General features: G+C 59.6%; 55 protein-coding genes (2 of these 55 running past the window's edge). 24 read left to right on the top strand and 31 right to left on the bottom strand.

Annotated elements, in window-relative coordinates:
• A protein-coding gene (locus tag ACZ89R_RS22830) for a 2-aminoadipate transaminase (RefSeq protein ID WP_429544507.1) crosses the window boundary here: on the top strand, positions 1-1,179 show its 3' portion. The gene continues 72 nt to the left of window position 1, outside the view; the window shows 1,179 of its 1,251 coding nt (coding positions 73-1,251); its start codon lies off the left edge, out of view; it ends in the stop codon at positions 1,177-1,179.
• A gap of 188 nt (positions 1,180-1,367) precedes the next feature.
• Here the strand turns inward: ACZ89R_RS22830 and trxB are convergent, their stop codons facing one another.
• On the bottom strand, positions 1,368-2,324 hold the full coding sequence (gene trxB / locus ACZ89R_RS22825) for a thioredoxin-disulfide reductase (protein ID WP_429544508.1): 957 nt from the start codon (positions 2,322-2,324) through the stop codon (positions 1,368-1,370).
• 315 nt (positions 2,325-2,639) lie between these two features.
• On the opposite strand from trxB, the gene cysZ reads away from it, so the two are divergent.
• Positions 2,640-3,395 carry a sulfate transporter CysZ gene (gene cysZ / locus ACZ89R_RS22820; RefSeq protein WP_008070554.1) on the top strand — a complete coding sequence of 252 codons (756 nt, stop codon included), beginning with the start codon at positions 2,640-2,642 and terminating at the stop codon, positions 3,393-3,395.
• Positions 3,396-3,435: 40 nt separating this feature from the next.
• Positions 3,436-4,647: a glycosyltransferase family 4 protein gene (locus ACZ89R_RS22815; RefSeq protein ID WP_429544509.1), complete on the top strand. Its 1,212-nt coding sequence runs from the start codon at positions 3,436-3,438 to the stop codon at positions 4,645-4,647.
• A gap of 88 nt (positions 4,648-4,735) precedes the next feature.
• Here the strand turns inward: ACZ89R_RS22815 and ACZ89R_RS22810 are convergent, their stop codons facing one another.
• The 3 genes from ACZ89R_RS22810 to ACZ89R_RS22800 all read right to left on the bottom strand — a co-directional run bounded on the left by ACZ89R_RS22810 (position 4,736) and on the right by ACZ89R_RS22800 (position 7,117).
• Complete coding sequence (locus ACZ89R_RS22810) at positions 4,736-5,839, bottom strand: NADH:flavin oxidoreductase (protein ID WP_429544510.1); 1,104 nt, start codon at positions 5,837-5,839, stop codon at positions 4,736-4,738.
• Between the two features lie 187 nt (positions 5,840-6,026).
• The gene (locus tag ACZ89R_RS22805; protein WP_052965554.1) at positions 6,027-6,509 is read right to left on the bottom strand and encodes a glutathione peroxidase; all 483 of its coding nucleotides are present in this window, start codon (positions 6,507-6,509) and stop codon (positions 6,027-6,029) included.
• A gap of 122 nt (positions 6,510-6,631) precedes the next feature.
• Positions 6,632-7,117: an FKBP-type peptidyl-prolyl cis-trans isomerase gene (locus ACZ89R_RS22800; RefSeq protein ID WP_007901600.1), complete on the bottom strand. Its 486-nt coding sequence runs from the start codon at positions 7,115-7,117 to the stop codon at positions 6,632-6,634.
• Between ACZ89R_RS22800 and ACZ89R_RS22795 the strand changes: the two genes are divergently transcribed.
• From ACZ89R_RS22795 to ACZ89R_RS22785, 3 genes are read left to right on the top strand one after another with little or no spacing between them, the layout of a single operon-like run.
• A complete protein-coding gene (locus ACZ89R_RS22795) occupies positions 7,086-7,424 on the top strand; it encodes a DUF3565 domain-containing protein (RefSeq protein WP_217857655.1) in 339 nt (112 codons plus the stop codon). The genes ACZ89R_RS22800 and ACZ89R_RS22795 overlap by 32 nt on opposite strands.
• Before the next feature lie 60 nt (positions 7,425-7,484).
• Positions 7,485-9,584, top strand: a complete 2,100-nt coding sequence (gene pta / locus ACZ89R_RS22790) for a phosphate acetyltransferase (RefSeq protein ID WP_429544511.1) — start codon at positions 7,485-7,487, stop codon at positions 9,582-9,584.
• Positions 9,585-10,490, top strand: a complete 906-nt coding sequence (locus ACZ89R_RS22785) for an acyltransferase (RefSeq protein ID WP_429544512.1) — start codon at positions 9,585-9,587, stop codon at positions 10,488-10,490.
• Between the two features lie 185 nt (positions 10,491-10,675).
• Here the strand turns inward: ACZ89R_RS22785 and cysN are convergent, their stop codons facing one another.
• The 3 genes from cysN to ACZ89R_RS22770 all read right to left on the bottom strand — a co-directional run bounded on the left by cysN (position 10,676) and on the right by ACZ89R_RS22770 (position 14,521).
• Positions 10,676-12,574 (bottom strand): sulfate adenylyltransferase subunit CysN, encoded by a 1,899-nt coding sequence (gene cysN, locus ACZ89R_RS22780; protein WP_429544513.1) that lies wholly within the window; start codon positions 12,572-12,574, stop codon positions 10,676-10,678.
• A 9-nt stretch (positions 12,575-12,583) separates the two neighbouring features.
• Positions 12,584-13,501: a sulfate adenylyltransferase subunit CysD gene (cysD, locus tag ACZ89R_RS22775; protein WP_429544514.1), complete on the bottom strand. Its 918-nt coding sequence runs from the start codon at positions 13,499-13,501 to the stop codon at positions 12,584-12,586.
• 261 nt (positions 13,502-13,762) lie between these two features.
• The gene (locus ACZ89R_RS22770) at positions 13,763-14,521 is read right to left on the bottom strand and encodes a Nif3-like dinuclear metal center hexameric protein (protein ID WP_429544515.1); all 759 of its coding nucleotides are present in this window, start codon (positions 14,519-14,521) and stop codon (positions 13,763-13,765) included.
• A gap of 103 nt (positions 14,522-14,624) precedes the next feature.
• Here ACZ89R_RS22770 and algW point away from each other — a divergent pair, with 103 nt between their 5' ends.
• The 3 genes from algW (at position 14,625) to ACZ89R_RS22755 (ending at position 18,744) form a co-directional block, all read left to right on the top strand.
• Positions 14,625-15,782: a Do family serine endopeptidase AlgW gene (gene algW, locus ACZ89R_RS22765; protein WP_429424196.1), complete on the top strand. Its 1,158-nt coding sequence runs from the start codon at positions 14,625-14,627 to the stop codon at positions 15,780-15,782.
• A 123-nt stretch (positions 15,783-15,905) separates the two neighbouring features.
• A complete protein-coding gene (locus ACZ89R_RS22760; RefSeq protein ID WP_429544516.1) occupies positions 15,906-18,011 on the top strand; it encodes a TonB-dependent siderophore receptor in 2,106 nt (701 codons plus the stop codon).
• Positions 18,012-18,024: 13 nt separating this feature from the next.
• Positions 18,025-18,744: a DUF4198 domain-containing protein gene (locus ACZ89R_RS22755; RefSeq protein WP_429544517.1), complete on the top strand. Its 720-nt coding sequence runs from the start codon at positions 18,025-18,027 to the stop codon at positions 18,742-18,744.
• A gap of 118 nt (positions 18,745-18,862) precedes the next feature.
• Here the strand turns inward: ACZ89R_RS22755 and hisC are convergent, their stop codons facing one another.
• The 10 genes from hisC to ACZ89R_RS22705 form a co-directional block, all read right to left on the bottom strand.
• Complete coding sequence (gene hisC, locus ACZ89R_RS22750) at positions 18,863-19,915, bottom strand: histidinol-phosphate transaminase (RefSeq protein WP_429544518.1); 1,053 nt, start codon at positions 19,913-19,915, stop codon at positions 18,863-18,865.
• 2 nt (positions 19,916-19,917) lie between these two features.
• Positions 19,918-21,243, bottom strand: a complete 1,326-nt coding sequence (hisD, locus tag ACZ89R_RS22745; protein WP_123499007.1) for a histidinol dehydrogenase — start codon at positions 21,241-21,243, stop codon at positions 19,918-19,920.
• 126 nt (positions 21,244-21,369) lie between these two features.
• The gene (gene hisG, locus ACZ89R_RS22740; protein WP_007901570.1) at positions 21,370-22,005 is read right to left on the bottom strand and encodes an ATP phosphoribosyltransferase; all 636 of its coding nucleotides are present in this window, start codon (positions 22,003-22,005) and stop codon (positions 21,370-21,372) included.
• 127 nt (positions 22,006-22,132) lie between these two features.
• A complete protein-coding gene (gene murA, locus ACZ89R_RS22735) occupies positions 22,133-23,398 on the bottom strand; it encodes a UDP-N-acetylglucosamine 1-carboxyvinyltransferase (protein WP_123499005.1) in 1,266 nt (421 codons plus the stop codon).
• Positions 23,399-23,420: 22 nt separating this feature from the next.
• Positions 23,421-23,660 (bottom strand): BolA family protein, encoded by a 240-nt coding sequence (locus ACZ89R_RS22730; protein ID WP_007912386.1) that lies wholly within the window; start codon positions 23,658-23,660, stop codon positions 23,421-23,423.
• A 115-nt stretch (positions 23,661-23,775) separates the two neighbouring features.
• Positions 23,776-24,081 carry an STAS domain-containing protein gene (locus ACZ89R_RS22725; RefSeq protein WP_253553224.1) on the bottom strand — a complete coding sequence of 102 codons (306 nt, stop codon included), beginning with the start codon at positions 24,079-24,081 and terminating at the stop codon, positions 23,776-23,778.
• Positions 24,078-24,731 (bottom strand): MlaC/ttg2D family ABC transporter substrate-binding protein, encoded by a 654-nt coding sequence (locus tag ACZ89R_RS22720; protein WP_218398690.1) that lies wholly within the window; start codon positions 24,729-24,731, stop codon positions 24,078-24,080. The genes ACZ89R_RS22725 and ACZ89R_RS22720 overlap by 4 nt, the downstream gene beginning before the upstream one ends.
• Before the next feature lie 11 nt (positions 24,732-24,742).
• The gene (mlaD, locus tag ACZ89R_RS22715; protein ID WP_008070583.1) at positions 24,743-25,210 is read right to left on the bottom strand and encodes an outer membrane lipid asymmetry maintenance protein MlaD; all 468 of its coding nucleotides are present in this window, start codon (positions 25,208-25,210) and stop codon (positions 24,743-24,745) included.
• Positions 25,210-26,007 (bottom strand): lipid asymmetry maintenance ABC transporter permease subunit MlaE, encoded by a 798-nt coding sequence (gene mlaE / locus ACZ89R_RS22710; protein ID WP_123499001.1) that lies wholly within the window; start codon positions 26,005-26,007, stop codon positions 25,210-25,212. Before mlaE ends, mlaD begins: the two co-directional genes overlap by 1 nt.
• On the bottom strand, positions 26,007-26,816 hold the full coding sequence (locus tag ACZ89R_RS22705) for an ATP-binding cassette domain-containing protein (protein ID WP_218398689.1): 810 nt from the start codon (positions 26,814-26,816) through the stop codon (positions 26,007-26,009). Before ACZ89R_RS22705 ends, mlaE begins: the two co-directional genes overlap by 1 nt.
• A 284-nt stretch (positions 26,817-27,100) precedes the next feature.
• Here ACZ89R_RS22705 and ACZ89R_RS22700 point away from each other — a divergent pair, with 284 nt between their 5' ends.
• The 10 genes from ACZ89R_RS22700 to ACZ89R_RS22655 all read left to right on the top strand — a co-directional run bounded on the left by ACZ89R_RS22700 (position 27,101) and on the right by ACZ89R_RS22655 (position 34,134).
• Positions 27,101-28,075 (top strand): KpsF/GutQ family sugar-phosphate isomerase, encoded by a 975-nt coding sequence (locus ACZ89R_RS22700; RefSeq protein ID WP_429544519.1) that lies wholly within the window; start codon positions 27,101-27,103, stop codon positions 28,073-28,075.
• Complete coding sequence (locus ACZ89R_RS22695; RefSeq protein WP_192346224.1) at positions 28,075-28,599, top strand: KdsC family phosphatase; 525 nt, start codon at positions 28,075-28,077, stop codon at positions 28,597-28,599. Before ACZ89R_RS22700 ends, ACZ89R_RS22695 begins: the two co-directional genes overlap by 1 nt.
• Positions 28,600-28,606: 7 nt before the next feature.
• On the top strand, positions 28,607-29,179 hold the full coding sequence (gene lptC, locus ACZ89R_RS22690; protein ID WP_429544520.1) for an LPS export ABC transporter periplasmic protein LptC: 573 nt from the start codon (positions 28,607-28,609) through the stop codon (positions 29,177-29,179).
• Positions 29,166-29,714 (top strand): lipopolysaccharide transport periplasmic protein LptA, encoded by a 549-nt coding sequence (gene lptA, locus ACZ89R_RS22685; protein ID WP_007901540.1) that lies wholly within the window; start codon positions 29,166-29,168, stop codon positions 29,712-29,714. The genes lptC and lptA overlap by 14 nt, the downstream gene beginning before the upstream one ends.
• Positions 29,714-30,439 (top strand): LPS export ABC transporter ATP-binding protein, encoded by a 726-nt coding sequence (gene lptB / locus ACZ89R_RS22680; RefSeq protein WP_030128011.1) that lies wholly within the window; start codon positions 29,714-29,716, stop codon positions 30,437-30,439. Before lptA ends, lptB begins: the two co-directional genes overlap by 1 nt.
• 185 nt (positions 30,440-30,624) lie before the next feature.
• Positions 30,625-32,118: an RNA polymerase factor sigma-54 gene (locus tag ACZ89R_RS22675; RefSeq protein WP_429544521.1), complete on the top strand. Its 1,494-nt coding sequence runs from the start codon at positions 30,625-30,627 to the stop codon at positions 32,116-32,118.
• Between the two features lie 79 nt (positions 32,119-32,197).
• Complete coding sequence (gene hpf, locus ACZ89R_RS22670; RefSeq protein WP_003178005.1) at positions 32,198-32,506, top strand: ribosome hibernation-promoting factor, HPF/YfiA family; 309 nt, start codon at positions 32,198-32,200, stop codon at positions 32,504-32,506.
• A gap of 12 nt (positions 32,507-32,518) precedes the next feature.
• The gene (gene ptsN / locus ACZ89R_RS22665; protein WP_007901530.1) at positions 32,519-32,983 is read left to right on the top strand and encodes a PTS IIA-like nitrogen regulatory protein PtsN; all 465 of its coding nucleotides are present in this window, start codon (positions 32,519-32,521) and stop codon (positions 32,981-32,983) included.
• A gap of 2 nt (positions 32,984-32,985) precedes the next feature.
• Positions 32,986-33,843 carry an RNase adapter RapZ gene (rapZ, locus tag ACZ89R_RS22660; RefSeq protein ID WP_123498993.1) on the top strand — a complete coding sequence of 286 codons (858 nt, stop codon included), beginning with the start codon at positions 32,986-32,988 and terminating at the stop codon, positions 33,841-33,843.
• Between the two features lie 15 nt (positions 33,844-33,858).
• On the top strand, positions 33,859-34,134 hold the full coding sequence (locus tag ACZ89R_RS22655) for an HPr family phosphocarrier protein (protein ID WP_123498991.1): 276 nt from the start codon (positions 33,859-33,861) through the stop codon (positions 34,132-34,134).
• A gap of 105 nt (positions 34,135-34,239) precedes the next feature.
• Here the strand turns inward: ACZ89R_RS22655 and ACZ89R_RS22650 are convergent, their stop codons facing one another.
• The 6 genes from ACZ89R_RS22650 to pmbA all read right to left on the bottom strand — a co-directional run bounded on the left by ACZ89R_RS22650 (position 34,240) and on the right by pmbA (position 39,866).
• The gene (locus tag ACZ89R_RS22650; protein WP_429544522.1) at positions 34,240-35,133 is read right to left on the bottom strand and encodes a ZIP family metal transporter; all 894 of its coding nucleotides are present in this window, start codon (positions 35,131-35,133) and stop codon (positions 34,240-34,242) included.
• A gap of 296 nt (positions 35,134-35,429) precedes the next feature.
• On the bottom strand, positions 35,430-36,041 hold the full coding sequence (locus ACZ89R_RS22645) for a superoxide dismutase (protein ID WP_429544523.1): 612 nt from the start codon (positions 36,039-36,041) through the stop codon (positions 35,430-35,432).
• Between the two features lies 1 nt (position 36,042).
• A complete protein-coding gene (locus tag ACZ89R_RS22640; protein ID WP_429544524.1) occupies positions 36,043-36,480 on the bottom strand; it encodes a hypothetical protein in 438 nt (145 codons plus the stop codon).
• Positions 36,481-36,507: 27 nt separating this feature from the next.
• Complete coding sequence (locus ACZ89R_RS22635) at positions 36,508-37,884, bottom strand: class II fumarate hydratase (protein WP_429544525.1); 1,377 nt, start codon at positions 37,882-37,884, stop codon at positions 36,508-36,510.
• Positions 37,877-38,272 (bottom strand): FagA protein, encoded by a 396-nt coding sequence (locus ACZ89R_RS22630; RefSeq protein WP_429544526.1) that lies wholly within the window; start codon positions 38,270-38,272, stop codon positions 37,877-37,879. The genes ACZ89R_RS22635 and ACZ89R_RS22630 overlap by 8 nt, the downstream gene beginning before the upstream one ends.
• Before the next feature lie 247 nt (positions 38,273-38,519).
• Positions 38,520-39,866, bottom strand: a complete 1,347-nt coding sequence (gene pmbA / locus ACZ89R_RS22625) for a metalloprotease PmbA (protein ID WP_192346239.1) — start codon at positions 39,864-39,866, stop codon at positions 38,520-38,522.
• 108 nt (positions 39,867-39,974) lie between these two features.
• On the opposite strand from pmbA, the gene yjgA reads away from it, so the two are divergent.
• Positions 39,975-40,499 carry a ribosome biogenesis factor YjgA gene (gene yjgA / locus ACZ89R_RS22620; RefSeq protein WP_007901505.1) on the top strand — a complete coding sequence of 175 codons (525 nt, stop codon included), beginning with the start codon at positions 39,975-39,977 and terminating at the stop codon, positions 40,497-40,499.
• 117 nt (positions 40,500-40,616) lie between these two features.
• Here the strand turns inward: yjgA and tldD are convergent, their stop codons facing one another.
• The 8 genes from tldD to mreB all read right to left on the bottom strand — a co-directional run bounded on the left by tldD (position 40,617) and on the right by mreB (position 51,947).
• Positions 40,617-42,059 carry a metalloprotease TldD gene (gene tldD, locus ACZ89R_RS22615; RefSeq protein WP_123355886.1) on the bottom strand — a complete coding sequence of 481 codons (1,443 nt, stop codon included), beginning with the start codon at positions 42,057-42,059 and terminating at the stop codon, positions 40,617-40,619.
• Between the two features lie 12 nt (positions 42,060-42,071).
• The gene (locus ACZ89R_RS22610) at positions 42,072-42,926 is read right to left on the bottom strand and encodes a carbon-nitrogen hydrolase family protein (protein WP_429544527.1); all 855 of its coding nucleotides are present in this window, start codon (positions 42,924-42,926) and stop codon (positions 42,072-42,074) included.
• 184 nt (positions 42,927-43,110) lie between these two features.
• Positions 43,111-46,914, bottom strand: coding sequence for a YhdP family protein (locus ACZ89R_RS22605; RefSeq protein ID WP_429544528.1), 3,804 nt, complete (start codon positions 46,912-46,914; stop codon positions 43,111-43,113).
• 75 nt (positions 46,915-46,989) lie between these two features.
• Complete coding sequence (gene rng, locus ACZ89R_RS22600) at positions 46,990-48,447, bottom strand: ribonuclease G (protein WP_008067330.1); 1,458 nt, start codon at positions 48,445-48,447, stop codon at positions 46,990-46,992.
• A 57-nt stretch (positions 48,448-48,504) separates the two neighbouring features.
• On the bottom strand, positions 48,505-49,101 hold the full coding sequence (locus ACZ89R_RS22595; RefSeq protein WP_429544529.1) for a Maf family protein: 597 nt from the start codon (positions 49,099-49,101) through the stop codon (positions 48,505-48,507).
• A 44-nt stretch (positions 49,102-49,145) separates the two neighbouring features.
• Complete coding sequence (gene mreD, locus ACZ89R_RS22590) at positions 49,146-49,637, bottom strand: rod shape-determining protein MreD (protein ID WP_429544530.1); 492 nt, start codon at positions 49,635-49,637, stop codon at positions 49,146-49,148.
• Positions 49,637-50,767 (bottom strand): rod shape-determining protein MreC, encoded by a 1,131-nt coding sequence (gene mreC / locus ACZ89R_RS22585; protein WP_429547820.1) that lies wholly within the window; start codon positions 50,765-50,767, stop codon positions 49,637-49,639. The genes mreD and mreC overlap by 1 nt, the downstream gene beginning before the upstream one ends.
• A gap of 142 nt (positions 50,768-50,909) precedes the next feature.
• Positions 50,910-51,947 (bottom strand): rod shape-determining protein MreB, encoded by a 1,038-nt coding sequence (gene mreB, locus ACZ89R_RS22580; protein WP_002555108.1) that lies wholly within the window; start codon positions 51,945-51,947, stop codon positions 50,910-50,912.
• A 210-nt stretch (positions 51,948-52,157) separates the two neighbouring features.
• Between mreB and gatC the strand changes: the two genes are divergently transcribed.
• The 4 genes in view from gatC to ACZ89R_RS22560 are tightly spaced (at most 54 nt apart) and all read left to right on the top strand, a layout consistent with a single transcriptional unit that may run on beyond the window.
• Positions 52,158-52,445 carry an Asp-tRNA(Asn)/Glu-tRNA(Gln) amidotransferase subunit GatC gene (gene gatC / locus ACZ89R_RS22575; protein ID WP_007901429.1) on the top strand — a complete coding sequence of 96 codons (288 nt, stop codon included), beginning with the start codon at positions 52,158-52,160 and terminating at the stop codon, positions 52,443-52,445.
• A gap of 16 nt (positions 52,446-52,461) precedes the next feature.
• Positions 52,462-53,913, top strand: coding sequence for an Asp-tRNA(Asn)/Glu-tRNA(Gln) amidotransferase subunit GatA (gene gatA, locus ACZ89R_RS22570; protein WP_429544531.1), 1,452 nt, complete (start codon positions 52,462-52,464; stop codon positions 53,911-53,913).
• Positions 53,914-53,923: 10 nt separating this feature from the next.
• A complete protein-coding gene (gene gatB / locus ACZ89R_RS22565; RefSeq protein ID WP_123498962.1) occupies positions 53,924-55,369 on the top strand; it encodes an Asp-tRNA(Asn)/Glu-tRNA(Gln) amidotransferase subunit GatB in 1,446 nt (481 codons plus the stop codon).
• Between the two features lie 54 nt (positions 55,370-55,423).
• Positions 55,424-55,773, top strand: the 5' portion of a protein-coding gene (locus tag ACZ89R_RS22560) for a septal ring lytic transglycosylase RlpA family protein (protein ID WP_048396578.1). 25 nt of this gene lie beyond the right edge of the window; 350 of the gene's 375 nt are visible here — the first part of the coding sequence; it begins with the start codon at positions 55,424-55,426; its stop codon lies beyond the right edge, outside the window.

The following is a 55,773-nucleotide window of genomic DNA, read 5'->3' as shown; positions in this document are numbered from 1 at the left end:
GAGGTCTGGGGCACCGATGGCAAACGCTACATCGATTTCGTCGGTGGTATCGGCGTGCTGAACCTCGGCCATTGCCATCCACGCATCGTCGAGGCCATTCGCGAGCAAGCCACCCGGCTGACCCACTACGCGTTCAACGCCGCCCCGCATGCGCCTTACCTCGAACTGATGGATCGCCTGACGGCGTTTATCCCGGTGGATTACCCGGTCAGCGGCATGCTCACCAACAGCGGTGCGGAAGCGGCGGAAAACGCCCTGAAGATCGTCCGTGGCGCCACCGGCCGCACGGCAGTCATCGCCTTCGACGGCGCCTTCCACGGTCGCACACTCGCCACCCTCAACCTCAACGGCAAAGTCGCGCCCTACAAGCAGAAAGTCGGTGTGCTACCGGGGCCGGTGTTTCACCTGCCCTTCCCCAGCAAAGACAATGACGTGACCTGCGCCGAGGCCCTGAAGGCGATGGAGCGGCTGTTCAGCGTCGAAATCGACGTTGATGACGTGGCCTGTTTTATCGTCGAACCGGTGCAGGGTGAAGCGGGCTTCCTGGCGATGGACGTGGAATTCGCCCAGGCGCTGCGACGTTTCTGTGATGACAAAGGCATCCTGTTGATCGCCGATGAAATCCAGTCCGGCTTCGGCCGTACCGGCCAGCGGTTTGCGTTCTCGCGACTGGGCATTGAGCCGGACCTGATCCTGCTGGGCAAAAGCATTGCCGGCGGCGTGCCGCTGGGTGCGGTTGTCGGGCGCAAGTCGCTACTCGATAACTTGCCCAAGGGCGGATTGGGCGGCACCTATTCGGGTAATCCCATCGCCTGTGCCGCCGCGTTGGCGACCCTGGAAGAAATGAGCGATGCGCATCTGCACGCCTGGGGCATGCAACAGGAAGAGGCGATTGTCAGCCGCTACGAATCCTGGCGAGCCCGCGAACTGTCACCGTATCTGGGCCGTTTGACCGGCGTCGGTGCCATGCGCGGCATCGAGCTGATCAATGCCGATGGCACACCGGCCTCGGCGCAGTTGACGCAGCTGCTGGCCCTTGCCCGAGACGCGGGCTTGCTGCTGATGCCCAGCGGCAAATCGCGGCACATCATTCGGCTGCTCGCGCCTTTAACTACAGAGGCGGCAGTGCTGGAGGAAGGGATGGATATTCTTGAGGCGTGCCTCGCGAAATTGTCCTGATCCCAAAGTCCACACAGTCCCATGTGGGAGCGAGCTTGCTCGCGATAGCGATTTACCATTCAATCTTGATGTCGACTGATACACCGCTATCGCGAGCAGGCTCGCTCCCACAGGTACTTTGATCGGCAATAAATCGCACGCACAAAAAACCGGCCGAAGCCGGTTTTTTGCTTTCTACAGAATCAGAATCAAGCGTTCTGCAGATCGTCGAGGTAGCGCTCGGCATCCAGTGCCGCCATGCAACCGGCGCCGGCCGAAGTGATGGCCTGACGGTAAACGTGGTCAGCCACGTCACCGGCAGCGAAGATGCCTTCGAGGTTGGTCGCAGTGGCGTTGCCGTCACGGCCGCCCTGCACAACCAGGTAGCCGTCTTTCAACGTCAGCTGACCTTCGAACAATGAAGTGTTCGGGGTGTGCCCGATGGCGATGAACACGCCGTCGACTTTCAGCTCGTCGAAGCTGCCATCGTTGTTCTGCAGGCGAGCACCGGTCACGCCCATGTTGTCGCCCAGCACTTCGTCCAGGGTCGAGTTCAGCTTCAGGATGATCTTGCCTTCGGCAACCCGGGCATTGAGCTTGTCGATCAGGATCTTCTCGGCGCGGAACGTTTCGCGACGGTGGATCAAGGTTACGGTGCTGGCGATGTTGGCCAGGTACAGGGCTTCTTCCACAGCCGTATTACCGCCACCGACCACAGCCACGGGCTTGTTGCGATAGAAGAAACCGTCGCATGTCGCACAGGCCGAAACGCCTTTGCCCATGAACGTTTCTTCCGACGGCAGGCCCAGGTAGCGGGCGCTGGCGCCGGTGGCGATGATGAGTGCGTCGCAGGTGTAAGTCGCGCTGTCGCCAATCAGGGTGTACGGCTTGGCGGCGAAGTCCACGGCATTGATGTGATCGAACACAATCTCGGTTTCAAAGCGCTCGGCGTGCTCTTTCATCCGTTCCATCAGCGCCGGGCCGGTCAGGCCGTGGACGTCGCCCGGCCAGTTGTCGACTTCGGTGGTGGTGGTCAATTGACCGCCAGCCTGCATGCCAGTGATCAGCAGTGGCTTGAGGTTGGCACGGGCTGCGTAGACCGCAGCGCTGTAACCGGCAGGGCCGGAACCGAGAATAATCACTCGCGAATGACGAACTTCAGACATGACCTGCTCCTGTTGACCGGGCCCGAAACACTGGGCGCGGAACGCCGGATTGCCGGCGGGAATAAAAAAGGACCGTTGAAAGCACTTGGGGAAGGCTTGGGCTCGACAGTCCTGTAAAAGAATGGGTGCAGCGTATCGAGGGGGCGAAGATTAAGGAAATACGGTTTAACAATCCAGCTCATAGGCGGTCTCTATCCCATCGAGGTGAATATATAGACGCCTTTGTTACAGTTAATGTCGATGCCGCTACCGCGCTTTCGCCTGTCAGGCAAAGCCGGTAAGGTCGGCGCGTTTACCCTTTGCTTGGAGCACGTTATGCCCGCCCCCGTTCTGTCTGGCCCGCAATACCTGCGCGAGGGCCTCAAGCTGGTCCTGAGCCCAAGCCTGCGCTTGTTCGTGTTGTTGCCGCTGGCAATCAACCTGGTGCTGTTCGTCGGATTGATCTATCTGGCTGGCCATCAGTTCAGTATGTGGGTCGATACGCTGATGCCGTCCCTGCCCGATTGGCTGAGTTTTCTGAGCTACATCCTCTGGCCGATTTTTGTCGTGTTGGTGGTGTTGATGGTGTTTTTCACCTTCACCATGCTCGCCAACATCATCGCCGCGCCGTTCAATGGCTTCCTCGCGGAGAAAGTCGAAGTGGTGGTGCGCGGCACCGACGACTTCCCGGCCTTCAGCTGGGGCGAACTGATCGCCATGATCCCGCGCACCCTGTCCCGGGAAATGCGCAAACTCGGCTACTTCCTGCCCAGGGCCATCGGGCTGTTCATCCTGTCGTTGATCCCGGTGGTCAACATCATCGCCGCGCCGCTGTGGCTGCTGTTCGGGGTGTGGATGATGGCGATCCAGTACATCGATTACCCGGCGGATAACCACAAACTGGGCTGGAACGAAATGCTCGCCTGGCTGCGGCAGAAACGCTGGCAGAGCCTCGGTTTCGGCGGGAGCGTGTATCTGGTGTTGCTGATTCCGGTGGTCAACATTCTGATGATGCCGGCGGCCGTGGCCGGTGCGACGCTGTTCTGGGTACGTGAGCGTGGCGCGGAAAATCTGGTGGCAGAACGCCGCTGATCGCGTCACAAATCCATCACTCAACCGTCACAATGACGACATGGCCTCAGCCGACACTGAGGTCATGACGACAACTCTGCATATCACCCTGATCACCGAAACCTACCCTCCGGAAATCAACGGCGTGGCCAATACCCTTGGCCGCTTGTTCGACGGTTTGCGCGCGCGCGGGCATCAGGTCGAGTTGGTGCGGCCACGGCAGGGTGGCGACCCACTTATCGGAAGCAACGATGAGTTGCTGTTGTGTCGAGGCTGGCCGCTGCCGGGGTATCCCGGCCTGCAGTGGGGTCAGTCGTCGATGCACAAGCTGCTGCGGCGCTGGAAACGCCATCGTCCGGACGTGTTGTACATCGCCACTGAAGGACCGCTGGGGTTATCCGCATTGCGCGCGGCACGGCGTTTGGGGATTTCGGTGGTCAGTGGCTTTCATACCAATTTTCAACAGTACTCCAGCCAATACGGCTTCGGGCTGCTGACCCGCTTGCTGACTCACTACCTGCGCTGGTTTCACAATCGCTCGACCCTGACCCTGGTGCCCAGCGCCAGCCAGCGACTGGAGCTGGAACGCCGCCGTTTCGAGCGCCTGGCGCTGCTCTCTCGAGGCGTCGACAGCCAGTTGTTTCATCCGGCCAAACGGCTGAAATCGCTGCGCGAGCAATGGGGACTGGCCGAGGAAGATATTGCCTTGATCCACGTAGGACGCCTGGCGCCAGAGAAAAATCTTGGCTTGCTCAAGCGGTGTTTCGACACGCTGAAAATGACTTATCCACAGCGAAAAATGAAATTGATTGTGGTTGGTGATGGGCCGCAACGATCGATGCTGGAGAAGGAACTACCCGAGGCGATCTTCTGCGGTTCACAACGTGGTGAAGCTTTGGCCAGTCATTATGCGTCGGGGGATGTGTTTCTGTTTCCAAGCCTGACCGAAACCTTCGGCAATGTGGTGCTTGAGGCATTAGCTTCGGGGCTGGGGGTGGTGGCGTACGATCAGGCTGCGGCGGCCCAACATATTCGCCATGGCTACAACGGCGTACTGGCCATGCCCGGGGATGAAGAGGCGTTTTGCGATGCAGCACGCTGGCTGTTGGAGGAGCGCGAAACCTTGCGCTGCGTGCGCCTTAATGCGCGCCAGCATGCGAGTCGTCAGGGTTGGGCGGCGATTATCGAGCAGTTTGAAGGACAGTTGCGGGGGGCTTGTCACGATCCTCGTGGCGAGGGGATTTGCCCCCGTTCGGCTGCGAAGCAGTCGTAAACCCAGCGCACGCCATATGCCTGATGAAACATATTTTCAGGTTTCAGGGCCGCTTCGCGGCCCAACGGGGGCAAGCCCCCTCGCCACATTAAACCAGCGTCATCAAAGCCTCACGGCTAAACGGCAGGATGTCTTCCTCACGACCGTCCCGCACTTTCTGCGCCCAGTCAGGGTCCACCAGCAATGCACGGCCCACTGCCACCAGATCGAACTCATCGTTGTTCAAGCGCTCCAGCAGTTTTTCCAGGCTGGCCGGTTGCGCGATCTTGTCGGTGTTGACCATGAATTGCAGGAACTCACCGTCCAGGCCGACGCTGCCGACGGTGATGGTTGGCTTACCGGTGAGCTTGCGAGTCCAGCCGGCCAGGTTCAGCTCGGAACCGTCGAACTCAGCCTCCCAGAAACGCCGCGTCGAACAGTGGAAAATGTCCACGCCGGCATCGGACAATGGCTTGAGGAATTCGCCCAAGGCTTCCGGGGTTTGCACCAACCGCGCGGTGTAGTCCTGCTGCTTCCACTGGGAGAAACGGAAGATGATCGGGAAACCCTCACCGACCGCGGCACGCACCGCCTGAATCAGTTCGATGGCGAAGCGCGAACGATTGGCCAGGCTGCCACCATATTCGTCAGTACGCTGATTGCTGCCTTCCCAGAAGAACTGGTCCACCAGATAACCGTGGGCACCGTGGATTTCCACGCCGTCCATGCCGATGCTCTGCGCGTCTTTGGCTGCTTGGGCGAACGCGGCAATCACGTCCTGGATATCTTCCTTGGTCATGCCGTGAACCACGACCTGACCGTCCTTCAATTTTTCTGACGGACCGTAACCCGGCACGCTGGCGTCCGGCTCGGTGCCGATGCGGCGCACGCTGCCCACATGCCACAGTTGCGGAACGATCTTGCCGCCCTCGGCATGCACCGCGTCGACGACTTTCTTCCAGCCGGCCAATGCCGCTTCACCATAGAAGTGCGGCACGTTCGGGTAGCCATTGGAGGCCTTGTGACCGACGGTGGTGCCTTCGGTGATGATCAGCCCAACCCCGGCGGCGGCGCGACGACGGTAGTACTCGATCACTTTGGAGTTGGGCACGCCGCCCGGCGAAAACGAGCGGGTCATCGGCGCCATGACGACGCGGGTCGGCAACTCGAGAGCGCCAAGGTGAAAAGGCTTGAACAGGGCTTTGACGGGCATGGGACGCTCCACGGGACATAGACTTTATGACGGCGATAATATGGAGAGTGCCAAGCCTTGAACAGCACTATTGATTTAAGTGATTAAGGATTAGAAACGAAAAGATCGCAGCCTTCGGCAGCTCCTGCAGGGGAATGCGTACACCCGTAGGAGCTGCCGAAGGCTGCGATCTTTTGATCTTTCTTTTTTAGCTCAGCGCTTTTTCGATCGCCTGGATGACAGCATGATCATCCGGCGCCGTTCGAGGCGAGAACCGCGCCAATACGCGACCGTCCTTGCCCAGCAGGAATTTCTCGAAGTTCCAGGTGATGTCGCCCGGGAATTCCGCGCCTTCGCCCGCCAGCAGGCGATACAACTGATGACGCTCATGACCGTTGACTTCCAGCTTGCTGGACAACGGAAAGGTCACGCCATAGTTGAGGCTGCAGAATGCCTGGATCTCCTGCTCGGTGCCCGGTTCCTGCCCTGCAAACTGGTTGCACGGCAAGCCCAGCACACTGAAACCCTTGTCCTTGTATTGCTGGTAGAGGTTTTCCAGCGCCGCGTACTGTGGGGTCAAACCACATTTGGAGGCGACGTTGACCACCAGCACGACACGCCCCTTGAAGGGCGCCAGAGGTAGCTCCTGACCATCCAGGGCTGTCAGTTTAAGGTCGTGAAAAGCACTCATGACGAACTCCAAATTCCCGTGTTCTTCTCGAAACAGCCACTTGGCGGTGCCATCAAGGACAGCCGCGGACTAAAAAGGCGCCCTCAGGCGCCTCTCCAGCTCTCTGAGCTTAGCGCAGAAAATCAGTGGTGATGGCCACCTTCGCCATGGACGTGACCATGAGCGATTTCTTCTTGGCTGGCGTCACGGATGTCGATGATCTTGACCTGGAAATTCAGGCGCTGACCAGCCAACGGGTGGTTGCCGTCGACAGTGACATCGTCGCCGTCCAGATCGCGAATGGTGACGATCTGCATCTGGCCGTCCGGAGCGGAAGCGTGGAACTGCATGCCCACTTCCAGCTCGTCAACGCCTTCGAACATGCTGCGGCTCAAAGTGCTGACCAGTTCGGCAGCGTATTCGCCGTAGGCATCTTCAGGTTCTACGGCGACAGTCAGTTCATCACCGACTGCTTTGCCTTCCAGTGCCTTTTCCAGGCCCGGGATGATATTACCTGCGCCTTGCAGGTAGACCAGCGGCGCGCCGCCGGCGGAGCTGTCGATGACCTCACCAGCGTCGTTGGTCAGGGTATAGTCGATGGAGACAGCCTTATTGGCGGCGATCAGCATGGGGCGAGACCTTTTGCATAAGAATATAGAAAGACCAAGTTTAGCGAAGCAATCGCCCGAAAGCGAACACAACCCGGACAGACGGGGCGCGACGCAAGCTTCGACCATCACAGGCTTTCATCAGGATGAGGATGGCCACTGGGTAGCCGAGCTTTCCTGCGGCCATACCCAACACCTGCGGCACCAGCCCCCGTGGCAATCCCGGGCCTGGGTGCTGGACCCTTCGCTGCGTAATGAAAAAATAGGCCAGCCCTTTGATTGCGGATGGTGCGCACAAGGCTCGGTTAGCGATAACCTTGACGACTGAATTTCGGTAGAACGCCAGCCATAGGCGCTCACCATTGCCATGCACCCTTAGAGAATCCGCATGCAAACTTTTTTTATCGCACCCACCGATTTTGGTGTGGGTCTGACCTCCATCAGCCTCGGGCTGGTGCGTACGCTTGAGCGGGCCGGTCTCAAAGTCGGCTTTTTCAAACCGATTGCCCAGCCGCACCCGGGCGACACGGGCCCTGAACGCTCCACCGAACTGGTGGCCCGCACCCACGGTTTGAAACCGCCTCAGCCACTGGGCCTGGCCCACGTTGAGCGAATGCTCGGCGACGGTCAGCTGGACGAACTGCTCGAAGAAATCATCACCCTTTATCAGCAAGCCGCTGTCGGCAAGGACGTGCTGATCGTCGAAGGCATGGTCCCGACCCGCAGCGCCAGTTACGCCGCGCGGGTCAACCTGCATTTGGCCAAGAGCCTGGACGCCGATGTGATTCTGGTCTCGGCACCGGAAAACGAAGTGCTGACTGAATTGTCCGGCCGGGTGGAGTTGCAGGCACAATTGTTCGGCGGGCCGAAAGACCCGAAAGTCCTGGGCGTGATCCTCAACAAGGTCAAGACCGACGAAAGCATGGAGGCCTTCGCCTCGCGCCTGAAGGAACACTCGCCGTTGCTGCGCAGTGGCGACTTCCGCCTGCTCGGCTGCATCCCGTATCAACCGGAACTGAATGCACCGCGCACCCGTGACGTGGCCGACCTGATGGGCGCTCAGGTGCTCAACGCCGGCGACTATGAAACCCGGCGCATGACCAACATCATCATCTGCGCCCGCACCGTGCGCAACACTGTGGAGCTGCTCAAACCCGGTGTGCTGGTGGTAACCCCCGGCGATCGCGACGACATCATCCTCGCCGTCAGCCTCGCGGCGATGAACGGCGTGCCTCTGGCCGGCCTGTTGCTGACCAGCGACACCCTGCCCGACCCGCGCATCATGGATTTGTGCCGTGGCGCCTTGCAGGCTGGCCTGCCGGTGTTGTCGGTCAGCACCGGCTCCTACGACACCGCCAACCAGTTAAACAGTTTGAACAAGGAAATCCCAATCGACGACCGCGAACGTGCGGAGATCATCACCGATTTCGTCGCCAGCCACCTCGACGCCAACTGGCTGCACCAGCGCTGCGGCACGCCACGGGAAATGCGCCTGTCGCCGGCGGTGTTCCGCTACCAGCTGATCCAGCGCGCCCAGGCCGCCAACAAGCGCATCGTGTTGCCCGAAGGCAGCGAGCCGTTGACCGTGCAGGCCGCCGCGATCTGCCAGGCCCGCGGCATTGCCCGTTGCGTGTTGCTGGCCAAACCGGCGGACGTCGAAGCCGTGGCCCGCGCCCAAGGCATCGAGTTGCCGCCGGGGCTGGAAATCCTCGATCCGGACCTGATTCGCGAACGCTACGTCGAGCCGATGGTCGCCCTGCGCAAAACCAAAAGCCTCAACGCGCCGATGGCCGAGCAACAACTGGAAGACACCGTGGTGATCGGTACCATGATGCTGGCGCTGGATGAAGTCGACGGGCTGGTGTCCGGGGTCATTCACTCCACCGCCAACACCATCCGCCCGGCCCTGCAACTGATCAAGACCGCGCCGGGTTGCACGCTGGTGTCTTCGGTGTTCTTCATGCTGTTTCCGGAAGAAGTGCTGGTCTACGGCGACTGCGTGATGAACCCGCACCCGAGCGCCAGCGAACTGGCCGAGATCGCGCTGCAAAGCGCCGACTCGGCAGCCGCCTTCGGCATCACCCCGCGCGTGGCGATGATCAGCTATTCCAGCGGTGAGTCGGCCAGCGGCGAAGAAGTCGAGAAGGTGCGCGAAGCGACGTTGCTCGCCCACGAACAGCAAAACTCACTGTTGATCGACGGCCCGTTGCAATACGACGCCGCCGCCAACGAAACCGTTGCCCGGCAACTGGCGCCGAACAGCCAGGTCGCCGGTCGCGCCACAGTGTTCGTGTTCCCCGACTTGAACACCGGCAACACCACCCACAAAGCCGTGCAGCGCAGCGCCGACTGCGTCAGCCTCGGGCCGATGCTGCAAGGCCTGCGCAAACCAGTGAATGACCTGCCGCGCGGCGCGCAGGTCGACGACATCGTCTACACCATCGCGTTGACCGCGATCCAAGCTGCCAACCGACCTATGGATGTTTAAATGCTGGATTTTCTACCTGCACCCGTGCGCGGCGTAATCGCCTCGCTGTTGTTGGCGCTGAACACGATTGTCTGCTGCACGCCGCTGTTCATGGTGGCGATCTTCAAACTGTTGCTGCCCTTCCCCGCCGCCCAACGTTTTACCGATTGGCTGATGAGCCATATCCACGAAGCCTGGATCAGCAACAACAAGGCCTGGATGGATCTACTCGGGCACACGCGCTGGCAGCTCAGCGGGCTGGAAGGTCTGGACTATCAGCACTCGTACCTGATCACCAGCAACCACCAGAGCTGGGTCGACATCATGGTGTTGCAGTACGTGCTCAACCGGCATATCCGCCCGCTGAAGTTCTTTCTCAAACAACAACTGATCTGGGTACCGGTGATTGGTCTGGCGTGGTGGGCGCTCGGTTTTCCGTTCATGAAGCGTTATTCCAAGGCCTATCTGGAGAAGCACCCGGAGAAGAAAGGCAAAGACCTGGAAACCACCCGCAAGACCTGCGACAAGTTCCGCGATAACCCAGTGGGGATTTTCAACTTCGTCGAAGGCACGCGCTTCACCGAGGGCAAGCACGTACAGCAGAGTTCACCGTTCCGCTACCTGCTCAAACCGAAAGCGGGTGGCATTGCCTTCGTACTGGATGCCATGGGCGACCAACTGGAAGCCATCGTCAACGTGACCATTCACTATCCGGCCGGGCGGCCGGGTTATTGGGATTTGCTCTGTGGGAACGTGAAGGATGTGGTGGTGCATTTTCAGGAGCTTAAAATTCCACCGCAGTTCGTCGGCAAGAACTACGACCAGGACGGTGTATATCGCCTGGAGTTTCAGGGTTGGATCAATCAGCTGTGGAATGACAAGGATGCGTTGCTGGGGCAGATGCACCGGGAGTATCCCGCCAAGTAACAAGGAGTCTGTACCGGCCCCATCGCGAGCAGGCTCGCTCCCACAGTTGATCTTCAGTGGACACAAAATTTGTATTTCATTGAGAACCAATGTGGGAGCGAGCCTGCTCGCGATGGCGTCCTCCCAGACACAAAAAAACCCGCAGACGATCACTCATCTGCGGGTTTTTTATTGGCAGCTAACGCTTAGATCGCGCCACGTTTACGCAGCAGATCCAGCACTTGCTTGACGCTTTCTTCCAGCGACAGCGACTGGGTGTCGATCACCAGATCGGCATTCAGCGGCACGTCGTACGGGAAGGATTCGCCCGGGATGTTATCGCCACCCGCCGCGTACAGACCTTGCGGATCACGCTCGGCACAGACCGTCGGAGAGGCCTGGACGTAGACCGTCAGCAGACGCTCCTTGCCGATCAGTTCCCTGGCCTGCTCACGACCTTCAGCACTCGGCGCAACGAAGGCTGCCAGGGTCAACAGACCGGCTTCGTTGAACTGACGCGCAACGTGCGCTGCACGACGCCAGTTTTCGGTACGCCCGGCACGATCATGTGGCAGGCCTTTATTCAGGTCATGACGCAGGTTCTGGCCATCGAGCACAAACACTGCGCGGCCCATGTCGAACAGCTTGCGTTCAACCGCGTAAGCCAGAGTGCTTTTGCCAGCGCCCGACAGGCCGCTGAACAATACGGTGGCCGGTTGCTGGCCGAAGCGCTGGGCACGTTCTTCGGTAGCCACATGCGCCAGTTTGCCGTGGTGGGTGCTGCTGCCATGGCTCAACGGCTGGGCGATGATCATGCCGGCCGCGACCGTACCGTTGGTCAGTCGATCGATGACGATAAACGAACCGGTGGTGCGGTTGCTATCGTAACCGTCCAGCGCGATGGCCGCGTCGAGGCTGATCTTGACCCGACCGATCTCGTTCAACTGCAGCGAGCTGGCGGGACCTTCGGCCAGGGTGTTCACGTCCACGCGATTGACGATGCTGGTGATCGAACCCGGCACGTAAGTCGTGGCGCGCTTGATGTCGTATTTCTTGCCCGGCAGCATCGGCTCTTCGGCCATCCACACCAGCATGGCGTCGAAGGCGTCAGTCACTTGCGGCTGGTTGTCGGCATGCACCAGCAAGTCGCCGCGGGAGATGTCGATTTCGTCTTCCATGGTCAGCGTCACGGCTTGACCCGGACCTGCATGCTCCAGTTCACCTTCGAAGGTGACAATGGATTTCACGCGGCTGCTCTTGCCCGACGGCAACACAACGACTTCGTCGCCCTTGTGCACGATGCCGCTGGCCAGGGTGCCGGCGAAACCACGGAAGTTCAGGTTCGGGCGGTTGACGTACTGCACCGGGAAACGCAGGTCGGTGTAGTTGCGGTCGCTGGCGATTTCGACGGTTTCGAGGATTTCCATCAGCGACTGGCCGGTGTACCACGGCGAGCGCTCGGACTTGTTCACCACGTTGTCGCCCTTGAGCGCGGACATCGGCACGAACGCCATGGTGGTCGGCTTGAACGCGATGCCTTCGGCGAACTTCAGGTAATCGGCCTTGATCGACTCGAATACGCTTTCGTCGAAGCCGTTGAGGTCCATCTTGTTGATGGCGACAACGATGTGCTTGATGCCCAGCAACGAGGCGATAAAGCTGTGGCGACGGGTCTGGGTCTGCACGCCGTAACGGGCGTCGACCAGGATGATCGCCAGGTCACAGGTGGAGGCACCGGTGGCCATGTTGCGGGTGTACTGCTCATGGCCGGGGGTATCGGCGATGATGAATTTGCGCTTGGCGGTGGAGAAATAGCGGTAGGCGACATCAATGGTGATGCCCTGCTCACGCTCGGCCTGCAGGCCGTCGACCAGCAATGCCAGGTCGATGTCATCGCCAGTGGTGCCGACTTTTTTCGAGTCGCGGGTAATGGCTTCCAGATGATCTTCGTAGATCATCTTGGAGTCGTGCAGCAGGCGCCCGATCAGGGTGCTCTTGCCGTCGTCGACGTTGCCACAGGTAAGAAAGCGCAGCATTTCCTTGCGTTCGTGCTGGCCCAGATAGGCGAGGATGTCCTCGCTGATCAAATCAGATGCGTGCGACATGACAACCCCTTAGAAATAACCCTGACGTTTCTTTTCTTCCATCGAACCGGCGCCATCGTGATCGATGACTCGGCCCTGGCGTTCGGAAGTTCGCGTCAGGAGCATTTCCTGAATGATGTCGGTCAGGCTGGTGGCCTCGGACTCGACCGCACCGGTCAACGGGTAGTCGCCCAGCGTACGGAAACGGACCTTCTTCTTGACGATACGCGCCTTGTCTTCGTCGCTCAGGTGATTGAGCAGGCGCTCGTCGTCGATCATGATCCAGGTGCCATTCATCTCGATAACGTCGCGCTCGGCGGCGAAATACAGCGGCACGATCGGGATATCTTCGAGGTAGATGTACTGCCAGATGTCCAGTTCGGTCCAGTTCGACAACGGGAATACGCGGATCGATTCGCCCTTGTTGACCTTGCCGTTGTAGACGTTCCACAACTCGGGACGCTGGTTTTTCGGGTCCCAGCGGTGCTTGGTGTCACGGAAGGAATACACGCGCTCTTTGGCACGGGATTTCTCTTCGTCGCGACGGGCGCCACCGAATGCGGCATCAAAGCCGTACTTGTCGAGGGCCTGCTTGAGGCCTTCGGTCTTCATGATGTCGGTGTGCTTGGCACTGCCGTGGGTGAGCGGATTGATACCCTGTGCAACACCCTCGGGATTCACATGCACCAGCAGGTCCAGACCGAGTTCTTCGACCATGCGGTCGCGGAACGCGTACATTTCCTTGAACTTCCACTGGGTGTCGACGTGCATCACCGGAAACGGAAGTTTGCCCGGGAAGAATGCCTTGCGTGCCAGGTGCAGCATCACGGCGGAGTCTTTACCGACGGAGTACAGCATCACCGGGTTATCGAACTCGGCGGCGACCTCGCGGATGATGTGGATGCTTTCGGCCTCCAGCTGTTTCAGATGCGTCAGTTTGTCGACCATGGCTACTCACGAAAACGATCTTATGGACGGCCTGCGGGCCGTGTTCGAGCGGGGAATCCTAGCACAGCGCCCCCTTCTAATCAGGACGCTGGCTAGATCGAAAGGGTATATGAATATACCCCCTCGTTTGGGCACTCCAGATTGGAAACCCACCCTGTGTAGGAGCTGCCGAAGGCTGCGATCTTTTGACCTTGATCCTTAAAATCAAAAGATCGCAGCCTTCGGCAGCTCCTACAGAGGTGACCGCATTGCAGCCCAAAATCAAATAGGGTTCGGGCAATCGATAAAGATGTGCTCGAGGGCGAAACGTCGCGCCAGGTAATCGCCCAAAGCCTGCACACCGTAACGCTCGGTGGCGTGGTGGCCGGCGGCGATGAAGCTGATGTCGTTTTCCCGGGCGCTGTGGAACGTCTGCTCCGAGGCCTCGCCGCTGAGGTACAGATCAACGCCAGCCAACACCGCCTGATCAATGTACCCTTGGCCGCCACCGGTGCACCAGCCGACCCGACGAATCATCTCGCTGCCTTCGATCAGCAATGGCTCGCGCCCCATGACTTCCTGCACGCGACGGGCGAAATCGCGAGGGGTCATCGGTTCGTTCAACGAGCCGACCAGGCCAACGATTTTCAGATTGTCCGGATTCAGCGGGCCTTCGACGGTGATGTCCAGTTGCCGGGCAAGCTGCACGTTGTTACCGACTTCCGGGTGCAGATCCAGCGGCAAGTGATAGGACAGCAAGCTGATATCGTGCTTGAGCAAGGTTTTCAACCGGCGCTGCTTCATGCCGGTGATGCACGGGTTTTCACCTTTCCAGAAATAGCCGTGATGCACCAGCACCAGATCGGCCTGGGCCTCTACCGCGGCGTCCAGCAACGCCTGGCTGGCGGTAACACCGCTGACCATGCGCATCACTTGCGGCCGGCCTTCGACCTGCAAACCATTGGGGCAGTAATCGGCGATCTTCGCACTTGCCAGGTAGCGGTCGGCTTCTTCGACCAGGGTGCTCAGGGCAACGGCCATAAAAGACTCCTAAATATCCCGTTCAGAGGCGCGCTCGGCCTCGTATAATGCGCGACATTATGGGCGGTCTCACACCGCCTGCAACCTCTGTAGGACTTGCTTAATGCTCAAGGCGCTGCGTTTTTCCGGCTGGCCGCTGTTGGCCGGCGTGCTTATCGCTCTATTGATTATGCAGCGTTATCCGCAATGGGTCGGGCTACCGAGCCTGGACGTCAATCTGCAGCAAGCCCCGCAAACCCTCGGTCTGCAGCAGGGCCCGGTGTCCTATGCCGACGCGGTGACCACGGCCGCGCCGTCGGTGGTCAATCTGTACACCACCAAAGTGGTCAACAAGCCCAGCCATCCTCTGTTCGAAGATCCGCAGTTCCGCCGCTTTTTCGGCGACAACTCGCCCAAGCAGAAGCGCATGGAGTCGAGCCTCGGCTCGGGCGTGATCATGAGCCCGGAAGGTTATCTGCTGACCAACAATCACGTGACCAGCGGTGCCGACCAGATCGTGGTGGCGCTCAAGGATGGCCGTGAAACCCTGGCCCGGGTCATCGGCAGCGACCCGGAAACCGACCTCGCGGTATTGAAGATTGACCTGAAAAACCTTCCGTCGATCACCGTCGGCCGTTCCGACAATATCCGCATCGGCGACGTGGCCCTGGCCATCGGCAACCCGTTCGGCGTCGGCCAGACCGTGACCATGGGCATCATCAGCGCCACCGGGCGCAATCAGCTGGGGCTGAACAACTACGAAGACTTCATCCAGACCGATGCCGCGATCAACCCCGGCAACTCCGGCGGTGCACTGGTGGACGCCAATGGCAACCTGACCGGCATCAACACGGCGATCTTCTCCAAGTCTGGCGGTTCTCAGGGCATCGGCTTCGCGATCCCGGTCAAACTGGCGATGGAAGTGATGAAGTCGATCATCGAACACGGCCAGGTGATTCGCGGCTGGCTCGGCATCGAAGTGCAACCCTTGAGTCAGGAACTGGCGGAATCGTTTGGTCTGTCGGGACGTCCGGGGATTGTGGTCGCGGGGATTTTCCGTGACGGCCCGGCGCAAAAGGCCGGCCTGCAACTGGGCGACGTGATCCTCAGCATCGACGGTGAACCGGCCGGCGACGGTCGCCGTTCGATGAACCAGGTGGCACGGATCAAGCCAACCGACAAGGTCACCATTCAGGTAATGCGCAACGGTAAAGAGCTCAAGCTCACGGCAGAAATCGGTTTGCGTCCGCCACCCGCGCCGATCAAGGAAAAAGAAGAATAGGAGCTGCCGGAAGGCTGCGATCTTTTCGAGGTCTTTGAAAGTACAGAGACAGCCAGCCTTAAACGAATACATTCTCATTAGGCATGTTATATTGTTTCAATATCACTATTGGAACAACATAACATGTCGTCTCGAACAATGGCTTCCCTCGCAGGCTTGGCCCTCGGCTTGCTGGGGGATCCGGTCTTCGCCGAAGAGTCGCAAACCGTTGAACTGGACGCCATCAGCGTCACCTCCGACTACGAATCCCCCACCGGCCCGGTCAAGGGTTACCGCGCCACGCGCTCTACCAGCGCAACCAAAACCGACACGGCCATTCGCGATATCCCGCAATCGATCAGTGTGGTTCCCGTCAGTGTGCTCAAGGACCTGGGCAGCACCAGCGTCGAACGCGCGCTGGAATTTGCCGGCGGCGTGTCGAAACAGAACAACTTCGGCGGCCTGACGCTATACGAATACAGCGTTCGCGGCTTCACCACGTCGGAGTTCTACAAGGACGGTTTCAGCGCCAACCGCGGCTATCCAAGCACGCCGGACGTGGCCAACATCGAACGCATCGAAGTGCTCAAAGGCCCGGCCGCCAGCCTCTATGGTCGCGGCGATCCGGGCGGTACGGTGAACATCGTCACCAAGAAACCCCAGCCCGAAGCCTTCACCACATTGCAAACCAGCGCCGGCAGTTGGGATCGCTATCGCACCGCCGTGGACGTCAACACACCGCTGGATGATGATGGCAACGTTCTGTCCCGGGTGAACCTGGCCGTCGAGGACAACCACAGCTTCCGCGATCACGTCGACAGTCAGCGTGTGTTCGTTGCGCCTTCGTTCAGCTGGCAACTGAACCCGGACACCAGCCTGTTGGTGGAGAGCGAGTTCGTCCGTCACAGCTCGACCTTCGATCGCGGTGTCGTCGCGCCGAACAATAAATGGAGCGGTGTCTCCCGTTCGACCTTCCTTGGTGAACCCAACGACGGCAACATCGACAACCACAACAATCTGCTGCAAGCAGCCCTTGAACATCAGCTCAACGACCGCTGGAAACTGCGCCTCGCCAGTCATTACAAGGAAGGCAAACTCTGGGGCTTCGCCTCCGAAAACCGTCCCTTGAACGCCGACGGCCACACCATCAACCGTCGCTATCGCGAGCGCGATACCAACTGGCATGACAGCATCACCCAACTCGAACTGCGCGGTTTGTTCGACATCGGCAGCTGGCAACACGAATTACTAATTGGCAGCGAATACGAGAATTTCCGCAAGAACGAACGGATCACGACCATTGCCGGCGGCCCTTACGCTATCGATATCTATCGGCCGATTTACGGCCAGCCGAAACCTGATGGCGCGCGCTCCGGGACTGACTTCTTCGAGCACGTCGAAAGCCAGGCGCTGAACCTTCAGGACCAGATCGTCTTCACCGACAAACTGCGCGGCATGCTCGGTGCGCGCTTCGAGCATTTCGAACAAAGCATCGACGATCATAGCCGCAACGCGACCAGCCGCCAGCGCCACGACGCACTGACCCAGCGAGCCGGCCTGCTCTACCAACTGACGCCCGAAGTGGGGGTATTCGCCAACGTCTCCACCTCGTTCAAACCGAACAATGGCCTGGACGCCACCGGCAAATCCTTCGACCCGGAAGAAGGCGTCGGTTATGAAGTCGGGATCAAGAGCGAGCTGTTCGACGACCGCTTGAGCACCACCCTCGCCGCCTTCCATATCGAAAAGGAAAACGTCCTGGCGCTCGATCCGAGCACCGACTCCAGCCGAGCCATGGGCAAGGCCCGCAGCCAGGGTGTCGACCTGCAAGTCACCGGGCAAGTGACCGATGCCGTGCGAGTGATCGGCGCCTTCGCTTACATCGACGCCGAAGTCACCCAGGGCGACAAGGTCATTCCCACCGGCAGCCGAATTCTCGGCGTGGCCAAACGCAGTGGCAGTCTGTTGGGTGTTTATGAATTTCAGGATGGCCATTTGCGCGGTTCGGATCTTGGTGCAGCGTTCACTTATGTCGGCGATCGCTCGGGTGAAGCCGGCAGCGATTTCGAACTGCCGGCCTACCACACCGTCGACCTGCTGGCCCATTACAAGGCCAGCGAAAACGTCACTGTGGGCCTGAACCTGAACAATCTTTTCGATGAGAAATACTTCGAGCGCTCCTACAGCAACTACTGGGTCAACCCCGGAGAGCCGCGCAATTTCACCGTCAGCCTGACACTCAACCTGTAAAAGGACGTCCACCATGCAACACCTAAAATCCCTGGCGCTACTCAGTCTTTTGTGTGCCGGCCAAGTCTCGGCCCACGGTCTCTGGACCGAAGAACGTCGCGGCAACATCGAAGTCATCTACGGCCACGGTGCCGAAGACAACGCCTTCAAGGCACAGAAAATCAGCGGCGCGTGGGCCTATGACATAGCCGGAAAAATGATCCCGGTGAACGTGCAACGGCTGGCCGACCACGCCCGCCTGCAGCCGTTGAAACCACCAGCAGTGATGGCCGTGGCGCTGAACAATGGCATGTGGTCGCAAACGGCGGATAAGAAATGGATCAACGAAGGACGCAGCAAAGTACCGGGGGCCATTGAGTCGACCCAGACCTTCAAGTACAGCTTGGCGATCTACCAGGTGGGGGCGAAGCTGCCGCAGCTCAATCAGATGAAACTGCTGATTCTGCCGGAGGTCGATCCGCTAACTGTGGGGCCGGGCAAGTCATTGCCGGTTCGAGTGCTGCTGGACGGTAAGCCGGTGGCGGGCGTGAAGCTGGTGGGCGACTATCGCAGCGCGCCGAATACCTTAAGCACCGAGACCGATGCAGAGGGTCGGGCGCAAGTATTGGTGCGTAATGAAGGGTTGAATGTGATTGCGGCGCAGATGGAGATTCCGCTGAAGGACAACCCGGATGTGGCGACACGCGGGCTGTTCACGTCGCTGACCTTCCTGGGCGAACCACATCACGAGTAACCCACAACCCCCTTGTGGGAGCGAGCCCTGCTCGCGATAGCGGTCTTGCATTCAACATCAATGCTGAATGTTATGGCCTCATCGCGAGCAGGCTCGCTCCCACAGGATCGGGGAAGCCTTACAGGTCGCCCAGTCCGTCGATCAGCGCCTGATTCTGCTCCGGCGCGCCGATGGAAATCCGCAGGAACTGGGCAATCCGCTCTTGCTTGAAGTGCCGAACGATCACGCCCTGTTCGCGCAACTTCGCCGCCAGCCCTGCCGCATCGTGCTTCGGGTGACGGGCGAAAATGAAGTTTGCCGCCGAAGGCAACACCTCAAACCCCTTCGCCTCCAGCTGCGCGACCACCTTCTCGCGACTCTCGATGACCAACCGGCAGGTCTTGTCGAAATACTCACGATCCTCGAACGCTGCCGCAGCCCCGACAATTGCCAGACGATCCAGCGGATAGGAGTTGAAGCTGTTCTTGATCCGCTCCAGCGCCTCGATCAGGTCCGGATGCCCCACTGCCAGGCCAACCCGCAGGCCCGCCAGTGAACGGGACTTGGACAGGGTCTGAGTCACCAACAGGTTCGGATAACGGTCCACCAGCGTGATCGCCGTTTCACCACCGAAATCAATGTAAGCCTCATCCACCACGACCACCGAATCCGGGCTGGCCTTGAGGATTTGCTCGACAGCGTCCAGCGCCAGCAGGCAACCGGTCGGCGCGTTCGGGTTGGGGAAAATGATCCCGCCGTTCGGCTTGGCGTAGTCCGCCGGGTTGATCTGGAATTGCTCATCCAGCGGCACCGCGTCGAATGCAATGCCGTACAGCCCGCAGTAAACCGGGTAGAAGCTGTAGCTGATGTCCGGGAACAGCACTGGATTATCGTGTTGCAGCAAGCCGTGAAAAATGTGCGCCAGGACTTCGTCGGAACCGTTGCCGAGGAACACCTGATTGCTTTGTACGCCGTAGTACCTGGCGACAGCCTGCTTGAGCAGGTCGCTGTTCGGGTCCGGGTACAGACGCAGGTTGTCGTTCAGTTCGGTTTGCATCGCGGCCAACGCTTTGGGCGATGGACCGTACGGGTTTTCGTTGGTGTTGAGCTTCACCAGTTTTGCCAGCTTCGGCTGCTCGCCCGGCACGTAAGGCACCAGGCTCTTGACGAAGGGACTCCAGAATTTACTCATGCTTAGCTGCCCTTCTTATCGTCAACGATACGGTATTCGGCGCTGCGGGCGTGGGCGGTCAGCGACTCGCCACGGGCCAGCACGGAAGCGGTTTTGCCCAGTTCGGAGGCTCCCTGCTCGGAGCAGAAGATGATCGACGAACGTTTCTGGAAGTCATAAACACCCAGCGGCGAAGAGAAGCGCGCGGTGCCGGACGTTGGCAGCACGTGGTTCGGGCCAGCGCAGTAGTCGCCCAGCGCTTCTGAGGTGTGACGGCCCATGAAGATCGCGCCGGCGTGACGAATCTGCGGCAACCAGGCCTGCGGATCGGCAACCGACAACTCCAGGTGTTCTGGCGCGATACGGTTGGCGACTTCGATGGCTTGTTCCATATCGCGAACCTTGATCAGCGCACCGCGACCATTGATCGAGGTTTCGATGATCTCGGCGCGTTCCATGGTCGGCAGCAGTTTGGCGATACTCGCTGCGACCTTGTCGAGGAACTCGGCGTCCGGGCTGACCAGAATCGCCTGGGCGTCTTCGTCGTGCTCGGCCTGGGAGAACAGGTCCATGGCAATCCAGTCCGGATCAGTCTGGCCGTCACACACCACTAGAATCTCCGACGGCCCGGCGATCATGTCGATCCCGACCTGACCGAACACGTGGCGCTTGGCGGTGGCGACATAGATGTTGCCAGGGCCAACAACCTTATCGACCTTTGGCACGCTTTCGGTGCCGTAAGCCAGCGCCGCAACTGCCTGGGCGCCGCCGATGGTAAACACTCGGTCAACGCCGGCAATGCAGGCCGCGGCCAGCACCAGCTCGTTGATCTCGCCGCGCGGCGTCGGCACGACCATGACCACTTCGCTCACGCCTGCAACCTTGGCCGGAATCGCGTTCATCAGCACCGAAGACGGGTACGACGCCTTGCCGCCCGGCACATACAGACCGGCGCGATCCAGCGGCGTAACTTTCTGGCCCAGCACCGTGCCATCGGCTTCGGTGTAGCTCCAGGAATCCTGCTTCTGTTTTTCGTGATAGCTGCGCACGCGAGTCGCGGCTTTTTCCAAGGCTTCACGCTGAGGCGCGGTGATGCGGGTCAGGGCCAGCTCCAGGCGTTCGCGCGGCAGAATCAGGTCTGCCATGGAGGCGACTTGCAGGCCGTCGAACTTCTGGGTGAATTCCACCAGCGCCGCGTCGCCGCGTTCGCGCACAGCCTTGATGATGTCCAGCACCCGCTGATTGACCGAGTCGTCAGACACACTTTCCCAGCTCAGCAGATGATCCAGATGATGTGCGAAATCCGGGTCAGCAGCGTTGAGTCGGCGAATTGCAGTCGGTGCGGTCATAGCGAGAGCCTCATAGGATTGGCAAAAACTCAGGCGCCCTAACTTAGCAGTCGTTTCCGCTTGGGCACCTGAGAATTCTGGCTATGAGGCGGATAGACGGGCGCGACTCAAGGTCGCGCGGGTGAATCAGCCGCGGTGTCGAGACTCCACTGCTTTGCGCAGGGTGTCGATCAACGCCTGGATTCGGGCATGCTGCATTTTCATCGAAGCTTTGTTGACGATCAGCCGGGAGCTGATGTCGGCAATGAAATCCTGGGGCTCCAGGCCATTGGCACGCAGGGTGTTACCGGTGTCGACTACGTCGATGATCTTGTCCGCCAGACCGATCAGCGGCGCCAGCTCCATCGAGCCGTAGAGCTTGATGATGTCGACCTGACGGCCTTGCTCGGCATAGTAACGCTTGGCGACGTTGACGAATTTGGTCGCCACCCGCAGACGGCCCTTGGGCTCGACATCGCCGACACGGCCGGCGGTCATCAGCTTGCAGAGGGCAATTCGCAGGTCCAGAGGCTCGTACAGACCCTGGCCGCCGTATTCCATCAGCACATCTTTACCGGCGACGCCGAGGTCCGCGGCACCATGCTCGACATAAGTCGGCACATCGGTGGCGCGCACGATCAGCAAGCGCACATCGGCCTGGGTTGTGGGGATGATCAGCTTGCGGCTCTTGTCCGGATTCTCGGTCGGCACGATACCCGCTTCAGCCAGAAGCGGCAGGGTGTCGTCAAGGATGCGGCCCTTGGACAGTGCGATGGTCAACATGGGAAACGTCAGTCCTTATCAGGCTACTGATGCCCGGTCGCAAACGGCGCCGGACACACATCGAGGCCATTACAGCCCCGACTTGAACGAAATCAACGGACGCGTCCTTGCGCCCATGCAGCAGAAACTAGCCCGGTACGCGGCGGATCTTCGCGCCAAGCATCTGCAGTTTCTCTTCGATGCACTCGTAACCACGGTCGATGTGGTAGATGCGGTCGATCAGGGTATCGCCTTCGGCGATCAGCGCCGAGATCACCAGACTGGCCGAAGCACGCAGGTCGGTGGCCATTACTGGCGCGCCCTTGAGCTTCTCGATGCCGGTGACGATGGCGGTGTTGCCTTCGACCTGGATGTGAGCGCCCATGCGGTGCAGTTCGTAAACGTGCATGAAGCGGTTTTCGAAGATCGTCTCGATCACCGCACCAGTGCCTTCGGCAATGGCGTTGAGGGAGATGAACTGCGCCTGCATGTCGGTCGGGAACGCCGGGTATGGAGCGGTCCGCACGTTAACGGCTTTTGGCCGCTTGCCATGCATGTTCAGCTCGATCCAGTCTTCGCCGCAGGTGATTTCGGCACCCGATTCGCGGAGCTTTTCCAGAACGGCTTCGAGGATGGTCGGATCAGTGTCCTTGACCTTCACACGACCGCCGGTCACCGCCGCCGCCACCAGGTAGGTGCCGGTCTCGATGCGGTCAGGCATCACCTTGTAGGTGGTCGGGTGCAGACGCTCGACGCCATCGATGGTGATGGTGTCGGTGCCGGCGCCAGTGATCTTGGCGCCCATGGCGTTCAGGAAGTTCGCCAGGTCGATGACCTCAGGCTCGCGAGCGGCGTTCGCCAGCACGCTACGTCCCTTGGCCAGAGCGGCCGCCATCATGATGTTCTCGGTACCGGTCACGCTGACGGTGTCGAAGAAGAAGTGCGCACCGCGCAGGCCGCCTTCAGGGGCCTTGGCCTTGATGTAGCCGCCTTCGACGTCGATGACCGCGCCCATCGCTTCGAGGCCACGGATGTGCAGGTCGACCGGACGCGAACCGATGGCGCAACCGCCAGGCAGTGCGACTTCGGCTTCACCGAAACGGGCAACCATCGGGCCCAATACCAGGATCGAGGCACGCATGGTTTTCACCAGTTCGTACGGCGCGATCAGGGTCTTGATGGTGCGCGGGTCGATTTCGACGCTGAGCTTCTCGTCGATCACCGGCTCGATGCCCATGCGACCGAACAGCTCGATCATCGTGGTGATGTCGTGCAGGTGCGGCAGGTTGGCAACGGTCACCGGGCCATCGCACAGCAGGGTTGCAGCCAGGATCGGCAGGGCAGAGTTCTTTGCCCCGGAGATGCGGATTTCGCCGTCAAGACGAGCACCGCCAGTAATAATCAATTTATCCATAAGAATCTCGACGCCCTTGGGCTCAGGTGCGCTCGGCCCAGGCCGCGCTGCTGAAAAATTTCATAGTGACCGCATGGATGCTGCCATCGGTGATCCATGGGTTCAAATGGGCATAGATCTGCTGCTGACGCTTCACCGGGCTCAACGCCGCCAGTTCATCGCTAATCACGTTCAGCTGAAAGTTGCAGCCTTCGCCCTCGACTTCTACTAGGGTTCCTGGCAGCTTTCCTTCAAGGAAGCTCTTCACTTCTACGGCCTGCATGCTCAACCTCAATCGGCGCCCTGTGCGCGCGGGTCGGACATCATACAAAAAAGCCCCGCGCCTGCGAACCCCGCATTCACAGGACTCTGACGGGGGGCTTCTTTATAGATGCGGTTCAGGGGTGCGCCAACAGCTCGGTCAATTCGCTGACCTGAGCGATTTCGCGCATATCGTCGGGCATCGCGCGAATGCTCAGGGCCTTGCCGGCCGCCTGGGCATCGCGCATGAAGCACAGCAACAGCGACAAGCCGACGCTGCTGGACTTCTCCACCGCTGAGCAATCAACCACCAGCGCAGCCGCGTTGCTGGACTTGATCAGCGCCTGCCCCTGTTTGCGCAGGTTCGGGCCTGTGCGGTAATCCAGCACGCCACTGAGCAGTAGCTCGCCGGTTTCGCTCATGCGAATGACCGACTCACTCATTGGGTTTGGTTCTCGGTAGATTTTTCGGTGGCTTCCTTGGCTTTGGCGACTTCCCCGGCCCAACCGTTGATGGTCTTGTCCAGATCGTTGCCATTGCGCTGCATCGCATCAGCGAACTGATCGCGGAACAGCTTGCCAATGTTGATGCCGTTGATGATCACGTTGCGCAGTTTCCACTCGCCATTGATCTTTTCCAGTGTGTAAGACACAGGATAAATCGCGCCACTGCTGCCTTTGACCGTCATGCCAACGCTGGTACGGTCTCCCGACTCATCCTTGGCAGGATCGACGACGATACCCTGGTTGTCATACTCCAGCAGGGCATTGCCATAGAACTGGAACAGACCCTTTTTGAAGTTTTCCTGAAACGTCTTCATCTGCTCAGGCGTGGCTTTGCGCGAGTATTTGACTGTCATGATGCTCTTGGAAATACCCTCGGCATCCACGACAGGCCCGACAATGCTGTTCAGCGCCGCATAGAAGTCCTGCGGATCCTGCTTGTATTTCTCTTTGTTGGCAGAAAGATCCGCCAACAACCGGTTGGTGGTGTCCTGCACCAGTTCGTGCGCCGACGGCGCCGCCACGGCGTTAGCCATCAACGGCAAGGCCGCGAGTATCACCAACAGGCCACGTCGCAAGATAGAGATCATTCAAAAGCTCCTCATTTGGCGTCTTTGCTAACGGTATTGAGCAGGAATTTACCGATCAGGTCCTCGAGCACCAGCGACGACTGCGTGTCGTGGATGGTTCCCCCCTCCTTGAGCAGGGTTTCTTCCCCTCCCACGCTGATACCGATGTATTTCTCACCCAACAGGCCAGCGGTCAGGATAGATGCAGTGGAGTCGGTCGGCAGATTATCTACGCGCTTTTCCAGTTGCATGGTCACCCGACCGGTGAAGCTGTCGCGATCCAGATCGATTGCGGTGACTTTGCCGATGGTGACACCGGCCATGGTCACTTTAGCTCTGACCGTCAAACCGGCGATATTGTCGAAATACGCATAAAGTTTATAAGTATCGGTGCTCGCCGTCGGAGCCAGGCCACTGACCCGCAGCGCAAGCAACAGCAAAGCCAGGATGCCAGCCAGCAAGAAAAGGCCGACACCGATTTCCAGGGTGCGGTTTTGCATCAGAAATCTCCAAACATCAAGGCGGTCAAGATAAAGTCCAGGCCGAGCACAGCCAAAGAGGCATACACCACGGTCTTGGTAGTGGCACGACTGATCCCCTCGGAAGTGGGCTCGCAGTCATAGCCTTGGAATACGGCGATCCAGGTCACGACGAAGGCAAAAACCATGCTTTTGATAATGCCGTTGAGCACATCGTCGACAAACGTCACGCTGTTTTGCATGTTCGACCAGTAGGAGCCTTCATAGACACCCAGCCAGTCGACGGCCACCCACGAACCACCCCAGATACCCACCACGCTGAAAATCGTCGTCAGCACCGGCAAGGAAATGAAGCCGGCCCACAGGCGCGGAGCAATGATGTACTTGAGCGGGTCGACCCCGATCATTTCCAGGCTGGACAATTGCTCGGTGGACTTCATGTTGCCGATCTCGGCGGTCAGCGCCGACCCTGCGCGCCCGGCGAACAGTAAGGCCGTGACCACCGGCCCCAGCTCACGCAGCAGCGTCAACGCAACCATCTGCCCGACGGCCTGTTCCGAACCGTAGCTGGACAGAATATTGAACCCCTGCAGGGCCAGCACCATGCCGATGAACACCCCGGAGACCACGATGATCACCAAGGACATCACGCCCACCGAATGCAGTTGCTTGACCAGCAAGCCAAAACCGCCGCCGATGCCGCCACGACCGAGCAAGGCATGGAACAGGAACAACGCCGAACGCCCGAACACCGCCATCACATCGATGCCGGCATGACCGAAACGGCGCACCCTTTCTATTAGTGTGATCTTGCGCATCAACGCTTCCCCAGAAGATCTGCGCGGTAATCCGGCGCTGGAAAGTGGTATGCGACCGGGCCGTCGGGTTCGCCAGTCAAAAATTGACGAATACGTGGCTCATCCGATTTCATCAGATCCTTGGGCGTGCCTTGCCCCAACACTTGCCCATCGCCCACCACGATAAGGTGGTCGGCGATGCTCGCGGTCTCGGCCAGGTCGTGGGAAACCACAATGCTGGTGATGCCCAGCGCATCGTTGAGCAGGCGGATCAGGCGCACCAGCACGCCCATGGCGATCGGGTCCTGGCCGACGAAAGGCTCGTCGTACATCAGGATTCGCGGATCGAGAGCAATTGCCCGGGCCAGCGCGACGCGACGTTTCATGCCCCCGGACAATTCGTCAGGCATCAGGTCGATGGCGCCACGCAAGCCAACAGCCTGCAATTTGAGCAGGACAATGTCGCGGATCATTTCTTCCGGCAGCGCTGTATGAACACGCAGCGGAAAGGCGACGTTCTCGAACACATCAAGGTCGGTAAACAATGCACCGCTCTGAAACAGCACACCCATGTGCTTGCGCGCATCGAACAGATCGTTGCGCGACAGTGTTGGCAGGTTCTGGCCATTGACCCAGACTTCGCCGCTGGTGGGACGCAATTGTGCGCCGATCAGCCGCAACAGCGTGGTCTTGCCACACCCGGAAGGTCCCATGATGCCGGTAACCTTGCCGCGCGGGATGCGGATATCGATGTTATTGAAAATGCTGCGCGTACCGCGCTTGAAGGTCAGTCCCTTCAGCTCGACCGCGTAGGCGTTATCGGCACTCATCTAAACTCCTTGCGATGCAGCCTCTCACTCGGACGCCTGGCTTTCTGGCGAAAGCACATACCTCCCCGGGCAGGCCGAACTGGCGGCGAACTATATCACTGCAAAGCTCAAGCGCCCAAGGCCCAAGGCCCAAGCCGGGCATGTTCAGCAACATGACCGCCCGAAATCATCTATTTAGAGAGGATTCGGTAACAAGGAATGACAAACCGCGACGAACTAGCGTGAGGGTTTTGATCATTACCGCTATAATCGCCGCCTTTTCATCAGGCTATTCGATTTCAGACATGAACCAATCCAGCGACCTGATTCAATCCGCACAACGCACCATCCGTTTGGAACTGGAAGCCGTACAAGGCTTGCTACCCCATATCAATGCGGATTTCATACGTGCGTGCGAGATGATTCTGGCCAGCAAAGGCCGCGTGGTCGTGGTCGGCATGGGCAAATCGGGGCACATCGGCAACAAGATTGCCGCCACCCTGGCCAGCACCGGCACCACAGCCTTCTTCGTCCATCCGGCCGAAGCCAGCCATGGCGACATGGGCATGATCACCCGCGACGACATCATTCTGGCGCTGTCGAACTCCGGCTCCACCAACGAGATCGTCACCTTGCTGCCGCTGATCAAACGCCAGGGCATTCAAATGATCAGCCTGACCGGTAACCCCGAGTCACCGCTGGCCAAGGCAGCGGAAGTCAACCTCAATGTAAGCGTCGAACACGAAGCCTGCCCGCTGAATCTGGCACCTACCTCGTCGACCACCGCGGCACTGGTCATGGGTGATGCTCTCGCCGTTGCCTTGCTTGAAGCTCGCGGCTTTACCGCCGAAGATTTCGCCTTTTCCCACCCGGGCGGCGCCCTTGGCCGCCGCTTGTTGCTGAAAGTGGAAAACGTCATGCATGCCGGCACCGAATTGCCGCAAGTGATGTGCGGTACGCTGCTCAAGGATGCCTTGATGGAAATGACCCGTAAGGGATTGGGCATGACCGTTGTACTGAGCACGGATGGAAAACTCGCCGGGATCTTCACCGACGGCGACCTGCGTCGCACGCTGGACCGCACCATCGATATCCACAGCACGACCATTGATGAAGTGATGACCGCCCACGGCAAGACCGCCCGCGCCGAGATGCTTGCCGCCGAGGCCCTGAAAATCATGGAAGACCACAAGATCAACGCACTGGTAGTGGTCGACAGCGAAGACCGTCCGGTCGGCGCCTTGAACATGCACGATTTGCTGCGTGCGGGAGTAATGTAATGAGCACGGACCTGCTGCAACGCGGCAAACAGATCAAACTGGCGGTGTTCGACGTCGATGGCGTGCTGACCGACGGGCGCCTGTACTTCCTCGAAGACGGTAGCGAATTCAAGACGTTCAACACCCTCGACGGCCAGGGCATCAAGATGTTGATGGCCGCGGGCGTGCAGACCGCTATCATCAGTGGCCGCAAGACCCCGGTGGTTGAACGGCGCGCGAAGAACCTCGGGATTCCGCACCTTTATCAGGGTCGCGAAGACAAACTGGTGGTGCTCGACGAACTTCTTGGCCAGCTCAACCTGAGCTATGAACAAGTGGCCTACCTGGGCGACGACCTGCCGGACCTGCCGGTGATTCGCCGCGTAGGCCTTGGCATGGCGGTGGCCAGCGCTGCCAGTTTCGTGCGCGAACACGCCCACGGCATCACCCAGGCCCGCGGTGGCGAGGGGGCCGCTCGCGAATTCTGCGAATTGATCCTGCGCGCCCAGGGCCGCCTCGATGCGGCCAACGCCGCGTACCTGTGAGCCCATCATGCTGAGCAAAAGAATTCGTAACATCCTGGTGTTCGGTTGCATCGCCGCGATTTTTGCAGCGGTTGGTTACTGGAACATCAGCCCGGAACGTTTCCTCGACAAACCGGTGGTGAAGGTCGATGAAACCGCGATCGACTATTACGCCATCAACGCCCACAGCGTGCAGTACCTGCCCGACGGCAAACTGCAATATGAGATGACGTCGGACAAGGTCGAACACGTGAAAGCGAGCGAGGTGACGTTGCTGACCAATCCGGACCTGAACATGTTCCGTGGCACCGAATTCCCCTGGCACGTCCAGAGCGAGCGCGGCGAAGTCAACCCGGACGGCACTCAGGTCGAGCTGATTGACTCGGTACGTATCACGCGTTTCGACGAAAAAAACCGTAAAACCCTGATTACCACCACCCGTATGACCGTGTTCCCGCAGCAGCAATATGCGCAGACCGATCAACCCGTTAGAATCGACGGCGCTGGCGGTGTATCGACAGGCAACGGAATGAAAGCGTACTTGAAAGAAAGCAGGATACACCTGCTATCGAACGTAAGAGGACAGTATGAGGCTCGTTAAAACTCTCCCTATTTTGCTCAGTCTGGGCGCAGCACTGGGAAGCGTGAGCGCCTGGGCTCTGCCGAACGATCAAGAGCAGCCTATCCGCATTCAGGCCGACGATGCCCAACTGGACGACAAGAACGGCGTTGCCACCTATAAGGGCGATGTGATCATCACCCAGGGCTCGATGAAGGTCACCGGCAATACCGTGACCATCACCCGCACCCCGACCGGCGACATCGACGTGGTGACTTCGGTGGGCAACCTTGCCTACTTCGAGCAACTGCAAACGGCGGGCGATACCAAGCCGGTCCAGGGCTACGGCGTAACTATCCAGTACCACGCCTCGCAAAACCGCGTCGTGCTGATCGATCGCGCCAAAGTCATCGATAAGGACAACAACGTCACCCAAGGCGAGAAAATCGTCTACGACACGGTCAAAAAGCTTGCGAGCGCCGGTCGCGCCACGGGTAACAAGGTCACCGAGGCACGCCCTCGCATCGACATGGTGATCCAGCCGAAGAAGAAAACCGACGAGCAAAAGGCCCAGTAATGGCAACTCTGAAAGCTCAGCATCTGGCCAAGAGCTACAAGAGCCGTCAGGTCGTGCGCGACGTCAGCCTGTCCATCGACAGCGGTCAGATCGTCGGCCTGCTTGGCCCTAACGGCGCCGGTAAAACCACCTGTTTCTATATGATTGTCGGCCTGGTACAGGCCGATCAAGGCCGCGTACTGATCGACGACCTGGACGTCAGCCACCAGCCGATGCACGGTCGTGCGAAGGCCGGCATCGGCTATCTTCCGCAAGAAGCGTCGATCTTCCGCAAACTGTCGGTGGCCGACAACATCATGGCCATCCTCGAGACCCGCAAGGAGCTCGATAAGGCCGGTCGTCGCCAAGAGCTGGAAAGCCTGCTGCAGGAATTTCACATCCATCACATCCGCGACAATCTCGGCATGAGCCTGTCCGGTGGTGAACGCCGCCGTGTGGAAATCGCCCGGGCACTGGCTACCAACCCGAAATTCATCCTCCTCGACGAACCCTTCGCCGGCGTGGACCCGATTTCGGTGGGCGACATCAAGCAGATCATCCATCACCTCAAGGCTAAAGGCATTGGCGTGCTGATCACGGACCACAACGTTCGTGAGACCCTGGATATCTGCGAAACCGCCTACATCGTCAACGACGGCCAACTGATTGCTGAAGGTGACTCCGCCACCATCCTCGCCAATGAACTGGTCAAGGAAGTGTATCTGGGCCACGAGTTCCGCCTGTAAGCACCTGAGGTGCCCAGGTCGCCGAGGGAGCGCTCGCTTCAATAAAAAATCAATAACTTTTTATTGTTACAGCGCTCTAGGCAAACACTTCAGTTTCGGGCATATAATTTGCTTATGTTTGGCGCTTCGGCGCCCTGTAGTGGATGGCGCATGTGCGCCGGCGAATAAGGTGTTAAGCCCCTGCCATGAAACCATCGCTAGTCTTGAGAATGGGCCAGCAGCTGACGATGACACCGCAGCTGCAACAGGCCATCCGCCTGCTCCAATTGTCGACCCTGGACCTGCAACAGGAAATCCAGGAGGCTCTGGAGTCCAATCCGATGCTCGAACGCCAGGAAGAAGGCGACGACTTCGATAACGCCGACCCCTTGGCCGATAGCGCCGAACAGAAACCCAACGCCGACATTCAGGAACCCTCCTACCAGGAAACCGCCCCGACGGTGGACAACCTTGAGGAAGGCGACTGGAACGAGCGCATCCCCAACGAATTGCCCGTCGACACAGCCTGGGAGGATGTCTACCAGACCAGCGCCAGCAGCCTGCCGAGCAACGATGACGACGAGTGGGACTTCACCACCCGCACATCGGCCGGTGAAAGCCTGCAAAGCCATTTGCTCTGGCAACTGAACCTGGCACCTATGTCCGACACCGATCGCCTGATCGCCGTGACCCTGATCGACTGCATCAACAATCAGGGCTACCTGGACGAAACCCTCGAGGAAATCCTCGAAGCGTTCGACCCGGAACTGGACATCGAACTGGACGAAATCGAAGCCGTCCTGCACCGCATCCAGCAATTCGAACCCGCTGGCATCGGCGCCCGCAACCTCGGTGAATGCCTGCTACTGCAACTGCGCCAGTTGTCCGCCAAGACCCCTTGGCTGGCCGAAGCCAAGCGTCTGGTCACCGATTACATCGACCTGCTCGGCAGCCGCGACTACAGCCAGCTGATGCGCCGCATGAAGCTCAAGGAAGATGAGCTGCGCCAGGTCATCGAATTGGTCCAGAGCCTCAACCCACGCCCGGGTTCACAAATCGAGTCCACCGAAGCCGAATACGTCGTTCCCGACGTGATCGTGCGCAAGGACAACGAGCGCTGGCTGGTGGAGCTGAACCAGGAATCGGTGCCACGCCTACGGGTCAACGCCCAATATGCCGGTTTCGTGCGCCGTGCCGATACCAGCGCTGACAACACCTTCATGCGTAATCAGCTGCAGGAGGCTCGCTGGTTCATCAAGAGCCTGCAAAGCCGCAATGAAACCCTGATGAAAGTCGCCACCCAGATCGTCGAGCATCAACGCGGCTTTCTCGAATACGGTGACGAAGCCATGAAGCCGTTGGTGCTGCATGACATTGCCGAAGCAGTCGGCATGCATGAATCGACAATTTCACGGGTGACCACGCAAAAATTCATGCATACCCCACGGGGCATCTATGAACTGAAATACTTTTTTTCCAGCCACGTCAGTACCTCTGAAGGCGGTGAATGCTCGTCCACGGCGATCCGCGCGATCATCAAAAAACTGGTTGCTGCGGAAAATCAGAAAAAGCCGTTGAGTGACAGCAAGATCGCTGGTTTACTGGAGGCACAAGGCATTCAGGTAGCCCGTCGCACCGTCGCCAAGTACCGCGAATCCCTGGGGATTGCGCCTTCCAGCGAACGCAAGCGGTTGATGTAGCCGCCGGGCTCGCCACAGCGTTCCAGTGGCAGGCATTTCTGCCTGCCGCTTTATGCACTGGCAACGAAGGAGAAGCTGTATGCAAGTCAACATCAGTGGACACCAACTGGAAGTGACCGAACCCCTGCGCACCTACATCGGCGAAAAACTCGACCGGTTAGAGAGGCATTTCGACAAGATCACCAATGTGCAAGTCACGATGAACGTCGAAAAACTGCTGCAGAAGATCGAAGCCACGCTGCATATTCCCGGCGGAGAAGTGGTCGCCAATGCCGAGCATACGGACATGTATGCCGCCATCGACCTGCTGACCGACAAGCTGGATCGCCAACTTAAAAAGCATAAGGAAAAGACCCAGAGCCTCCTTCAGGGCGCGACCGGTCGTTAACACCCCCAATCCATGATCCGACTAGAAACCATCCTGACCCCCGGCCGTTCCCAAGTGAACGCGCCGGGTGGCAGTAAAAAGAAAGCCCTCGAGCAAATTGCCAACCTTATCCACCGCGAAGTACCGGATCTGGAAATGCAGGACGTCTTCGAGGCCCTGATTGCCCGTGAGAAACTCGGTTCTACCGGTTTCGGCAACGGCATCGCCATCCCCCACTGCCGGCTCAAAGGCTGCACCTCGCCAATCAGTGCGCTGCTGCACCTGGAAGCCCCTATCGATTTCGATGCCATCGACGGTGCCCCCGTTGACCTGCTGTTTGTGCTGCTGGTCCCGGAAGCCGCCACCGACGCACACCTGGAACTGCTACGCCAGATTGCCAGCATGCTGGATCGCAAGGAAGTGCGTGAAAAATTGCGTAGCGCCCCGAGCAACGAAGCCTTGTATCAGGTTGTCCTGGACGAGCAGAACGGTCACTAATCATGCGCCTGATCATCGTCAGTGGCCGCTCCGGCTCAGGTAAAAGTACCGCCCTCGATGTGCTCGAGGACAACGGCTACTACTGCATCGACAACCTGCCTGCCGGCTTGCTGCCGGAACTGGCCGAACGCGCGCTGATTCACACCGAACTGGCACAACCGCTGGTGGCCGTGTCCATCGATGCGCGCAACCTGCCGAGCCACCTGTCACGGTTTCCCGAATTGCTGGAAGAGGTCCGCAGCCGGCATATCCAGTGCGATGTGCTGTATCTGGACGCTGACGAAGAAACCTTGCTCAAACGCTTTTCGGAAACTCGCCGTCGTCACCCGCTGAGCAGCGCCAATCGTTCGCTGGCGGAGGCGATCCAGGATGAAACCAATCTGCTGGGGCCTATTGCCGATCTGGCTGACCTCAAAGTCAATACCACCAATCTGAACCTGTATCAGCTACGCGATACCATCAAGCTGCGCCTGCTGAATCAGCCGGAGCCCGGCACTGCGTTCCTGGTGGAATCTTTCGGGTTCAAGCGTGGCATGCCTGTGGACGCCGATCTGGTATTCGACGTGCGCTGCCTGCCCAACCCTTACTGGAAGCCGGAGCTACGGGCACAGTCCGGGCTTGATCAACCGGTGGCCGAGTACCTGGCGGCACAGCCGGACGTCGAAGAGATGTTCCAGGACATTTCCTCATACTTGCTCAAGTGGCTACCCCGCTTTGCCGCCAGCAATCGCGCCTATGTCACCATTGCCATTGGCTGCACTGGCGGGCATCACCGCTCTGTCTACCTGACCGAACGTCTGGGTCAGGTCCTGCAAAAAACCCTGAAGAACGTCCAGGTCCGCCACCGCGACCTCAGCTAAAGGATTCACATCGCGATGCCTGCTCTGGAAATCGAAATTATCAACAAGCTGGGCCTGCATGCCCGCGCGTCTGCAAAATTTGTCGGAGTCGCCGGTCAGTTCAAGGATTGCACGATCAGGGTAGGACGCACGCCAGAATCCGTGGTCGATGGCAAAAGCATCATGGCCATGATGATGCTGGCCGCTGGCAAGGGCACCAAAATCCACCTGATTACCGAAGGCGAACAGGAGCAGGAAGCGCTGGATGCACTGGTGAAGCTGATAAACAACTACTTCGACGAAGGCGAATAAAAGTCAAAAGATCGCAGCCTCGTTTCACTCGACAGCTCCTACAAGGATCTGCATACAGTAGGAGCTGTCGAGTGAAACGAGGCTGCGATCTTTTGATCCTGTTTTTCAAGCCAACGCTGTATCCATCACCATCATCAGACAAAACCCGATCAGCAGCCCAAGGCTGGCCAGTTTGTCGTGACCATGGCGGCGCGATTCGGGGATGACTTCGTGAGTCACCACCAGCAACATCGCACCGGCCGCCAGTGCCAGCCCCAAAGGCAACAGCAGTTCGGCCAGGCTCACCAGCCAGGCGCATAACAATGCAAAGACCGGCTCGACCAACCCTGATGCAGCACCGATCAGGAACGCCTTGACCCGCGACATCCCTGCCCCGGCCAACACCAACGCAATGACCAGTCCTTCCGGCACATCCTGCAAGGCGATGCCCATGGCCAGGCTGTCGGCGTCAGGCATGCCACCACCGGCCGAGACGCCGACCGCCATGCCTTCGGGGATGTTGTGGGCGATGATGGCAAACACAAACAACCAGATCCGCGGTGGAATCACCGATCGCTTCAGTGTCCCCACGAGCATTTCGGGCGTAGCGCCAGACACCCTGCGATCCACCAGAAACAACCCGAATGCGCCCAGAAGGATGCCGAAGCTAATCAGGCCGCTGGCCGCCCAAGGCGTCAGCCCAAGGTTTTCTGCCGCGGCAATGCCCGGCACGATCAGCGAAAACGCCGTCGCGGCGAGCATCACCCCGGCTCCGAAACCGAGCAATATGTCGCTGACTGCCTGAGGCATCTGCCGAATCACCAGCACCGGCACCGCGCCCAAAGCGGTACCCAAGGCGCAAATCGCCCCGCCTTGCAGGGCACGCTGCAGTTTCGGTTCGAGGTCCAGCCAGCTCAGCCCTTGGGCAGCCAATAACGTCATGCCCGCCAGCAGTAACAGCGATCCCAGTGCGTAACGAAACATTCGTCCACTTCCGATCGCCAGTGTTTCAGTGCCCATAGTCAGCCCTGGATTGTTTTATAGAGACTTAGGGGGCGTTCTCAACTAGTTCCCCCTCCGCGTTGTCGCCTTAAAGCGGGCCAGGCAAGGCGCAGGCCGCTGGGAATGGTTGTTCCCTTTCCAAGGCCTGCAACGCAGCCTGGCCCGCTTTAAGGCACAACCCGAAGGGCCGGGCCTGCTGTTGTGCGGGGCTGCGTTGCTCGAAGCTTATTTGGAATGACCAAACCACGCTTCTCGCGCCTTGCCCTGCACAACAGCAGACCCGGCGCGGAGGGGAAACTAGTTGAGAATGCCCCCTAAACCAGTGCAGCCTGATAACGCGCGGCGACTTCGGGCCAATTGATCACGTTGTAGAACGCATTGATGTATTCAGGACGGCGGTTCTGATAGCGCAGGTAATAAGCGTGCTCCCAAACGTCCAGGCCGAGAATCGGCGTATTGCCGTTCATCAATGGGCTGTCCTGGTTGCCGCTGCTTTCAACGATCAAGCTCTTTTGCGGCGTCACACTCAACCAGGCCCAACCGCTGCCGAAACGGGTCAGCGCAGCTTTGGTGAAGGCTTCCTTGAAGTTGTCGAGACCACCCAGCTGTTCGTCGATCGCCTTGGCCAGCGCGCCTTCAGGTTGGCCTCCGCCGTTGGGTGCCATCACTTCCCAGAACAACGAATGGTTGGCATGCCCCCCGCCCTGATTGATCACCGCCGCACGGAGCCTTTCCGGCAATTGCTGGACCGCCGCCACCAGTTTTTCCACGGGCCATTCGGCAAATTCGGTGCCTTCGACTGCGGCGTTGAGGTTGTTGATGTAGGTCTGGTGGTGTTTGGTGTAGTGGATTTCCATGGTCTGCGCATCGATGTGCGGTTCCAGGGCGTCATAGGCGTACGGCAAGGCAGGCAAGGTAAAAGCCATTTCAATGAACTCCATGTTGTAAGGGCTCAGGCTGATGCGCGGGCGGCGTCTCGCGGTGTAGCAAACGCTGGGTGCGCGGATACTCGCCGTGTTCGCTGATGAAATTCAGCAGCTCGACATAGGTTTTGCTGCTCTGGCGTAGCGCGGCTTCACGCAAGGCTGGCGCCAGTCGCGGGTCCTGCATGGTCTGCAAAAGCCGTTGATGGATCGCGCACAGGTACTCGGCGCTCTCCTCCGGCTGGTTCAGACGCAGGTGCAGGTCCGCCAGGTTATGATGGGAAATCACGCAAGCCGCCACCGCTTCGTCGGCATCGGCCCAGCGCTCGAACAACACCTGGGCCAAGGCCAATGCCTGCAAATAAGCCTCGCGGGCATCGACCAGCTCGCCCAGCATGAAACAGCGATTTGCTCTTTCGATCGTGCGTTTCCAGTGCTCCATGGTGAGCCTCCAAAGCGGTAGCGGTGATTACACGCCGCCTGCGGTGAGCTTCTCTGGGTTGAGCAATTCTTCCAGTTGGCTGCGCGTCAGGTCGGTGTGTTCCAGGGCGACATCGATCACCGGCCGGCCCTGCTGATAAGCCTTCTTGGCAATCTCGGCGGCTTTTTGGTAACCAATGATCGGGTTGAGTGCAGTGACCAGAATCGGATTGCGCGACAGCGCTTCCTTGAGCCGGGCCTCGTTGACCTTGAAGCTGGCGATAGCCTTGTCACCCAGCAGACGGCTGGCGTTGGCCAGCAATTGGATACTGCTCAGCAGGTTATGGGCGATGATCGGCAGCATGACGTTCAACTCGAAATTGCCCGACTGACCGGCGACGGTGATCACCGTGTCGTTGCCAATCACCTGAGCGGCGACCATCGCGGTAGCTTCCGGGATCACCGGATTGACCTTGCCGGGCATGATCGACGAGCCGGGCTGCAAGGCTTCGAGTTCGATTTCACCGAGCCCGGCCAACGGGCCGGAATTCATCCAGCGCAGGTCGTTGGCGATTTTCATCAAGGAAACTGCGGTAGCCTTGAGCTGCCCTGAAACGCTGACCGCCGTGTCCTGCGAGCCGATTAGCGCAAACAAGTCCTTGCCCGGCGTGAACTGAACCTGCGTCAGTTGGCTGAGTTGCTGGCTGAAATGCGCCGCAAATTGCGGATGAGCATTGATCCCGGTACCCACCGCCGTGCCGCCCTGGGCCAGCGATTGCAGACTCGGCAGTAGATCCTGCAGGTGACCGATATTGGCCTTGAGCTGTTGCGCCCAACCATTGAGCACCTGACTCAGGCGCACAGGCATGGCGTCCATCAAATGGGTACGCCCGGTTTTGACGAATGGATGAACCTGCTCGGCCTTGTGCTCGATCACCTGCACCAGATGCACCAACGCCGGCAGCAACTGCTCATGCAAGCTCAATGCGGCGCTGACATGGATGGTGGTCGGGATGATGTCGTTGCTGCTTTGGCCGCAATTGACGTGATCGTTGGGATTCACCGGCTCGCCCAGCAAGCGGCTGGCCAGGGTGGCGATCACTTCGTTGGCGTTCATGTTGGAACTGGTGCCGGAACCGGTCTGGAAGATATCCACCGGGAAGTGCTGCATGAAATCGCCTTCGAGCAAGCCTTGAGCGGCGTCGACGATCGCCTTGCCCTGGGATTCGCTGATCTGTTTGAGCTCGACGTTGGCTCGGGCGGCAGCGGCCTTGGCCAGAATCAGCGCCCGGATGAACTGCACGGGCATCGGTTTGCCGCTGATCGGGAAGTTATCCACCGCGCGTTGGGTTTGCGCGCCGTACAAAGCATCAATCGGGACATTTAACTCGCCCATGCTGTCGCGTTCGATACGTGTGTTATTCATCAGGAGATCCTTGCACCAGTTCTATGAGAGGAATCGAAGGTTGCAACTCGCAAGTCGCCAATTGCCACGCGTAGCTTTGCCAACGTTTGAGGCGGCATTTGCAGAGTGATTGCCGTTCGAGATCGCGCAACGGCCGCCAGGCCTGGTCGAGACACAGGCTGCGCCAGTGCCAGGGCAGCGCGACATCGGCGGCAGTGTCGAGCAATAAACGGAAGGAAGTTTCGGCGATGGTCCAGGGAGAGGTCGCCGTGCAACACGCCAGATACCGGCCTTCGGCCAGGTAATGTTCAATCAGGCGTGGTTCGTCAGGGTCCATGGCGCAACGGATCTGGCGACTCATCCAGCGCCAGCTTTCGAGGTAAGGCTGCTCGTGCAAGGCAGAACTCATGATCCGGGCTCATTCGGTAATGAGATTTATTATTAGATGATAATGAGAACCAAAACAAGACTTGCGGCTCAAGCCAACCATTGTGGGAGCGAGCCTGCTCGCGATTGCGGTGAAACATTCGACAACTATTTCGACTGACACGCCGCTTTCTCGAGCAGGCTCGCTCCCACAAGGGACGGTGCAAGACGCATAAAAAAGGCGCGCCACCCAATGGGGTGGCGCGCCTTTTTGTGCAGCGATCGGAGGCTTAGCTACCCGCCACTGTCATCCGCTCGATCAACACCGACCCGGTGCGAATATTGCTGCGCAGTTCCAGGTCATTACCAACTGCGATGATCTGCTTGAACATGTCACGCATGTTGCCGGCGATAGTCACCTCCTGCACCGCGAACTGGATTTCGCCGTTCTCGACCCAGAAACCCGCCGCGCCACGGGAGTAATCGCCAGTGACCATGTTCAGGCCCTGCCCCATCAGTTCGGTGACCAGCAAGCCTCGGCCCATGCGGCGCAGCAAGGCTGCCTGATCTTCGTCACCATGGGTGACGAATAGGTTGTGCACGCCGCCGGCGTTGGCGGTGCTCGGCATGCCTAGCTTGCGGCCGGAGTAGGTGCCGAGTACGTAGGACACCAACTCGCCCTTCTCCACGAACGGCTTGGCATAGGTCGCCAGGCCATCGCCGTCGAAAGCCGAACTGCCCAAAGCGCGCATCAGGTGCGGACGCTCATCGATGGTCAGCCATTCCGGGAACAGCTTCTGCCCCAGCGTGCCTTCGAGGAACGACGATTTGCGATACAGACTGCCGCCGGAGATCGCCGACAGGAAACTGCCGAACAAGCCACCGGCCAGTTCCGCGGAAAACAGCACCGGCACTTCACAGGTCGGCACCGGACGCGCGCCCAGACGGCTCGCCGCCCGTTGCGCGGCACGTTGGCCGATGCTCTCTGGAGAGGCCAGCAAATTGCCCTGACGGTTCACGTCATACCAGTAATCGCGCTGCATCTGGCCATCGGCTTCGGCGATCATTACGCAACTGAGGCTGTGACGAGTGGACGCGTAAGCACCGATAAAACCGTGGCTGTTACCGTAAACCCGGCAGCCCTGGTGAGTGCTGAGGGTGGTGCCGTCGGCATTCTTGATCCGGCTGTCGGCGGCAAACGCCGCCGCTTCACAGGCCAGGGCCTGCTCGATGGCTTGCTCCGGGGTAATGTCCCATTGATGGAACAGGTCGAAATCCTGCAGATCCTTGGCCATCAGCGCGGCATCCGCCAGGCCCGAGGCTTCGTCTTCAGACGTGTGCTTGGCAATAGCGAGTGCCGCGGCGACGGTTTCGCGAATCGCTTCCGGGCCGCTGGCCGATGTGCTGGCCGAGCCCTTGCGCTGGCCTACGTACAAGGTGATGCCGAAGCCCTGATCGCGATTGAACTCAACGGTTTCGACTTCCCGCTGACGCACCGTGGTCGACAAGCCCTGCTCCAGCGACACGGCCACTTCACAGGCACTGGCGCCCTGGCGCTTGGCTTCAGCGATGATCTGCTCGACTTGTTCTTGCAGTGCCGGCAACGCTTGTGGGCCGACGCTTTCAACTGCACTCATGCTGTTCTCCACTCAAATTCTGCTTTCGGCTGGGGCCTTCGAGCGACCGGGCCGGACAAGCGGCCCCCGACTGGTTATCATGGCGGCGTTTCTTTGCGGACGGCCACCATGGTTGATTCTTACGACGACTCCCTCGATACGGGAGAAAAAAGCAAATCCCAGGTTAAACGCGAGCTTCATGCTCTGGTTGACCTTGGCGAGCGCCTTACAACACTCAAGCCTGACTTGCTGGCAAAACTGCCGTTGACCGACGCTATGCGCCGGGCCCTGGCCGATGCGCCCAAGCACACCGCGAATATCGCGCGTAAACGGCACCTTATGTTCATCGGCAAACTGATGCGCGATCAGGACACTGACGCCATTCTGACTCTGCTCGATCAACTGGATGCCTCCACTCGGCAGTACAACGAACGCTTCCATGGCCTGGAACGCTGGCGCGATCGCTTGATCGCGGGCGACGATGCAGTCTTGGAGAAGTTCGTACTCGACTACCCGGAAGCTGATCGTCAGCAATTGCGCTCCCTGATCCGTCAGGCCCAGCACGAACTGGCGACCAACAAGCCACCGGCTTCGAGCCGTAAAATTTTCAAGTACATCCGTGAGCTGGACGAGACTCAACGCGGTCTGCGTTAACGTCGCGCATCCCCTGTAGGAGCTGCCGCAGGCTGCGATCTTTTGATCCTGATTTTGATTTTGTAAAATCAAAAGTCAAAAGATCGCAGCCTGCGGCAGCTCCTACAGGGGATATCTTCATGCGCCTGTGCCACCCACAGTAATCGCATCAATTTTCAGCGTTGGCTGGCCGACACCCACCGGCACCGACTGCCCATCCTTGCCACACGTGCCCACACCGCTGTCCAGCGCCAGATCGTTACCGACCATCGACACCTTGCTCATGGCTTCCGGCCCGTTGCCGATCAACGTCGCACCTTTGACCGGGGCAGTAATCTTGCCGTCTTCGATCAGGTACGCCTCGCTGGTGGAGAACACGAACTTGCCGCTGGTGATGTCCACCTGACCGCCGCCGAGGTTGGCGCAGTAGATGCCTTTTTTCACCGAGGCGATGATTTCCGCCGGGTCGCTTTCGCCACCGAGCATGTAAGTGTTGGTCATGCGCGGCATCGGCAGATGCGCATAGGATTCCCGACGACCGTTGCCGGTGCGGGCCACGCCCATCAGACGCGCATTAAGCTTGTCCTGCATATAACCTTTGAGCACGCCGTTTTCGATCAGCGTGGTGCACTCGGTCGGGGTGCCTTCGTCGTCGACGCTCAGGGAACCACGGCGCCCGGCGAGGGTGCCGTCATCGACGATGGTGCAGAGCTTCGAGGCAACCATCTCGCCCATGCGCCCGCTGTAGGCCGAACTGCCCTTGCGGTTGAAATCGCCTTCCAGGCCATGGCCGACGGCTTCGTGCAGCAACACGCCGGACCAACCCGAACCCAACACCACCGGCAACGTACCGGCCGGGGCCGGGATCGCTTCCAGATTCACCAGCGCCTGACGCAACGCTTCGCGGGCATAGCCCATGGCGCGGTCGTCGCTGAGGAAATAGCGGTAATCGGTACGACCGCCACCGCCATGGCCACCGCGTTCACGACGGCCATTCTGCTCGACGATCACGCTGACATTGAAACGCACCAGCGGTCGCACATCTGCCGCCAGGCCGCCATCGGTGGAAGCAATCAAAATCCGCTCCCAGACCCCAGCCATGCTCACAGTAACTTGCTGGATACGCGGGTCGAGGGCACGGGTCGCCACGTCGATACGCTTGAGCAGCTCGACTTTCTCGGCACGGGTCATCACTTCCAGCGGGTTATCCGGCCCGTACAATTGGGCGACATCCTGGGTGGTGAATGCCTGCACGGTGCCGTTCTGCCCGGCCCGGGAGATCGAACGGGCTGCACGGGCTGCCGCGCCCAGCGCTTCGAGGGTGATCGCATTGCTGTAGGCGAAACCGGTCTTCTCACCCGATTGCGCACGCACGCCGACACCCTGGTCAAGATTGAAGCTGCCTTCCTTGACGATCCCGTCTTCCAGCGCCCAGGATTCGGAAATCTGCCCCTGGAAATACAGGTCGGCGGCATCGATGCCCGGGCCGGCCAGATCGCCGAGCACACCTTGCAGGCTCTCGATCGTTACGCCGCCGGGCGCCAGGAGGTGTTCACTGACGGAGGACAACAACTCGCTCATATGCTTTATGCCTTAAATTCGTCGTTCTGATGCAGGTCGCTGGGCGCCCTGCGAGAAAAAGCGCCGGTGAGTGGACACCGGCATCCGCGCCCTGATGGACGCCTGTTCGCTGCTGTCGCGTTGGGCCAGCAGCACGGCCTCGCCTTGATCCTGTTGCGCCAGCACACGCCCCCATGGGTCGACGATGGCGGCGTGACCAAAGGTTTCTCGTGGCCCCGGATGCGTTCCACCCTGGGCGGCCGCGAGCATGTAACACTGGGTCTCGATGGCCCGTGCGCGAATCAGCACGTCCCAATGGGCCGCACCGGTCACTGCGGTAAAGGCCGACGGCGCGGTGATCAACTCCGCGCCAGCCGCACGCAATTCGCTGTACAGCTCCGGGAAACGCAGGTCATAACATACCGTCAGGCCGACTCGACCGACCGGAGTATCGGCAATAACCACACCACTGCCATAAGCATAGTCATCGGATTCGCGATAACGCCCGCGATTATCCGCCACGTCTACGTCGAACAGGTGCAGCTTGTCATACCGTGCAACGGTTTCGCCGCGGTCATCCACCAGCAACGAGCATGCATGCACTTTGGCCGTCGGTTGGTCCTCCGGCGGCAACGGCAATGTGCCGGCCACTATCCATAACTTGAGGTCGCGGGCGGTCTGTTTCAACCACGGCAGGATCGGGCCTTCGCCCAAGGCTTCGGCGCGGCCGATGTCGGCAATGTCGCGCCGGCCCATGGCAGCGAAGTTTTCCGGCAGCACGGCAAGCCGCGCGCCACCGCTCGCCGCCTGCTCAAGCAGACGACGGGCCTGGGCCAGATTGACCAGCACGTCGCTCTGGCTGACCATTTGAATCACCGCTACAGACATGGCCTATTCCCTATGTGAAATCTACGCATACCGGTAGGCTCTGCGGAGTGAAACGAGCCTGCGATCTTTTGACCTTGAACTTTGAAGTCAAAAGATCGCAGCCTGCGGCAGCTCCTACAGGGTAAGCGGCGTCGCATGAAAACATGCTACTCCATAGGCCCAAAGAGTGCTTTTTCAAAAGAATTCAAAAAGGCTTGTCGAAGGTGATTTTCGGATCTTTCCATGGGCCTTTGACGGTGTATCTGACGCTGGCATAGCGCGCCACGCGGTCACCGATCAGCTTGTCGATCAGGAACAGCGCCCCGCCGACAGCCGGTGCACCGACGATCAGCGCGGCAATCGGCAGATTGTTGGTCACCGGTAAAGTCACCAACAACTTGGCATCGATCTGATCACCCACCAGGTCCAGCGTGCCATTGAGCTCCACATTGCTCGACGGCCCGGTCAGCAGAATGGGTTCACGGGTCACGTAGACGCCGTTACTGGCAACCAGCAAGCCTTTGACCCGGTCATAGCTCAAGCCTTTGCCGAACAGGTCGGAAAAGTCCAGGCGCAAGCGGCGGCCAATGGAGTTGAAGTTGAGCAGGCCAAATACCCGCAGCGCCTGAGCCCCGCCCTCGACTTCAATGAACTGACCTTTATTCAGCGACGCATCAAGGCTGCCGGAGAAGCGTTTGGTGGCCAGCCACGCGGGTGACCCAGGCCAACGACCATCGACGTCCATGTGAAACTCTTCGCTGGTGACGCTCGGTGCAAACCCCCAGCCCTTGAGCACGTCGGCAAGGTTCTTGCCACTGACTCGGCCCTTGTACCAACTGCTGGAGTTACCCGGCACGCCTTCCCAGCCACCGCTGCCCCGCAAGAGAATGCCCTTGAGGCCCAGATCAAGGGCATTGAAGGCGACGCCCTTGTCGGTCGGCCGAACCTTCAGGTGCCACCCGCCCACCAGATCCGGCCCCTGGAACAGCTGATTAATAGTGACATCCAGCGCCGGGATCTTCGTCGGGTCCACCGTGGCCAGCGGATCCGGTGAATTCTCGTCAGCCAGCGCGGTAGGGTCTCGTGCCGGCAAACGTACGTATTGCAGATTGACCGCAATCGGTGCGGCTTTCGCATCGGCAATTCCCACGCTGCCCTTGGCCTGCTGACTGTCGAGTTGCAGGGCCCACGCGGCCGGTTTGCGCGCCAACTGCACCGACGCCTGATCGAGGGTGGTGCCGAAACCAGTGAGTTTTCCAACCTTCAAATCCGCGCCACTGAGCAACTGTTTGGCACTGCCGCCAGGATCCTGACCAGCATATTTGGTCAGCAGATCCTGCCAGGGGGCGACATCCAGCTCGGACAGTACCCCACGCACGCGCAAGCCTTTGGCGCCGGGTAACACGGCGTTGCCGCCACCGAGAAGCAACTCGCCGCGACCGTCGGCGAAATTGCCGGTCGGCGCCGCAAACGTGAAGTTCGCCAGTTCACCGTAGTTGACCCAGTAACGCCGCTCCGGGCCTTGCAAGGTCATGCGGAACACGGTGTCGCGCCCGACATCGGCCGCCATGCCGAACGGCGCCGGCAAATCCACCGCCACGCCTTTGAGGTTGGAGCTGACCATCAATTGGCTGTCGGCGCCATCAAGGTTCAGTTGCAGCTGATAAGGGATCGTCCCCGTCACCGGCAATGGCTGAGTGACATTCAGCCATTCAGTCAGTTTTTTGACCTCGACCTCACTCGTCGCCGCGACCCGAGTTTTTAGCTTGCCCGGGCTGCCTTCAGCGAATATCTGTGCGGTCACCGGCTTGTCGAAGGCTCGCGCCGTGATCTTTTGCCCGCTCAGCCCCTTGGTGCTGTCGAAACGGAAATCACCCTTGAGTTGCGTCAGTTCGAGGGTGGGCTCACTGAGCTTCAAACGGGCCTTGGCGGTTTTGAAGTCGACGAGGATTTTCGGCTGTTCGCCTTTGACCAGCGGGATATCGAGCTTGAGCTTGCCTTGCAGATCGCCCTCGCCTTCCCAGCCAGCAAACGTGTCGGCGGTGCCGATTGGCGCTTCTTGCAGAATCTTCAGGCCATCGCCCAACCCGCCAGCGAACGCGCCATCGAGGAACAGATGAGTGCTCTGTCCGGCAGGCACACGGGGAATATTGACGTAGACGTCGCTGACCTGGGTGTCGAGCAATTGGCCCTCGCTCGCGAGGATCCGCACGCCGCTGTCTTCGATGAACACATCGCCGCTGACCTTGCTGACATGCGGCCAGCCCGGCTGAAACGCCAGCTCGGCATCGTGGACCTTGAAAAACAGACTGATGCTGCGAGCCGTTTCGGCGGCGCCGTGGTTCAGCGAACCCTGGTACTGGAAGAAACCTTCATCCACCGCGCCTTTGAGAATCGCGGTGCGCAGCCATTCGTCGAGCCCCGGGCTGAGAACCGTCGGCAGGTACTTGGCAGTGTAGCGACCGTCGCCGTCGACCAGGCCGACCCGCAGGTCCATGTAGTCTTCCTGGGCGCGATCGAAATGCAGGCGTATCAGGAAATCGCCGGCAATCTTGCCCTCCTCGCCCAGCACCTTCAGGTACGGCGAGATCAGGGTGAAAGCTTCTTTGTCGAGTTTCCAGGTCAACCGGGCGTTGGCCTGAATGTATTGCCATGGCTTGGCGAAAATCGGGTCCAGATGCAGGGAGAAATCCTTGCTGTCCATGCGCAGTTCGCCCTGCCCGAGGTCGCCGCTGATGCTGCCACTGACATTTCGCACCGCTGGTGCACCGCGATAAGCGTCGAAGCCGACTTTTTCCAGGTTGGCGGCAAAGCTGAATTTAGTGTCATCGGTAGCGGCTGGGCGGAAGTCGATCAGCACATTGCGCAAGACTCCGGTGACCTTGAGCCGCTCGACCGCCGTGGCTATCCCTTCGGGCAGTGGGCCCAATGCGTTCAGCAGCGGAGTGAGCGGTGTGAGATCGAGACGGTCGGCTTGCAGATGCAAGAGCTCTGGCGCCTTGTCTGTCGCCGCCGTTTGTTGAAATTGCAGTTTCGATTCCCAGCGGCTGTCACCCAGGTTCATGGCCAGGGAATCCAGAGTCACCAGGACGCCAGTGGAACTGCGCTGGAAATACCCGTTCAGCGCCAGATTGTTGATCTGGATCGGCTTGCGTTCGGCATAGGCGCCCTTGAGTTGCGGTGCGTTCAAACGAATCGCAGCGCGTTGCAAAGTGCCTTTGCTCCAGTTCATCCAGAGCTCGCCACCGGCCTTGATCTCGGAGAAATTCCATTGCTGGGTCAGTCGCTCGGGCAACCATTTCGACCAATCGCTTTGCGGCAGGCTCAGGTAAGCGTCCGCTTCACCGTCCTTCCATTGGGCTGCGCGCAAACGGGTGCGCAAGCTCATCGCCACCGGCTGGCCGTCGGGCAGGGTCAAACGGGCATCGAGCCGCTGGCGCGATGGACCGGTTTTCAGATTCAGGCCGACATACGTCAGGGTGAGTGGCGCCTCGCCCAACGGCTGCAAAGTGATCTGGCTGTCGAGCACCGACAGCTGCTGGACCATCTGCATGCGATTGAGCAGTTGCTCCGGATTCAGCGGCTGGTCCTGCTGCACCGGCAAACCTTCCAGCGCCCAATGACCGTCCTCGCCTTCCTTGAGGCTGATCTTCAAGCCATTGAGCTCCAGATGTGCAATGCGCACTTCGCGCGCCAGCAGGCTGGCCCAGAGATCCGGCACCGCGCGCACTTGATCCAGGCGCAGGGCATTGGAGCCCGCGCCGACCATCACGTCATGGGCCAAAAGAACCGGGGCGAAACCGCTCCAGTTGCCTTCCAGCTTGCCGATCTGCAGGGGCATGCCCAAGGCATCGCTGGCTTTGTCTTCGACGTCGGCACGGTACTCGGCCACCAGCGGCGTCAGCTCTCGGCCGAGGCTGACGAACAACGCCATCAGCACTAAAACCAACGCACACAGGCCCAGACCCCAGCGGGTCAGTGCGGCCAAAATGCGTGTCAGACGGTCCATGTCAGTTGGCTCCCGTGGCAAAAATACTGCAAAAAGCTGAGGCCAGCCGTTCTAGTGGAGGTAAAACACAACGATTCAGAGCAACACCACGTCGTATTGTTCCTGGGAGTACATGGTTTCCACCTGGAACCGAATGGTGCGCCCGATAAAGCCTTCGAGCTCGGCGACATTGCCCGACTCTTCGTCGAGCAAACGGTCGACCACTTTCTGATTCGCCAGCACCCGATAGCCTTCGGCCTGATAAGCCCTGGCCTCGCGCAGGATTTCGCGGAAGATCTCGTAGCACACGGTTTCCGGCGTCTTGAGTTTGCCGCGACCCTGGCAACTGCTGCACGGTTCGCACAGCACTTGCTCAAGACTCTCGCGGGTGCGCTTGCGGGTCATTTGCACCAGGCCCAACTCGGTGATGCCGATGATGTTGGTCTTGGCGTGATCGCGTTCCAGTTGCTTCTCGAGGGTTCGCAACACCTGACGCTGATGTTCTTCATCTTCCATGTCGATGAAGTCGATGATGATAATCCCGCCCAGATTACGCAGGCGCAGCTGACGGGCAATGGCGGTGGCGGCTTCGAGGTTGGTCTTGAAGATGGTTTCTTCGAGGTTGCGATGACCGACAAAGGCCCCGGTATTGACGTCGATGGTGCTCATGGCTTCCGCCGGATCGACCACCAGATAGCCGCCGGACTTGAGCGGTACCTTGCGCTCCAGGGCTTTCTGGATTTCGTCTTCGACACCGTACAGGTCGAAGATCGGTCGCTCGCCAGGGTAATGCTCCAGACGGTCGGCAATCTCCGGCATCAATTCGGCGACGAATTGCGTGGTTTTCTGGAAGGTTTCCCGGGAATCGATGCGGATCTTCTCGATCTTCGGGCTCACCAGGTCACGCAAGGTGCGTAGCGCAAGGCCGAGGTCTTCGTAAATCACACTCGGCGCGCTGATGGTCTTGATCTGTTCGTTGATCTGGTCCCAGAGCCTGCGCAGATAGCGGATGTCCATGAGAATTTCATCGGCCCCGGCCCCTTCGGCAGCGGTACGCAAAATGAAACCGCCGGCCTCCTTGATGCCTTCTTTGGCCACGCAGTCGGTAACCACCTGCTTGAGACGTTCGCGCTCGGCTTCGTCCTCGATCTTCAGGGAAATGCCGACGTGGGCGGTGCGCGGCATGTACACCAGATAGCGCGACGGAATCGACAGTTGCGTGGTCAGGCGTGCGCCTTTGGAGCCGATCGGATCCTTAGTGACTTGCACCACCAGGCTTTGACCTTCATGAACCAGCGCGCTGATGCTTTCCACCGTCGGGCCTTCGCGAAGAGAAATCTCCGAGGCATGAATGAACGCGGCGCGATCCAGACCGATATCGACGAAGGCGGCCTGCATGCCTGGCAATACCCGCACGACTTTGCCTTTATAGATGTTGCCGACGATCCCGCGCTTTTGCGTGCGCTCGACATGGACCTCTTGCAGGACACCGTTTTCGACCACCGCCACGCGCGATTCCATCGGCGTGATGTTGATCAGGATCTCTTCACTCATGGCAGGGTCTCGTTCAGGCATGTTCACGATAATGGCCGCATCTTGTCAGTACGACGCTCAATGCGCGTTAAAGGTTTGCCAACAGGGTATGCCGAAATGGCCGAGCAGCTCGCAGGTTTCGCACAACGGCAATCCGACCACCGCCGAGTAGCTGCCATTAAGCCCGGCGACAAACACCGCGCCCAGCCCTTGAATCCCATAACCGCCCGCCTTGTCCCGGGGTTCACCGCTGGCCCAGTAGGCCACGGCTTCGTCACGGTCGATGGTGCGAAAACGCACCAGACTGCGCACCACCAAAGACTCGCAGCGCTCGCCATCGCGCACCGCAATCGCGGTCAGCACTTCATGTTCGCACCCGGACAACAGCATAAGCATGGCGCATGCGTCGGCTTCGTCCACCGGCTTGCCGAGAATTTTCCCGTCCAGCACCACGGCGGTGTCGGCACCCAGCACGCAGAAATCGGCGTCGGACACCACCGTGCCATGCCCGACCTCGGCCTTGCTGCGCGCCAGACGCTCGACATAGGCCGATGGGCATTCTTCAGGTAAAGGGGTTTCATCGATGTCCGCGCTGATGACGGAGAATGGCACGCCGATCTGCGTGAGCAGTTCACGCCGACGCGGCGAGCCTGAGGCGAGGTACAGCTGTTTCATCAAGACATCTCCCTGTCGAGGTTATGGGCAAATGCCTGACCGAATTAATTGATTTTGTAGCGTCGACGCAAACCGCGCAAACCGTAGCTGATCCAGGGCCAGAGCAACGCGCTGACCAGTGCCGGTAACACCAGGGCCAGTGTCGGCTGGCGATTGCCGGTCAGGGCGCTCAGCCACAACTGCACCAGTTGGGCGAGGCCGAAAATCACCAGGATCACCAGGCTCTGTTGCCACATCGGGAACATGCGCAGGCGCTGTTGCAGCGATAGCACCAGGAAGGTAATGAGTGTGAGGATCAACGCATTCTGGCCCAGCAACGTGCCATACAGCACATCTTCGGTCAGCCCCAGGCACCAGGCGGTCACCATGCCGACTTTCTGCGGCAGGGCCAACGCCCAGAAGGCCAACAGCAAGGCCAGCCATAGAGGGCGCAGGATTTCCATGAATTGCGGCAACGGCGAAACGCTGAGCAGCATGCCAATGGCAAAGGTCAGCCAGACCATCCAGCCGTTTCGGGAGGAAGTGGTACCGCCCATTATTCTCTTCCCCCAGTGGTAGCCGGCGCGGAGACAGGCGGTTTGGCAGCAGGCTTCACGGTAGCAGGTTGGGCCGCCGGTGGTTTGACGGCGGCCGGTGCCGACGCGGGTGGCTTGCTGGCAGCATGAGCAGCGGTTGCCGGGGTTGCGGCAGCAGGTGCAGCCGCCGGAACAGCCGGAGCAGCAACGGCAGCCGGTATCACCGACACGGCCGGTTTGGGCACGGTTGCGGGAATGATCGGCCCACCGCCATGCTGGTCCAGCGCTTCCTGAGCCTGAGCGGCGTCGTTGGCTCGTTCCTCAGGGGTGCGTCCATCACTGAACACCAACAACAGATAACGACTGCGGTTCAACGCAGCGGTCGGCACCGCACGGACGATGGCGAACGGTTGACCGGAATCGTGAATCACTTCCTTGACCGTCGCCACCGGGTAACCCGCCGGGAAACGCTGACCGAGGCCGGAGCTGACCAGCAAATCGCCTTCTTTGATGTCGGCGGTATCGGCCACATGACGCAACTCCAGACGTTCCGGGTTACCGGTGCCGCTGGCAATCGCCCGCAGACCGTTACGGTTCACCTGCACCGGAATGCTGTGAGTGGTGTCAGTCAGCAGCAGTACGCGAGAGGTATACGGCATCAACTCGACCACCTGCCCCATCAGGCCGCGGGCATCGAGCACCGGCTGACCGAGGACCACACCGTCGCGCTCACCTTTATTGATGATGATGCGATGGGTAAAGGGGTTGGGGTCCATGCCGATCAACTCGGCCACTTCGACCTTTTCGTTGACCAGCGCGGAAGAGTTGAGCAACTCGCGCAGCCGAACGTTCTGCTCGGTCAGGGCGGCCAGCTTTTGCATGCGACCCTGCAACAGCAGGTTTTCGGTTTTGAGTTTTTCGTTTTCGGCGACCAGTTCGGTCCGGCTGCCAAATTGGCTGGCCACACCTTGCCATAGCCGCTGCGGCAGGTCGGTGATCCAGTAAGACTGCATCAGCACCAGCGACATTTGGCTACGCACTGGCTTGAGCAGTGTGAAGCGGGCATCGACCACCATCAGCGCGACCGATAGCACGGCCAGCACCAACAAGCGCACGCCCAGTGAGGGGCCTTTGGTGAAAAGCGGTTTAATAAGCCGCTCCTCCCAGGCAAATGTTCTCTTTATTCATACGGCATCAAACCGGCCTGGATGCAGACTGACAGAAGATAAACGCAACAGGCAGCACTGCAAAGTGCTGCCTGCGCGCTCAACAGCATAGAGGCGATCCGGCGACTTATTCGCTGGAAAGCAGATCCATGGTGTGTTTATCCATCATTTCCAATGCGCGGCCACCGCCGCGTGCAACGCAGGTCAACGGGTCTTCGGCGACGATCACCGGCAGACCGGTTTCCTGGGCCAGCAACTTGTCGAGGTCGCGCAGCAAGGCGCCACCACCGGTCAGTACCAGACCACGTTCGGCGATATCGGACGCCAGCTCCGGAGGCGATTGCTCCAGCGCACTTTTCACGGCCTGAACGATGGTGGCCAGGGACTCTTGCAGAGCTTCCAGCACTTCATTGGAGTTCAGGGTGAATGCGCGAGGAACGCCTTCGGCCAGGTTACGGCCACGAACGTCGACTTCGCGAACTTCGCCGCCCGGGTAAGCCGTACCGATTTCCTGTTTGATGCGCTCGGCGGTGGATTCGCCGATCAGGCTGCCGTAGTTGCGACGCACGTAGGTGATGATCGCTTCGTCGAAGCGGTCGCCGCCAACCCGTACGGATTCGGCATAGACCACACCGTTGAGGGAGATCAGCGCGATTTCAGTGGTACCGCCACCGATATCGACAACCATCGAACCGCGAGCTTCTTCAACCGGCAGGCCGGCACCGATCGCAGCGGCCATCGGCTCTTCGATCAGGAACACTTCACGGGCACCGGCACCAAGGGCCGATTCACGGATGGCACGACGCTCAACCTGGGTGGATTTGCAGGGAACGCAGATCAGCACACGAGGGCTAGGCTGCAGAAAGCTGTTTTCGTGAACCTTGTTGATAAAGTACTGCAGCATTTTTTCGCAGACGCTGAAGTCGGCGATCACACCGTCCTTCATCGGACGAATGGCAGCAATGTTGCCCGGCGTACGGCCGAGCATACGCTTGGCCTCGGTGCCGACAGCAACGACACTTTTCTGGTTACCGTGTGTCCGAATAGCCACAACCGATGGCTCATTCAGGACGATACCGCGCTCGCGCACGTAAATAAGGGTGTTGGCAGTGCCCAGGTCAATGGAAAGATCGCTGGAAAACATGCCACGCAGTTTCTTGAACATGGGAAAGGGACCCTAGGCAACGCGTGGGTAAAAAAGTGCGGCAAACTCTAACAACGACAGGGATTTTGGGCAAGGCGCCAATATGTTAAATTGGCCGCTTTTCTGTGCACCAAGCCCCACAATCGCGGCCTTGAGACCGTAGAAATGCGGTAGTGTTCCGACAATCTAACACACGGACGCCGTCCGTTCTGTTTTCCACTGGAGAATCCCATGGCGCTTGAACGCTCCGACGTGGAAAAAATCGCTCATTTGGCCTGCCTTGGCCTCAATGATGCCGATCTTCCACACATCACTTCGGCCCTGAACAGCATTCTCGGGCTGGTCGACGAAATGCAAGCGGTCAATACCGACGGTATCGAGCCGCTGGCCCACCCATTGGAAGCGAGCCAGCGCCTGCGTGCAGACGTCGTGACCGAAACCAATCATCGCGAGGCCTATCAGTCCATCGCACCAGCGGTCGAAAACGGCCTGTATCTGGTTCCGAAAGTCATCGACTAAAGGGAAAGAGCCTGCAATGCATCAATTGACTCTGGCCGAGATCGCCCGCGGACTCGCCGATAAAAAGTTTTCTTCCGAAGAGCTGACCAAAGTCTTGCTGGCGCGCATCGCCCAGCTCGACCCGCAGCTCAACAGTTTCATCAGCCTCACCGAAGACCTGGCACTGCAGCAGGCGAAAGCCGCTGACGCTCGTCGGGCCAACGGTGAGAGCGGCGCCCTGCTCGGCGCGCCGATCGCGCACAAAGACCTGTTCTGCACCCAGGGCATCCGCACCAGCTGCGGCTCGAAGATGCTCGACAACTTTAAAGCACCGTACGACGCCACTGTGGTCGCCAAACTGGCTGCTGCCGGGGCCGTGACCCTGGGCAAGACCAACATGGACGAATTCGCCATGGGGTCGGCCAACGAGTCGAGTTACTACGGTGCGGTGAAAAACCCGTGGAACCTGGAACACGTTCCGGGCGGTTCGTCTGGCGGTTCGGCGGCTGCGGTTGCCGCGCGCCTGTTGCCGGCAGCCACTGGCACCGACACTGGCGGCTCGATTCGTCAGCCCGCCGCGCTGACCAACCTCACCGGCCTGAAACCGACGTACGGTCGTGTTTCGCGCTGGGGCATGATTGCCTACGCGTCCAGCCTCGATCAGGGCGGCCCATTGGCCCGCACCGCAGAAGACTGCGCGATCCTGCTGCAAGGCATGGCCGGTTTCGACCCGCAGGACTCCACCAGCATCGACGAGCCCGTGCCTGATTACAGCGCCGGCCTCAACGGTTCGCTGCAAGGCCTGCGCATCGGCGTGCCGAAGGAATATTTCAGCGCAGGTCTGGACCCACGCATCGCTGACCTGGTCATGGCCAGCGTTGAAGAGCTGAAAAAGCTCGGTGCCGTGGTCAAGGAGATCAGCCTGCCGAACATGCAGCACGCAATCCCTGCGTACTACGTGATCGCCCCGGCGGAAGCCTCTTCCAACCTGTCGCGTTTCGACGGCGTGCGTTTCGGCTATCGCTGCGAAGATCCGAAAAACCTGGAAGACCTGTACAAGCGTTCCCGTGGCGAAGGTTTCGGCCCGGAAGTGCAGCGCCGGATCATGGTCGGTGCCTACGCGCTGTCGGCCGGTTACTACGACGCCTACTACCTGAAGGCGCAGAAAATCCGTCGCCTGATCAAGAACGACTTCATGGCGGCCTTTAATGAGGTCGACATCATCCTCGGCCCAACCACGCCGAACCCGGCCTGGAAGCTCGGCGCCAAGAACAGCGACCCAGTCGCTGCGTACCTGGAAGACGTCTACACCATCACCGCCAACCTCGCCGGTCTGCCGGGCTTGTCCATGCCTGCAGGTTTTGTCGATGGCCTGCCGGTCGGCGTGCAGTTGCTCGCCCCGTATTTCCAGGAAGGCCGCTTGCTCAACGTTGCGTACCAGTATCAGTTGAACACTGACTGGCACACCCGCACCCCAACCGGCTTCTGAGGAGAAACACATGCAATGGGAAGTCGTGATCGGGCTGGAGATTCATACCCAGCTCACCACCCGATCGAAAATCTTTTCCGGTAGCTCCACCACTTTCGGTTCCGAGCCGAACACCCAGGCCAGCCTGGTAGACCTCGGCATGCCCGGCGTATTGCCAGTGCTGAACCAGGAAGCGGTGCGCATGGCGGTGATGTTTGGCCTGGCCATCGATGCCGAGATCGGCCAACACAACGTGTTCGCCCGCAAAAACTACTTCTACCCGGACCTGCCCAAGGGCTACCAGATCAGCCAGATGGAATTGCCGATCGTCGGCAAGGGCCACCTGGACATCGCGCTGGAAGACGGCACGGTCAAACGTGTCGGCATTACCCGCGCGCACCTGGAAGAAGACGCCGGTAAAAGCTTGCACGAAGAGTTCAACGGTGCCACCGGTATCGACCTGAACCGCGCCGGCACGCCGTTGCTGGAAATCGTTTCCGAGCCGGACATGCGCAGCGCCAAGGAAGCCGTGGCTTACGTCAAGGCTGTCCATGCACTGGTGCGTTACCTGGGAATCTGCGACGGCAACATGGCCGAAGGTTCGCTGCGTTGCGACTGCAACGTGTCGATCCGTCCAAAAGGTCAGGTTGAATTCGGTACACGCTGCGAGATCAAGAACGTCAACTCGTTCCGCTTCATCGAGAAGGCGATCAACACTGAAGTGCAGCGTCAGATCGAGCTGATCGAAGACGGCGGCAAGGTGATCCAGCAAACCCGTCTGTACGATCCGAACAAGGACGAAACTCGTCCGATGCGCAGCAAAGAGGAAGCCAACGACTACCGTTACTTCCCCGATCCGGACCTGCTGCCGGTGGTCATCGAAGACTCGTTCCTCGACGACGTGCGCGCCACCCTGCCGGAACTGCCACCACAGAAACGCGAGCGCTTCCAGGAACAGTTCGGTTTGTCGGTCTACGACGCCAGCGTCCTGGCCACCAGCCGCGAACAAGCCGATTACTTCGAGAAAGTCGCAAGCATCGGCGGCGACGCCAAACTGGCGGCTAACTGGGTGATGGTTGAACTGGGCAGCCTGTTGAACAAGCAAGGCCTGGACATCGACCAGTCGCCGGTTTCGGCCGAGCAACTGGGCGGCATGCTGCTGCGCATCAAGGACAACACCATCTCCGGCAAGATCGCCAAGGTGGTGTTTGAAGCCATGGCCAACGGCGAAGGCAGCGCAGACGAGATCATCGACAAGCGCGGCCTCAAGCAAGTGACCGACACCGGCGCGATCTCGGCGGTGCTGGACGAAATGCTCGCGGCCAACGCCGAACAGGTCGAACAATACCGCGCGGCAGACGAGGCCAAACGCGGCAAAATGTTCGGCTTCTTCGTCGGCCAGGCCATGAAAGCCTCCAAAGGCAAGGCCAACCCGCAACAGGTCAACGAACTGCTCAAAAGCAAGCTCGAAGGCTGATTGCAATGGAGCCAGTTTTAAAGCCTGGCTCTACCCCTTGTGGGAGCTTTCTAAATGAAGCGTCTGCTCAGTGCCTGCGCCCTGCTCTCTCTGCTGGCCGGTTGCGCCAGCACGGATGTTGTTGATCCACACGGCTACGACAAGACCGGCGTAGCTTCGTATTACGGCGCCAAACACCATGGCAAACGCACCGCCAGCGGCGAGCGTTTCAACCAGCACGGCCTGACCGCCGCCCATCGCCAGTTGCCGTTCGGCACCCGGGTGAAGATTACCAACCTGAATAACGACAGGTCCTGCGTGGTGCGCGTCAACGACCGCGGGCCATACTCTCGTGGGCGCCTGATCGACGTGTCACGTGAAGCGGCCGAACAGTTGGGCATGCTGCGCAGTGGCACCGCGAAAGT

The organism is Pseudomonas sp. TE3728, from assembly GCF_056279145.1.
The sequence above is the reverse complement of the archived record's forward strand: the minus strand, read 5'-3'. Positions and strand labels throughout refer to the sequence as shown.

What these genes read in the sequence shown, in the direction of transcription:
- ACZ89R_RS22605 (WP_429544528.1), bottom strand. Translation starts at nt 46,914, where the DNA reads ATGGACCGTCTGACACGCATTTTGGCCGCACTGACCCGCTGGGGTCTG.
- hisG (WP_007901570.1), bottom strand. Translation starts at nt 22,005, where the DNA reads ATGTTGACCATCGCACTGTCCAAGGGCCGCATCCTTGACGACACCCTG.
- gatC (WP_007901429.1), top strand. Translation starts at nt 52,158, where the DNA reads ATGGCGCTTGAACGCTCCGACGTGGAAAAAATCGCTCATTTGGCCTGC.
- ACZ89R_RS22645 (WP_429544523.1), bottom strand. Translation starts at nt 36,041, where the DNA reads ATGGCTTTTACCTTGCCTGCCTTGCCGTACGCCTATGACGCCCTGGAA.
- lptB (WP_030128011.1), top strand. Translation starts at nt 29,714, where the DNA reads ATGGCAACTCTGAAAGCTCAGCATCTGGCCAAGAGCTACAAGAGCCGT.
- ACZ89R_RS22705 (WP_218398689.1), bottom strand. Translation starts at nt 26,816, where the DNA reads ATGAGTGCCGATAACGCCTACGCGGTCGAGCTGAAGGGACTGACCTTC.
- ACZ89R_RS22655 (WP_123498991.1), top strand. Translation starts at nt 33,859, where the DNA reads ATGCCTGCTCTGGAAATCGAAATTATCAACAAGCTGGGCCTGCATGCC.
- yjgA (WP_007901505.1), top strand. Translation starts at nt 39,975, where the DNA reads ATGGTTGATTCTTACGACGACTCCCTCGATACGGGAGAAAAAAGCAAA.
- hisC (WP_429544518.1), bottom strand. Translation starts at nt 19,915, where the DNA reads ATGAGTAAATTCTGGAGTCCCTTCGTCAAGAGCCTGGTGCCTTACGTG.
- rng (WP_008067330.1), bottom strand. Translation starts at nt 48,447, where the DNA reads ATGAGTGAAGAGATCCTGATCAACATCACGCCGATGGAATCGCGCGTG.
- ACZ89R_RS22800 (WP_007901600.1), bottom strand. Translation starts at nt 7,117, where the DNA reads ATGCTGATCGCCGCCAATAAGGCTGTCTCCATCGACTATACCCTGACC.
- ACZ89R_RS22700 (WP_429544519.1), top strand. Translation starts at nt 27,101, where the DNA reads ATGAACCAATCCAGCGACCTGATTCAATCCGCACAACGCACCATCCGT.
- mreD (WP_429544530.1), bottom strand. Translation starts at nt 49,637, where the DNA reads ATGGGCGGTACCACTTCCTCCCGAAACGGCTGGATGGTCTGGCTGACC.
- ACZ89R_RS22785 (WP_429544512.1), top strand. Translation starts at nt 9,585, where the DNA reads ATGCTGGATTTTCTACCTGCACCCGTGCGCGGCGTAATCGCCTCGCTG.
- mlaE (WP_123499001.1), bottom strand. Translation starts at nt 26,007, where the DNA reads ATGCGCAAGATCACACTAATAGAAAGGGTGCGCCGTTTCGGTCATGCC.
- lptA (WP_007901540.1), top strand. Translation starts at nt 29,166, where the DNA reads ATGAGGCTCGTTAAAACTCTCCCTATTTTGCTCAGTCTGGGCGCAGCA.
- ACZ89R_RS22755 (WP_429544517.1), top strand. Translation starts at nt 18,025, where the DNA reads ATGCAACACCTAAAATCCCTGGCGCTACTCAGTCTTTTGTGTGCCGGC.
- gatB (WP_123498962.1), top strand. Translation starts at nt 53,924, where the DNA reads ATGCAATGGGAAGTCGTGATCGGGCTGGAGATTCATACCCAGCTCACC.
- rapZ (WP_123498993.1), top strand. Translation starts at nt 32,986, where the DNA reads ATGCGCCTGATCATCGTCAGTGGCCGCTCCGGCTCAGGTAAAAGTACC.
- ACZ89R_RS22635 (WP_429544525.1), bottom strand. Translation starts at nt 37,884, where the DNA reads ATGAATAACACACGTATCGAACGCGACAGCATGGGCGAGTTAAATGTC.
- ACZ89R_RS22695 (WP_192346224.1), top strand. Translation starts at nt 28,075, where the DNA reads ATGAGCACGGACCTGCTGCAACGCGGCAAACAGATCAAACTGGCGGTG.
- ACZ89R_RS22610 (WP_429544527.1), bottom strand. Translation starts at nt 42,926, where the DNA reads ATGTCTGTAGCGGTGATTCAAATGGTCAGCCAGAGCGACGTGCTGGTC.
- ACZ89R_RS22815 (WP_429544509.1), top strand. Translation starts at nt 3,436, where the DNA reads ATGGCCTCAGCCGACACTGAGGTCATGACGACAACTCTGCATATCACC.
- ACZ89R_RS22805 (WP_052965554.1), bottom strand. Translation starts at nt 6,509, where the DNA reads ATGAGTGCTTTTCACGACCTTAAACTGACAGCCCTGGATGGTCAGGAG.
- hpf (WP_003178005.1), top strand. Translation starts at nt 32,198, where the DNA reads ATGCAAGTCAACATCAGTGGACACCAACTGGAAGTGACCGAACCCCTG.
- ACZ89R_RS22650 (WP_429544522.1), bottom strand. Translation starts at nt 35,133, where the DNA reads ATGGGCACTGAAACACTGGCGATCGGAAGTGGACGAATGTTTCGTTAC.
- ACZ89R_RS22730 (WP_007912386.1), bottom strand. Translation starts at nt 23,660, where the DNA reads ATGCAGGCCGTAGAAGTGAAGAGCTTCCTTGAAGGAAAGCTGCCAGGA.
- ACZ89R_RS22720 (WP_218398690.1), bottom strand. Translation starts at nt 24,731, where the DNA reads ATGATCTCTATCTTGCGACGTGGCCTGTTGGTGATACTCGCGGCCTTG.
- cysD (WP_429544514.1), bottom strand. Translation starts at nt 13,501, where the DNA reads ATGGTCGACAAACTGACGCATCTGAAACAGCTGGAGGCCGAAAGCATC.
- lptC (WP_429544520.1), top strand. Translation starts at nt 28,607, where the DNA reads ATGCTGAGCAAAAGAATTCGTAACATCCTGGTGTTCGGTTGCATCGCC.
- cysZ (WP_008070554.1), top strand. Translation starts at nt 2,640, where the DNA reads ATGCCCGCCCCCGTTCTGTCTGGCCCGCAATACCTGCGCGAGGGCCTC.
- ACZ89R_RS22725 (WP_253553224.1), bottom strand. Translation starts at nt 24,081, where the DNA reads ATGAGTGAGTCGGTCATTCGCATGAGCGAAACCGGCGAGCTACTGCTC.
- pmbA (WP_192346239.1), bottom strand. Translation starts at nt 39,866, where the DNA reads ATGAGTGCAGTTGAAAGCGTCGGCCCACAAGCGTTGCCGGCACTGCAA.
- ACZ89R_RS22595 (WP_429544529.1), bottom strand. Translation starts at nt 49,101, where the DNA reads ATGAAACAGCTGTACCTCGCCTCAGGCTCGCCGCGTCGGCGTGAACTG.
- ACZ89R_RS22630 (WP_429544526.1), bottom strand. Translation starts at nt 38,272, where the DNA reads ATGAGTTCTGCCTTGCACGAGCAGCCTTACCTCGAAAGCTGGCGCTGG.
- algW (WP_429424196.1), top strand. Translation starts at nt 14,625, where the DNA reads ATGCTCAAGGCGCTGCGTTTTTCCGGCTGGCCGCTGTTGGCCGGCGTG.
- ACZ89R_RS22675 (WP_429544521.1), top strand. Translation starts at nt 30,625, where the DNA reads ATGAAACCATCGCTAGTCTTGAGAATGGGCCAGCAGCTGACGATGACA.
- pta (WP_429544511.1), top strand. Translation starts at nt 7,485, where the DNA reads ATGCAAACTTTTTTTATCGCACCCACCGATTTTGGTGTGGGTCTGACC.
- mlaD (WP_008070583.1), bottom strand. Translation starts at nt 25,210, where the DNA reads ATGCAAAACCGCACCCTGGAAATCGGTGTCGGCCTTTTCTTGCTGGCT.
- trxB (WP_429544508.1), bottom strand. Translation starts at nt 2,324, where the DNA reads ATGTCTGAAGTTCGTCATTCGCGAGTGATTATTCTCGGTTCCGGCCCT.
- gatA (WP_429544531.1), top strand. Translation starts at nt 52,462, where the DNA reads ATGCATCAATTGACTCTGGCCGAGATCGCCCGCGGACTCGCCGATAAA.
- mreB (WP_002555108.1), bottom strand. Translation starts at nt 51,947, where the DNA reads ATGTTCAAGAAACTGCGTGGCATGTTTTCCAGCGATCTTTCCATTGAC.
- ACZ89R_RS22795 (WP_217857655.1), top strand. Translation starts at nt 7,086, where the DNA reads ATGGAGACAGCCTTATTGGCGGCGATCAGCATGGGGCGAGACCTTTTG.
- ACZ89R_RS22760 (WP_429544516.1), top strand. Translation starts at nt 15,906, where the DNA reads ATGTCGTCTCGAACAATGGCTTCCCTCGCAGGCTTGGCCCTCGGCTTG.
- murA (WP_123499005.1), bottom strand. Translation starts at nt 23,398, where the DNA reads ATGGATAAATTGATTATTACTGGCGGTGCTCGTCTTGACGGCGAAATC.
- hisD (WP_123499007.1), bottom strand. Translation starts at nt 21,243, where the DNA reads ATGACCGCACCGACTGCAATTCGCCGACTCAACGCTGCTGACCCGGAT.
- cysN (WP_429544513.1), bottom strand. Translation starts at nt 12,574, where the DNA reads ATGTCGCACGCATCTGATTTGATCAGCGAGGACATCCTCGCCTATCTG.
- ACZ89R_RS22640 (WP_429544524.1), bottom strand. Translation starts at nt 36,480, where the DNA reads ATGGAGCACTGGAAACGCACGATCGAAAGAGCAAATCGCTGTTTCATG.
- ptsN (WP_007901530.1), top strand. Translation starts at nt 32,519, where the DNA reads ATGATCCGACTAGAAACCATCCTGACCCCCGGCCGTTCCCAAGTGAAC.
- ACZ89R_RS22810 (WP_429544510.1), bottom strand. Translation starts at nt 5,839, where the DNA reads ATGCCCGTCAAAGCCCTGTTCAAGCCTTTTCACCTTGGCGCTCTCGAG.
- tldD (WP_123355886.1), bottom strand. Translation starts at nt 42,059, where the DNA reads ATGAGCGAGTTGTTGTCCTCCGTCAGTGAACACCTCCTGGCGCCCGGC.
- ACZ89R_RS22770 (WP_429544515.1), bottom strand. Translation starts at nt 14,521, where the DNA reads ATGGCCGTTGCCCTGAGCACCCTGGTCGAAGAAGCCGACCGCTACCTG.